This window comes from Marichromatium sp. AB31 (assembly GCF_003718685.1).
Taxonomy (GTDB): domain Bacteria; phylum Pseudomonadota; class Gammaproteobacteria; order Chromatiales; family Chromatiaceae; genus Marichromatium; species Marichromatium gracile.
The window spans coordinates 56,138-112,292 of record NZ_RHFI01000001.1 but is presented as its reverse complement, the minus strand read 5'-3'; the positions used below and the strand labels follow the sequence as shown (position 1 = coordinate 112,292).

49 protein-coding genes, 1 tRNA gene and 1 pseudogene (2 of these 51 cut by a window edge) are annotated in these 56,155 nt (G+C 68.5%); 16 read left to right on the top strand and 35 right to left on the bottom strand.

Annotation, left to right across the window (positions count from 1 at the left end):
• The 3 genes from hldE to EBL84_RS00520 all read left to right on the top strand — a co-directional run.
• Positions 1–44, top strand: partial view of a bifunctional D-glycero-beta-D-manno-heptose-7-phosphate kinase/D-glycero-beta-D-manno-heptose 1-phosphate adenylyltransferase HldE gene (hldE, locus tag EBL84_RS00530; protein ID WP_123139034.1) — the 3' end only. The gene continues 1,387 nt to the left of window position 1, outside the view; only the last 44 of its 1,431 coding nucleotides appear in the window; the start codon falls outside the window, past its left edge; the stop codon is at positions 42–44.
• A complete protein-coding gene (gene waaA, locus EBL84_RS00525; protein ID WP_123139033.1) occupies positions 37–1,350 on the top strand; it encodes a lipid IV(A) 3-deoxy-D-manno-octulosonic acid transferase in 1,314 nt (437 codons plus the stop codon). Before hldE ends, waaA begins: the two co-directional genes overlap by 8 nt.
• A gap of 112 nt (positions 1,351–1,462) precedes the next feature.
• Complete coding sequence (locus tag EBL84_RS00520; RefSeq protein ID WP_123139032.1) at positions 1,463–2,428, top strand: IS3 family transposase; 966 nt, start codon at positions 1,463–1,465, stop codon at positions 2,426–2,428.
• 259 nt (positions 2,429–2,687) lie between these two features.
• Here the strand turns inward: EBL84_RS00520 and EBL84_RS00515 are convergent, their stop codons facing one another.
• From EBL84_RS00515 to EBL84_RS00415, 17 genes and pseudogenes are all read right to left on the bottom strand, one after another.
• Positions 2,688–4,571: an ATP-binding protein gene (locus EBL84_RS00515; protein WP_123139031.1), complete on the bottom strand. Its 1,884-nt coding sequence runs from the start codon at positions 4,569–4,571 to the stop codon at positions 2,688–2,690.
• Between the two features lie 122 nt (positions 4,572–4,693).
• The gene (locus tag EBL84_RS00510) at positions 4,694–5,320 is read right to left on the bottom strand and encodes a DUF4276 family protein (protein ID WP_369957532.1); all 627 of its coding nucleotides are present in this window, start codon (positions 5,318–5,320) and stop codon (positions 4,694–4,696) included.
• A complete protein-coding gene (locus EBL84_RS00505) occupies positions 5,317–6,495 on the bottom strand; it encodes an AAA family ATPase (RefSeq protein WP_123139029.1) in 1,179 nt (392 codons plus the stop codon). Before EBL84_RS00505 ends, EBL84_RS00510 begins: the two co-directional genes overlap by 4 nt.
• 301 nt (positions 6,496–6,796) lie before the next feature.
• Positions 6,797–7,694, bottom strand: a protein-coding gene (locus EBL84_RS00500) for an IS5 family transposase (RefSeq protein WP_123139028.1) whose coding sequence is annotated in 2 segments (ribosomal slippage) — positions 6,797–7,346 and positions 7,345–7,694 — 900 coding nt in all. Because the reading frame shifts where the segments join, the coding sequence is not laid out codon by codon here.
• Between the two features lie 233 nt (positions 7,695–7,927).
• Complete coding sequence (locus tag EBL84_RS00490; protein WP_123139026.1) at positions 7,928–9,088, bottom strand: IS701 family transposase; 1,161 nt, start codon at positions 9,086–9,088, stop codon at positions 7,928–7,930.
• Positions 9,089–9,139: 51 nt separating this feature from the next.
• A pseudogene (locus tag EBL84_RS17230) lies at positions 9,140–10,227 on the bottom strand (IS3 family transposase); the annotation flags it as partial.
• A gap of 316 nt (positions 10,228–10,543) precedes the next feature.
• Positions 10,544–11,125 carry an isochorismatase family protein gene (locus tag EBL84_RS00465; RefSeq protein ID WP_123139023.1) on the bottom strand — a complete coding sequence of 194 codons (582 nt, stop codon included), beginning with the start codon at positions 11,123–11,125 and terminating at the stop codon, positions 10,544–10,546.
• 159 nt (positions 11,126–11,284) lie between these two features.
• Positions 11,285–11,950, bottom strand: coding sequence for a protein-L-isoaspartate O-methyltransferase (locus EBL84_RS00460; RefSeq protein WP_123139022.1), 666 nt, complete (start codon positions 11,948–11,950; stop codon positions 11,285–11,287).
• 88 nt (positions 11,951–12,038) lie between these two features.
• Positions 12,039–13,739, bottom strand: a complete 1,701-nt coding sequence (locus EBL84_RS00455; RefSeq protein WP_123139021.1) for a cation:proton antiporter — start codon at positions 13,737–13,739, stop codon at positions 12,039–12,041.
• A gap of 99 nt (positions 13,740–13,838) precedes the next feature.
• Complete coding sequence (locus EBL84_RS00450; RefSeq protein ID WP_123139020.1) at positions 13,839–14,225, bottom strand: hypothetical protein; 387 nt, start codon at positions 14,223–14,225, stop codon at positions 13,839–13,841.
• Between the two features lie 80 nt (positions 14,226–14,305).
• Entirely contained in the window at positions 14,306–14,608 is a 303-nt protein-coding gene (locus EBL84_RS00445; protein ID WP_005223158.1) for a DUF3240 family protein, read from the bottom strand.
• A complete protein-coding gene (locus tag EBL84_RS00440; protein ID WP_123139019.1) occupies positions 14,605–17,706 on the bottom strand; it encodes an efflux RND transporter permease subunit in 3,102 nt (1,033 codons plus the stop codon). The genes EBL84_RS00445 and EBL84_RS00440 overlap by 4 nt, the downstream gene beginning before the upstream one ends.
• Positions 17,706–18,791 carry an efflux RND transporter periplasmic adaptor subunit gene (locus tag EBL84_RS00435; protein WP_123139018.1) on the bottom strand — a complete coding sequence of 362 codons (1,086 nt, stop codon included), beginning with the start codon at positions 18,789–18,791 and terminating at the stop codon, positions 17,706–17,708. Before EBL84_RS00435 ends, EBL84_RS00440 begins: the two co-directional genes overlap by 1 nt.
• Positions 18,788–20,014, bottom strand: a complete 1,227-nt coding sequence (locus EBL84_RS00430) for a TolC family protein (protein ID WP_123139017.1) — start codon at positions 20,012–20,014, stop codon at positions 18,788–18,790. Before EBL84_RS00430 ends, EBL84_RS00435 begins: the two co-directional genes overlap by 4 nt.
• Positions 20,015–20,042: 28 nt before the next feature.
• Positions 20,043–21,401, bottom strand: coding sequence for a sensor histidine kinase (locus tag EBL84_RS00425; protein WP_123139016.1), 1,359 nt, complete (start codon positions 21,399–21,401; stop codon positions 20,043–20,045).
• Entirely contained in the window at positions 21,398–22,060 is a 663-nt protein-coding gene (locus tag EBL84_RS00420; protein WP_123139015.1) for a response regulator transcription factor, read from the bottom strand. The genes EBL84_RS00425 and EBL84_RS00420 overlap by 4 nt, the downstream gene beginning before the upstream one ends.
• A complete protein-coding gene (locus tag EBL84_RS00415; protein WP_123139014.1) occupies positions 22,057–22,362 on the bottom strand; it encodes a PepSY domain-containing protein in 306 nt (101 codons plus the stop codon). Before EBL84_RS00415 ends, EBL84_RS00420 begins: the two co-directional genes overlap by 4 nt.
• Positions 22,363–22,445: 83 nt before the next feature.
• Between EBL84_RS00415 and EBL84_RS00410 the strand changes: the two genes are divergently transcribed.
• The 3 genes from EBL84_RS00410 to EBL84_RS00400 are packed head-to-tail and all read left to right on the top strand — an operon-like array spanning position 22,446 to position 25,561.
• A complete protein-coding gene (locus EBL84_RS00410; protein ID WP_123139013.1) occupies positions 22,446–23,687 on the top strand; it encodes a cytochrome-c peroxidase in 1,242 nt (413 codons plus the stop codon).
• A gap of 18 nt (positions 23,688–23,705) precedes the next feature.
• Positions 23,706–25,121, top strand: a complete 1,416-nt coding sequence (locus EBL84_RS00405; protein WP_123139012.1) for an NAD(P)H-binding protein — start codon at positions 23,706–23,708, stop codon at positions 25,119–25,121.
• Positions 25,122–25,153: 32 nt separating this feature from the next.
• Positions 25,154–25,561, top strand: a complete 408-nt coding sequence (locus EBL84_RS00400; RefSeq protein ID WP_123139011.1) for a response regulator — start codon at positions 25,154–25,156, stop codon at positions 25,559–25,561.
• Positions 25,562–25,574: 13 nt separating this feature from the next.
• Here the strand turns inward: EBL84_RS00400 and EBL84_RS00395 are convergent, their stop codons facing one another.
• Positions 25,575–26,933, bottom strand: coding sequence for an AarF/ABC1/UbiB kinase family protein (locus EBL84_RS00395; RefSeq protein ID WP_123139010.1), 1,359 nt, complete (start codon positions 26,931–26,933; stop codon positions 25,575–25,577).
• Between the two features lie 232 nt (positions 26,934–27,165).
• Here EBL84_RS00395 and EBL84_RS00390 point away from each other — a divergent pair, with 232 nt between their 5' ends.
• From EBL84_RS00390 to EBL84_RS00375, 4 genes are all read left to right on the top strand, one after another.
• Positions 27,166–29,043: a DEAD/DEAH box helicase gene (locus EBL84_RS00390; RefSeq protein ID WP_123139009.1), complete on the top strand. Its 1,878-nt coding sequence runs from the start codon at positions 27,166–27,168 to the stop codon at positions 29,041–29,043.
• Positions 29,044–29,068: 25 nt separating this feature from the next.
• Positions 29,069–29,473 (top strand): DUF423 domain-containing protein, encoded by a 405-nt coding sequence (locus EBL84_RS00385; protein WP_369957531.1) that lies wholly within the window; start codon positions 29,069–29,071, stop codon positions 29,471–29,473.
• A gap of 3 nt (positions 29,474–29,476) precedes the next feature.
• On the top strand, positions 29,477–30,208 hold the full coding sequence (locus EBL84_RS00380; protein WP_123139008.1) for a 16S rRNA (uracil(1498)-N(3))-methyltransferase: 732 nt from the start codon (positions 29,477–29,479) through the stop codon (positions 30,206–30,208).
• 256 nt (positions 30,209–30,464) lie between these two features.
• On the top strand, positions 30,465–31,466 hold the full coding sequence (locus tag EBL84_RS00375; protein ID WP_082805864.1) for a hypothetical protein: 1,002 nt from the start codon (positions 30,465–30,467) through the stop codon (positions 31,464–31,466).
• A 68-nt stretch (positions 31,467–31,534) separates the two neighbouring features.
• Here the strand turns inward: EBL84_RS00375 and EBL84_RS00370 are convergent.
• Both EBL84_RS00370 and EBL84_RS00365 read right to left on the bottom strand, forming a co-directional pair.
• A tRNA-Asn gene (locus tag EBL84_RS00370) sits at positions 31,535–31,610 on the bottom strand.
• 140 nt (positions 31,611–31,750) lie between these two features.
• Positions 31,751–32,938 (bottom strand): pyridoxal phosphate-dependent aminotransferase, encoded by a 1,188-nt coding sequence (locus tag EBL84_RS00365; RefSeq protein ID WP_123139007.1) that lies wholly within the window; start codon positions 32,936–32,938, stop codon positions 31,751–31,753.
• 151 nt (positions 32,939–33,089) lie between these two features.
• Between EBL84_RS00365 and uvrB the strand changes: the two genes are divergently transcribed.
• Together uvrB and mtgA are read left to right on the top strand one after the other, a co-directional pair.
• Positions 33,090–35,099, top strand: a complete 2,010-nt coding sequence (gene uvrB / locus EBL84_RS00360; RefSeq protein ID WP_123139006.1) for an excinuclease ABC subunit UvrB — start codon at positions 33,090–33,092, stop codon at positions 35,097–35,099.
• Between the two features lie 28 nt (positions 35,100–35,127).
• Positions 35,128–35,952: a monofunctional biosynthetic peptidoglycan transglycosylase gene (mtgA, locus tag EBL84_RS00355; protein WP_123139005.1), complete on the top strand. Its 825-nt coding sequence runs from the start codon at positions 35,128–35,130 to the stop codon at positions 35,950–35,952.
• Positions 35,953–36,330: 378 nt separating this feature from the next.
• On the opposite strand, the gene EBL84_RS00350 is transcribed toward mtgA, so the two are convergent.
• The gene (locus EBL84_RS00350) at positions 36,331–36,768 is read right to left on the bottom strand and encodes a DUF4124 domain-containing protein (protein WP_123139004.1); all 438 of its coding nucleotides are present in this window, start codon (positions 36,766–36,768) and stop codon (positions 36,331–36,333) included.
• A gap of 99 nt (positions 36,769–36,867) precedes the next feature.
• Positions 36,868–37,938: a 3-deoxy-7-phosphoheptulonate synthase gene (locus tag EBL84_RS00345; RefSeq protein ID WP_123139003.1), complete on the bottom strand. Its 1,071-nt coding sequence runs from the start codon at positions 37,936–37,938 to the stop codon at positions 36,868–36,870.
• 347 nt (positions 37,939–38,285) lie between these two features.
• On the opposite strand from EBL84_RS00345, the gene argS reads away from it, so the two are divergent.
• Both argS and EBL84_RS00335 read left to right on the top strand, forming a co-directional pair.
• Entirely contained in the window at positions 38,286–40,052 is a 1,767-nt protein-coding gene (argS, locus tag EBL84_RS00340) for an arginine--tRNA ligase (RefSeq protein ID WP_123139002.1), read from the top strand.
• A gap of 1 nt (position 40,053) precedes the next feature.
• On the top strand, positions 40,054–40,644 hold the full coding sequence (locus EBL84_RS00335; RefSeq protein WP_123139001.1) for an SPOR domain-containing protein: 591 nt from the start codon (positions 40,054–40,056) through the stop codon (positions 40,642–40,644).
• Between the two features lie 18 nt (positions 40,645–40,662).
• Here EBL84_RS00335 and phoU read toward each other — a convergent pair whose 3' ends face one another.
• The 9 genes from phoU to rsxA all read right to left on the bottom strand — a co-directional run bounded on the left by phoU (position 40,663) and on the right by rsxA (position 48,757).
• Complete coding sequence (phoU, locus tag EBL84_RS00330; RefSeq protein ID WP_123139000.1) at positions 40,663–41,328, bottom strand: phosphate signaling complex protein PhoU; 666 nt, start codon at positions 41,326–41,328, stop codon at positions 40,663–40,665.
• A 111-nt stretch (positions 41,329–41,439) separates the two neighbouring features.
• Positions 41,440–43,275 carry a mechanosensitive ion channel family protein gene (locus EBL84_RS00325; RefSeq protein ID WP_123138999.1) on the bottom strand — a complete coding sequence of 612 codons (1,836 nt, stop codon included), beginning with the start codon at positions 43,273–43,275 and terminating at the stop codon, positions 41,440–41,442.
• A 114-nt stretch (positions 43,276–43,389) separates the two neighbouring features.
• Positions 43,390–43,671: an RnfH family protein gene (locus EBL84_RS00320; protein ID WP_123138998.1), complete on the bottom strand. Its 282-nt coding sequence runs from the start codon at positions 43,669–43,671 to the stop codon at positions 43,390–43,392.
• 13 nt (positions 43,672–43,684) lie between these two features.
• Positions 43,685–44,371, bottom strand: coding sequence for an electron transport complex subunit E (locus tag EBL84_RS00315; protein ID WP_123138997.1), 687 nt, complete (start codon positions 44,369–44,371; stop codon positions 43,685–43,687).
• A gap of 5 nt (positions 44,372–44,376) precedes the next feature.
• Positions 44,377–45,024: an electron transport complex subunit RsxG gene (gene rsxG, locus EBL84_RS00310; RefSeq protein ID WP_123138996.1), complete on the bottom strand. Its 648-nt coding sequence runs from the start codon at positions 45,022–45,024 to the stop codon at positions 44,377–44,379.
• The gene (locus tag EBL84_RS00305) at positions 45,021–46,109 is read right to left on the bottom strand and encodes an RnfABCDGE type electron transport complex subunit D (RefSeq protein WP_123138995.1); all 1,089 of its coding nucleotides are present in this window, start codon (positions 46,107–46,109) and stop codon (positions 45,021–45,023) included. Before EBL84_RS00305 ends, rsxG begins: the two co-directional genes overlap by 4 nt.
• Positions 46,110–46,113: 4 nt before the next feature.
• Entirely contained in the window at positions 46,114–47,622 is a 1,509-nt protein-coding gene (gene rsxC / locus EBL84_RS00300) for an electron transport complex subunit RsxC (RefSeq protein ID WP_123138994.1), read from the bottom strand.
• On the bottom strand, positions 47,619–48,152 hold the full coding sequence (gene rsxB, locus EBL84_RS00295; protein WP_123138993.1) for an electron transport complex subunit RsxB: 534 nt from the start codon (positions 48,150–48,152) through the stop codon (positions 47,619–47,621). Before rsxB ends, rsxC begins: the two co-directional genes overlap by 4 nt.
• Positions 48,153–48,181: 29 nt before the next feature.
• Positions 48,182–48,757: an electron transport complex subunit RsxA gene (gene rsxA / locus EBL84_RS00290; protein WP_005223102.1), complete on the bottom strand. Its 576-nt coding sequence runs from the start codon at positions 48,755–48,757 to the stop codon at positions 48,182–48,184.
• A 276-nt stretch (positions 48,758–49,033) separates the two neighbouring features.
• Between rsxA and nifL the strand changes: the two genes are divergently transcribed.
• Together nifL and nifA are read left to right on the top strand one after the other, a co-directional pair.
• Positions 49,034–50,680 carry a nitrogen fixation negative regulator NifL gene (gene nifL / locus EBL84_RS00285; RefSeq protein WP_123138992.1) on the top strand — a complete coding sequence of 549 codons (1,647 nt, stop codon included), beginning with the start codon at positions 49,034–49,036 and terminating at the stop codon, positions 50,678–50,680.
• 17 nt (positions 50,681–50,697) lie between these two features.
• Positions 50,698–52,284, top strand: coding sequence for a nif-specific transcriptional activator NifA (gene nifA / locus EBL84_RS00280; protein WP_123139325.1), 1,587 nt, complete (start codon positions 50,698–50,700; stop codon positions 52,282–52,284).
• A 7-nt stretch (positions 52,285–52,291) separates the two neighbouring features.
• Here nifA and EBL84_RS00275 read toward each other — a convergent pair whose 3' ends face one another.
• The 4 genes from EBL84_RS00275 to EBL84_RS00260 form a co-directional block, all read right to left on the bottom strand.
• Complete coding sequence (locus tag EBL84_RS00275; RefSeq protein WP_369957537.1) at positions 52,292–54,475, bottom strand: bifunctional (p)ppGpp synthetase/guanosine-3',5'-bis(diphosphate) 3'-pyrophosphohydrolase; 2,184 nt, start codon at positions 54,473–54,475, stop codon at positions 52,292–52,294.
• Positions 54,476–54,596: 121 nt separating this feature from the next.
• Positions 54,597–54,884: a DNA-directed RNA polymerase subunit omega gene (rpoZ, locus tag EBL84_RS00270; RefSeq protein ID WP_123138990.1), complete on the bottom strand. Its 288-nt coding sequence runs from the start codon at positions 54,882–54,884 to the stop codon at positions 54,597–54,599.
• 257 nt (positions 54,885–55,141) lie between these two features.
• Positions 55,142–55,747, bottom strand: a complete 606-nt coding sequence (gmk, locus tag EBL84_RS00265; protein WP_123138989.1) for a guanylate kinase — start codon at positions 55,745–55,747, stop codon at positions 55,142–55,144.
• Between the two features lie 226 nt (positions 55,748–55,973).
• Positions 55,974–56,155, bottom strand: the end of a protein-coding gene (locus EBL84_RS00260; protein WP_123138988.1) for a YicC/YloC family endoribonuclease. The gene runs 685 nt beyond the window's last position; only the last 182 of its 867 coding nucleotides appear in the window; the start codon falls outside the window, past its right edge; it ends in the stop codon at positions 55,974–55,976.

Below are 56,155 nucleotides of genomic sequence, written 5' to 3'. Positions count from 1 at the left end.
GGCGCTCGACCAGCCGGATCATTGGGGCGATCCGCGATGTCTGAGTCGGTGATCGAGGACCAACCCTCGTTCAGGGGGACACTGTTGCAACTGCTCTACACCCTGGTACTGCGTCTGACCCTGCCGCTGGTGCTGCTGCGCCTGGTGCTGCGCGGGCTGTCGCGACCGGCGCGCGAGCTGCGTCTCGGCGAACGGCTGGCGCGCGGCGTGCCCGCACCGCCGGTCGAGGTCTGGGTGCACGCCGTCTCGGTCGGCGAGGTGCTGGCCGCGCGCGGGCTCATCAACCACCTGCTCGCGCGTACCCCGACCTGTCGGGTGCTGGTCACCACCACCACCCCGACCGGGGCCGAGCGGCTGCACGCGCTGTTCGGCGAGCGGGTGGCGCACCGCTACACCCCCTACGACCTGCCCGGGGTGCAGGCGCGCTTCCTCGATCAGGCGCGTCCCCGGCTGCTGATCGTCATCGAGACCGAGATCTGGCCGAACATGCTCGACGCCTGCGCCGAGCGCGGCATCCCCACGCTGCTGGTCAATGCCCGACTGTCGGCGCGCTCGGCGCGCGGCTATGCCCAGCTCGGCCGGCTCACCGCGCCGACGCTGCGCCGCTTCGCGCTGATCGCCGCCCAGGGGCGCGGCGACGCGCGGCGCTTCAACGCGCTCGGCGCCGAGCCCGAGCGGGTGCGGGTGACCGGCTCGGTCAAGTTCGACGTCGCCGACGACCCCGAACGCGAGACCCGCAGCGCCGAGCTGCGCGCGCACTGGGGCGAGGGTCGTCCGCTGTGGATCGCCGCCAGCACCCACGAGGGCGAGGAGGCGCGGGTGCTCGCCGCCCACCGCCGCGTGCTCGAACACCACCCCGAGGCGCTGCTGGTGCTGGTGCCGCGCCACCCCGAGCGCTTCGATCAGGTCGCCGCGCTGGTCGAGACCCACGGCTTTCGCCTGGCGCGCCGTACCGATCCCGACGCCGATGTGAGCGAGGCCCAGGTCCTGCTCGGCGACACCATGGGCGAGCTGGCGGGGCTGATCGCCGCCGTCGACGTCGCCTTCATCGGCGGCTCGCTGGTGCCGGTCGGCGGTCACAACCTGCTCGAGGCCGCCGTCGCCGGGGTGCCGGCGCTGGTCGGCCCGCACACCTTCAACTTCGCCGAGATCACCACCCGCCTGATCAGCCTCGGCGGCTGCGCCCGGGTCGCCGACAGCGAGGCCCTGGCCGCGCGCCTCACCGACTGGCTCGCCGCCCCCGAGCGCCGCGCCGCGATCGGCGCCAACGGCCGCGCCTTCGTCGAGGCCAATCGCGGCGCGCTGGCGCGGTTGATCGGGTTGGTCGAGGGGTATTTGCCGAAGGGGTGAGGATGGGGGGAGGGCGCAGGGGCAAGGCCGTCCTCCGGTGCGCGTGAGGTTCCCCCCGAATTTCGTCCCCCAAGGATTGACGTAGACAGACGATCAATGCTTGGAGGGCACGATGCAGAAGATCCCCAAGCGGGTATACACGCTGGAGTTCAAGGAACAGGCGGTCAAGCGGGTGCAGTCGGGGCGCAGCATCGCCTCGGTGGCGCGCGAGATGGGCCTGGTGGAGCAGACGGTACGCAACTGGGTGTGTGCGCTGCTGGGCGTAAGTGCCAGCGGTTATCGGGCCTGGCGGCACGGCGGCCAGCGCCAGGGGCTGAGTGACGCGCAGCTGACGTTGCTGCTGCAGGCCATCCACGCCGAGACCGGAGGCGCCTACGGCAGTCCGCGGATGGTGCGGGCGCTGCGCGCCCGCGGCCTGAGCGCGAGCAAGGCGCGCGTGGAGCGGCTGATGCGTGCGCACGGTCTACGCGGCCGTCATCGGCGCCGCTATCGCGTCACGACCGACTCGAGCCACCGCCTCCCCGTCGCCGAGAACCTGCTCGCCTGGGACTTCCGGCCCAGCGCCCCGAACCAAGTATGGAGCGCCGATATCACCGATCTCTGGACTGACGAGGGCTGGCTCTATCTGGCCGTCGTCCTCGACCTGTTCAACCGCGAGGTCGTCGGCTGGTCGATGCGCGCCCGCATCGACGCCGAGCTGGTCATCAGTGCCCTCGATATGGCCCATGCCCGGCGCCGTCTGCCACCGGGGCTGCTGCACTACTCCGACCGGGGCAGCCAGTACGCCAGCCACGCCTTCCAGCAACGCTTGCGTCGCTACGCGATGCGCTGCTCGATGAGCCGGCGCGGCAACTGCTGGGACAACGCCCCGACCGAGAGCTGGTTCAACAGCTTCAAGCACGAGCGCGTCTTCGGCGAGCGCTTCCCGACCCGCGAGGCGATGCGCGCAACGGCCTTCGAGTACATCGAGGTCTTCTACAACCGAAAGCGACTGCACTCGACGCTCGGCTATCGCTCACCCGTCGAGTTCATGCAACAGTGGGAGGCAAAACAGCGCCGCGACCAGACGGTCGCATGAGACCAACCCCTTGGGGGACGAAAAACAAGGGAATCTCAGTCGGCTCAAGCCCGTACCAGCGCGCACGCCGCGACGCCCCAGACCAATGTGCGTCAACTTCCCAGCGTCGACCACGAAGCATACCAACGGTGCTGTTCGGCTGTGTTGAAAGTCAGCGACAGGCTCGGCAAACATCCGCTCTTCGGCCACACATCCAAGGAATGTGTCCATTCGTTCTTTAGCGGGGAGTACGGCGAAGCCGTTTGCCTTGGCCATTTGGCTAGCTCCCTATCTGGCCTGTGGCCTGTTGTGCGGCGTATTCCCTCATGCCATTGCGCAAGATTTCGAGGAATGTGTGGTTTCTGCTTTCGGCATCTGCCACGATGGCATCAAAGGACACGACGAAAGTCGGAGTAGGAACCACCGTTCCATCCGGTCGTTCGGTTCGGAATTCCTGGTAGTAAAGCTTCCCCATGGAGAACAGTGGTGCCCAGTTTTGCTGGCGCAGCCGGGTTCCCATCGTGTCGCTGATCTGGATGACGGCGTAGTACCAGATTCTCTGGATGTTGGGGCAATGCGACGCCAATTTCACCGCACGATCAAGCAGTTGATTGATGGCATACTGATTTTCTTTTTCATCGTCCGTTTTCTTCTTTATTTCGATGACGACCACATCCACTGGGCTGGTATCTTTTGGGTCAGCGGAAAAGATCATGGCAATATCCGGCCTGCCCGCATCTTTCTCGCATTCCTCGTCAAGCCGTATGGCATTGACGACGGTATCCATCCGCTGCTCGCTCAGGATGGTACGAAACACCATGAATTTGTCATCCAGCAACCAGGCGTTGTTCTGGTAAACCTCCGAAGGCATGGCTTCTTTCGAGAATTCCTTAAATCTCGGGACGATGAGATTGTGTATTTCGGATTCGGCATTGTCGGCCGTCATTTCCTTCATGCGGCCGATGATCTTGTTGCGATACAAGATGTATTCGGTTAACGTGCGCGATGAAAGCTCCAGCGACTTCTCATACGCTTCTTCGCTCAGTGTCTCGCATTGCAGCACCTGCTTCTGGGTACGAAAAAATTTCTGCTGCGCGATCTCCAGAGCATCATCACGATCAATCAAACCAACGGTGTCGTTTTCGAAGTAGCCCAGGAGATGCGGGAATTGCTCCTCGAACTTTTCCTTTACCTTCTCGTTCTTCTCTGTGATTTTCGGAATCTTGTCTGCCAGAATCTTTCCAACCTCTCGGCGCAAGACACGATAAAGACTCGCTTCTTGGAGACCGTCCGGAAATATCAGCTTTTGGCGCGAACTGTCGGCATTGGAGTGAAACATCTCCGACTCGAACAGGAATACACCCATATAGCCTGTCGGAAAAGACGAAGCTGGTATCAGGTTCACGGGAATGGTCCGGCCATCAATGTTGAAGGCGACGAGCAGGCTTCCTTTACCCGACACCGGCTCGACATGATAGTGCATGTCAATGGTCGAAAACGCATCCAGAGAATCATCCTGAATGGTGATCTTGGTCATTGAAGGCAAGTCATCGGGTGTGATTGTTACCTCATGCGGAAAGAACTCCTTCTGCGGGTTGCTCTCCGTAGTTTTCAGGTTGATCCAAATCTTGAAGGCCTTGTCATCACGTTTGCGCGCATCCAGCGTTGGCAGGAACTGCTCAATCAAGAGAGGCTTGATGGCATCTGGTTTCAGATTGTCATAGGACTTTACGCGCGACCCGGAAAACCCAGTGAATGTCAGCGTCGTTTTGGCATCCTGTGCTTGCTCAAGCTGTTGGAGTGGCGCGTTGTCGTCAAAACCTTCTTTAAAGACAAATGTCCTCTGCCACTTGTCCCGCGTGCTGATAACTTCAACGCGATCAAAATAGTTGAGAAACACCAAGCGTCCAATTCCTTTGTGGAACTTGTCCCTGGGTTTCAGCAAGGTTTTGAAGCGATTAAAGTTTTCATCGTTGAATCCATCGCCGTTGTCCGTGACGGTGATTTTCAAAGTGTCAGGCTTGTCGTATCCCTGCACGTCAATCTCAATGGATACATCGGTCGCACCCGCATCCAGCGCATTGGCTAACGCCTCGAAATAAACCAAGGTCAACGATGGGTTGGGGAAAAACAGCCTGATGGCCCCAGCGGTTTCAATATCCATTGCCTTCCTCCTTGCCATTTCCTGCTTGGCTGGGTGCGGCAAGCCAGAAGCGATGAGCCAAATACTCAGCCAGATCTAGAAGGTTACTGGTTTCATCCGTTGTCATAGGCATAGGTTGAACCTCAAGCATCCATCTTCTTGCGCAATTCATCCACGAACCGCTTAGCCCATGGCGATGCCTGAGTTACTTTGGCCGGGTCGATCTTCGCCAGCAGCTTGAACGAGTGCTCGCCCTTGCCGTAAACGGCTTTGGTCTTGCAGTTACTGGTGGCCCGCTCCAAGGAGCTATAGACCTGCTGCTTCGCGATGCCTTCGATGGCGTTGTTGGCAGCAGGCAAGGCGTTTTCCTTGAAACCCTGTCCGAAAAATGCTTTGAGTGCATCCCTGTCCGCGAGGAACCAGCTTTCCATGATTTTCACCATGAGGTGACAATCTGTGTTGGCGGAATGCTGCGGTTTGTCCCAGCCGTCGCCCTGCCTGGTTTTTAGGTGTGCCCATGGTTGCCAGGTATCCGGCTGTCCTTGCTGGTGTTGTGCATTGACGAGATCTTCACTGTCCACGAGCAGAAAAGCTTCTTCGCCACTGGCAATTGCTGTGCAAAAGGAATCGAACGCATCGCGTCTGCTCCCGCATGCCACGATTCGTGGGCGGTTCTTCAATCCGGCCTTGGTGACGAATGTGGTAAATCCTTCGCGGCAGGCAGTTTTCAATGCTGCCGTATCACCGCCGCCTTCGACGTACAACTTCACCATCTCGTTCCCCCAATCTCGCCGCGTGTCCACAGTTGGCCCAGCCGGTAATTTTCCAGCCAGGGTTTTAACTTGTCGGCATCGAGTCGGGTCAGTGTGGTTCCTTGCGGGCCGCGCTCAGCAACTATGACCGCTTCTGGTTGGTCTGTCAGGGCATCGACAAGCACATCTGAATGGGTAGTGACGATCAGTTGGGTGCGATCTGACGCATCTTTGAGCAGGTCGGCCAGGGTTGGTAGAACGTCGGGGTGCAGGCCCAACTCGGGCTCTTCAATACAGGTCAGTGGCGGCGGATTGGGGTGGCAAAGGATGGCCAGCAAGCACAGGTAACGCAGGGTGCCGTCCGAAAGCCGTGTGGCGGGGACGATGTACTTGCCTTCCTGAAAGAACACCTGCACCGTTCCACCTTCGATCTGCACGTCGAAGTCGTCGATACCGTCGTACAGCGCGCGCAGTGCGTCGAGCAGCTTCTTTTTGACCTCTGGATCGCGGCGCAGCCGGTTGAGCACCAAGCCCAGATTGCTGGCGTCCGGCTCCAGCAGGTCGTTTGGCAAGTCAGCCTTTTGCGGCAGTCTTGGTGTGGTGTAGCGCCCAAAGGTCCACTCGCGGTAGAGCCGCATCTTTCCGAAGGAATTACCTAGCCAAGTCAGTTCTGGATACTGATCGGGGTCTTTGCGCTGAGACAAAATTGACGCGGTGGAGTCAATGTCTTCGTGCCGCAAGTGTCGCTCATTGCCTTTGATGTTGAGTACGCTATGACCGCTCTGGAAGCGGTAGTAAAAATAGGGCTTGGTATGTCCATAGTCCGGCTGCTCGTGTTCGACACGCTCATCTAGGATCTCGAAGCGTTGCCCCACTTCAGAAAAACTCAACACATAGCGCAAATTTTGGGGCGCTCTTGGGTTGTCGAATACCGCATCAATGGTTGCGTGTGGTGTTTTGATTGCGCCTTTCCACAACCAGTCACGCACACCACCGCCATCGCGGATGGCCGCCAGCAGGTTGGATTTCTCCGAGGTGCTTGGCGTGGAGCGAATCAGGTCGATGGCTTCGATCAAGTTGGATTTGCCCGACCCATTGGGGCCGATCACCACATTGAGCGGGCGCAGTTCCAGCACCTGCGCGGACTCGCCAAAGCTCAGGAAATTGTTCAGTTTTAGTGATTTGAGCAGCATGTTGTTCTCCTTCACTCGATCACGAAGCGCAGCTTGGTGGCATCTTTGAGGTTCCCCTGTTTTTTCGTCCCCCAAGGGGTTGGTCTCATGCGACCGTCTGGTCGCGGCGCCGTCTTGCCTCCCAATGTTGCATGAACTCGACGGGTGAACGGTAGCCGAGTGTCGAGTGCAGTCGCTTACGGCATTTCTTTACACATATCTCCTCAGCGCTCATTTTGAGGAGCGAGCCTCGAGCGTAAGTCTTTGATTTTTCGCTCTACACCTTTGCCCATCTAGACTTCGAAATGGCTCGCGTAAGTTATTATTTTTTTTGTCTTGTGTGTAAGGAAATGCGCTTACGGTTGTACGTTTTGTACGAAAAGTAATGCCTGAGGCATCTGCGGATGCAAGCAAGCGTGAACATTGCCGAGAAGCTGGTCGCCAACTTGTCGTAACGGGTGGCGATGCGTCGACAGGACTTGAGCCAGCCGAACAGCCGCTCGATGACGTTGCGCTTGCGATAGCTGGGCTTGTTGAGTGTCCGAGGGCGGCCCGGCTTGGGCTTGCTGATGCCCTGGCGCTGTGGGGTCACCGGACGGATACCACGCCAATCGCAATAGCGGCGTAAGTCGTCGGCATCGTAGCCCTTGTCAGCGAGCAGTTGGCGGCAACGGGTGCGCGGACGACCTTGATGAGCGCTGGGCAAGCGGACCTGATCGAGGAGCGGTTGGGCATAGCGGATGTCGCTGTGCTGGCCTGGGGAGAGCAGAAAGTTCAAAGGGACGCCCTTGGCGTCGCAGAGCAGGTGGATCTTGGTCGTCAGGCCGCCGCGACTGCGCCCGAGCGCATGGCTCAGCGGCTCCTGCGGCCCCCTTTTTTCCGCCGCCAGCGGCGGCGCGCGTGGCACGGATCGAGGTCGAGTCGATCATCCAGGTCTCCAGATCGATCAACCCATCCTCGCGTAGCCGGATGTGCAACCGCTCCAGGACCTTGGTGAAGGTGCTGTCGTCACGCCAGTCGCGAAACCGCTGGTAGACCGTCGACCAAGGACCGAAGCGCTCAGGCAGGTCGCGCCACGCTGCACCCGAGCACAGCACCCAGAAGATGCCGTTGAGCATCAGGCGGTCATCCCGGCGTGGGCGACCGGTACGCTGCGGACGGGAAAACAGATCGGCAATCAGCTCCCAGGCCTCTTCTGGGAGTTCGTAACGTCTCGACATCTGGCCTCTTCTCCTGCAAGAACGAGGTCAGTGTAACAAGCAGGGTTTTCGTACAAAACGTAGTACTACAGCCGCACATCTTCACGGCGGCCCAGCCCCTCGCGCTCGATAATGACAGACCCTGGCCCGCGCCTGATGTCGTCGTCGCCAATCCGACCAGGCGATGACGGCATCCGGCGGGGCGCGTTCGCGCCACAACAGCGCCTCGAGCAGGCGCCGGATCTCAGGAGCGGTCAGTGCGATCCGCCCAGCGACAGCGCCCCCTTTTTCGCCCGCCGTTGCAGCACGACGAGGCAGGCATGGGCCAGCAGCGCAAGGGTGATATGGCGATGCCAAGCCGGCCAGCGGCGCACCTCATATTCGTCGAGCCCGCACTGCTGCTTGGCCAGCTCGAAGCCGACCTCGATCGCCCAGCGCTGCCCGGCGACCTTGGCCAGGCGCTCGAGCGTAGCCTCGGCGCGGGGCGCGAAGGCGATGTAGTAGGCCCGCTCCTCAGGGCGGTTGCAGTTGCGCCGCACCACCAGCCAATGCCCCCAGGCGCGCTCCTCGGCGCTGAGCTGCAGGCGCCACAGCGGCACCCAGGCCCACTCGAAGGTGCGCGCGCCCTTGCTGCCGGCGCCGACGGCGTGGCGTTGCCAGGCCGTCTCTGGCAGCGCCTTGGCCAGTGCCGCGACGCGATGGGTCTGCGGACCATCGAACCACACCGGCTCATTGCCCGCCACGGCGAGCACGAAGGGCTGTTCGCGCGCCTCGAGCCACAGGCGCAGCTTGCGATCCTTACCGTAGACGGCATCGCCCGTCACCCAGCCACAAGGCACCCCGGCATCGAGCGCGCGCTCGAGCATCGTACGCGCCAGGGCTGGTTTGGTCTGGAAGCGGCGCGCCTGCTCCGGGACACCGGCCTCAGCGCAGCGTGCGGGGTCGTTCGCCCAACATTTGGGCAGGTACAGCGCCCGGTCGATGAAGGCCGCGCCATGCCGGCTGGCGTAACACAGAAACACCCCGATCTGACTGTTCTCGACCCGGCCCGCCGTGCCGCTGTACTGGCGCTGCACCCCCACCGAGTGCGTGCCCTTCTTCAAGAAACCGGTCTCATCGACGATCAGCACCGCCTCGGCGTCGCCCAGCGCCTCGACGACGTAGGCGCGCAGCACTTCGCGCGCCGCCTCGGCGTCCCAGCGCGCCGTGTTGAGCAACCGCTGCACCCCGTCCGGGCGCCGCTCGCCCAAGGTCTCGGCCAGCTGCCAACCGTTCTTGCGTGGCACTGTCGTCAGCAGCCCTTGCAGATAACCTCGCGCTCGGGCACGCGGCTCAGGGCGACGAAAACACGCCGCCAGGCGCTGATGGATCGCGTCCAGTTCCGTCTCCCAGCCAGAGACTTCGCTGTACTTCATGTTGTTTGAAAACCAAGCCGTTGAGTCCACATATCACAACACAAAAAATGTGCGGCTGTAGTAGTAGAAGACCTCGAAGTACTCGAAGGCCGTGGCGCGCATTGCCTCGCGGGTCGGGAAGCAGTCGCCGAAGACGCGCTCGTGCTTGAAGCTGTTTAACCAGCTCTCGGTCAAGGCGTTGTCCCAGCAGTTGCCGCGCTGGCTCATCGAGCAGCGCATCGCGTAGCGACGCAAGCGTTGCTGGAAGGCGTGGCTGGCGTACTGGCTGCCCCGGTCGGAGTAGTGCAGCAGCCCCGGTGGCAGACGGCGCCGGGCATGGGCCATATCGAGGGCACTGATGACCAGCTCGGCATCCATGCGTGCACGCATCGATCAGCCGACGACCTCGCGGTTGAACAGGTCGAGGACGACGGCCAGATAGAGCCAGCCCTCGTCGGTCCAGAGATCGGTGATATCGGCGCTCCATACCTGATTCGGGGCGCTGGGCCGGAAGTCCCGGGCGAGCAGATTCTCGGCGCCGGGAAGACGGTGGCTCGAGTCGGTTGTGACGCGATAGCGACGCCGATGACGGCCGCGTAGGCCGTGCGTGCGCATCAGCCGCTCCACACGAGCCTTGCTCGCGCTCAGGCCACGGGCGCGCAGCGCCCGCACCATCCGCGGACTGCCGTAGGCGCCACCGGTCTCGGCGTGGAGGGTCTGCAGCAGCAGCGTTAACTGCGCGTCACTCAGCCCCTGGCGCTGGCCGCCGCGCTGCCAGGCTCGATAACCGCTGGCACTTACGCCCAGCAGCGCGCACAGCCGACGCAGGCCGCACGCGCCGCGATGCGCATTGATCCAAGCGTACTTCACAGCGCATCCTTCGCGAAGTACACCGTCGCTTTTCGCAGGATCGTGTTCTCCTCGCGAAGCTCGGCAACCTCGGCGCGCAGCCGCGATAGCTCCATCTCCTCGGGCGTCACCGCCTTGCCCGCCCTCGACTCCAGCTTCCCCGCCTCGCTGCGCCGCACCCAGTTGCGTACCGTCTGCTCCACCAGGCCCATCTCGCGCGCCACCGAGGCGATACTGCGCCCCGACTGCACCCGCTTGACCGCCTGCTCCTTGAACTCCAGCGTGTACACCCACTTCAGGATCTTCTGCATCGTGCCCTCCAAGCGTTGATCGTCAGTCTACGTCAATCCTTGGGGGACGAAATTCGGGGGGAACCTCAGTCGCGACACGACGCGTCTTCCAGCCATGCTTGCCACTGCGAGCACGAAGAGTTGTTCGCGCGCCTTGAGCAACAAGCGTTGCTTCCGATCTTTGCCGTAGACAGCATCGCCCGTCACCCAAGCGCAGGCCCCGGCATCGAGCGCGCGCCAATACAATGCTCGACCATCTCTTCCGATGGGGCTGCGCTCGGCGTCCGGACGCAAGCCACCGATGGTTGATGGCTTGCGTCCGGCCCCATCCCCCGCTTTACTCCTTGAACAACGACCAGACGGCGCGGAACTGCTCGTCGGACGAGTCGCCCAGCCATTCGAAGCCGACCGATTCGGTGCACACCACCTGGATGCCGCAGTGGCGCATGCGTTCGAGCACGTTCTGCTTGTAGGCGGGGTGGCGCGAGATGATGCCGTCGGCGGGCACGAACACCTGATAGCCCCAGCGCTGCAGCCCGGAGACGGTCTGCACGATGCAGATGTGCGCCTCCATGCCCACCACCACCAGTTGGCGCCGCTCCGGCGAGGCGGAGATGTTGCGCTCGAAGCCGGGGGCGGTGCAGCAGGAGAAGGCGGTCTTCTCGGTCGGTTCGGCCGCCTCGGGCAGCGCCTCGCGGATCGGTGCGATGATCGGCCCGAGCCCGCGCGAGTTGTGCTGGGTGGCGATCACCGGGATGTCGAGCGTCTTGGCGGCGCTGATCAGCCGCTGGATGTTGGCGGTGACGCCCTCGAGTTCGTCGCGCGGCATCGCCGCGGCGAGCCGTTCCTGGGCGTCGATGATCAGGAGCTGGGAGAAGTCGCGCTGACACAGCGGCATCTGCGCCTGGTGGATACTCATCTCGTCCGTCCTCCGCACTGCTTGATTGTGTTGTGCTTCGATGCGAATCCGCCGCTCGGCGGAACACGGAGTGTGCGCTGCAAGCGGCGCCGGGTTCAAGATCTTTGCGGGAAGGGAGAGCGGGCGGACGCCCGGGCGGGCGTCCGCGAGGGGGGGGCGTCAGAAGACGAACTGCTCGCGCGCCGGGGCGTTGCGCAGCGTCCCGGCCAGGGTCTCGAACAGCGGCTCGCGCTGATAGTCCTGGCCGCCGCCGCGGGTGATCAGCACCGCCTCCATCACCGGCGCCTCGCCGAGGATGCAGCACAGTCGGCCGCCGAGCGCGAGCTGCGACTGCAGCGCGTCCAGCGCGCTATCGCTCGGCAGTGCGCCGTTGAGCAGGATGGCGTCGAAGGGGCCGCCCTCGATCGGCCCGGCGAGACCGTCGGCGGCGCGGATCTCGACACGCTCGGTGCCGAGCTCGGCGAGGTGGGCGCGGGCGATCTCGGCCTGCTCGGGGTCGATCTCGAGACTGAGCACCTGGGCGCCGAGCGCGGCCAGACAGGCGGTGGCGTAACCGCTGCCGGTGCCGATCTCGAGCACGCGCTCGTCGGGCTGTACCGCCAGCGCCTGGAGCATGCGCGCGGTCACCCGGGGCGGCAGCATGTGGCCGCCGTTGGCCAGCGGCACCTCGATATCGGCATAGGCAAGCCCCTGATAGCCGTCGGGCACGAAACGCTCGCGCCCGATCTCGGCCATTGCCCCCAGCACCCGCTCGTCCAGGACGTTCCATGGACGGATCTGCTGCTGGATCATGTTGAAGCGCGCAAGCGCGTTAGGGCTCTCCACGGCACGAGGACCTCGCTGATGAATGATTGGCTAGACCCTACAAATTAACGTTTGGTCCGGACGAGGGCAAATGGCCCCCGTGTACGCCTCATTCGGCCATCGGCGCATAGCCCTGGCTGCGCACGCCCTGGAGCAGTTCGTCGACGTCGTCGGTGGGGACGCCGAGCATCTGCAGCGCCTCGGCGCCGAGGCGCAGGCTGCTCTCGATCGCCTCGGGGTAGGCGTGGGTGGCGCCGGCGCGGATCAGGTTGCCGCAGGCCTCGAGGTCGCGGGCACGGGCGATCACCGGGACGTGCGGATGGGCGGTGCGGATGTGCGAGACGGCGCGCAGCGCCGAGGGGCCGTGGTCGATGGTGAGGATCACCAGCGCGGCGCGCTCGACCTGGGCGGCGGTGAGCAGCTCGATGTCGCCGATGTCGCCGTAGAACACCGGGCGCTGGTCGCGCTCGCCGCGCTCGACGTGTGCGGGGTTGGTGTCGAAGCAGATGAAGGGGATCTGGTTGGCCTCGAGCATGGTGGCGATGGTGTGACCGACCCGGCCATAACCGGCGATCACCACCCGCCCCTGGGGGACGACCCCGGTGGTGGCATAGTCGAAGCTCGTCTGGCTCGTCGTCCGTCGCTCGGCGCGGCGCGCCAGCAGGTCGCCGAGGCGCACCAGCAGCGGGGTGATCAGCATCCCCACCGAGATCACGCTGACCGCCACGGCGAAGGTGGTGTCGTCGATCACCCCCAGTGCCTTGGCCGCACCGAACAGCACGAAGCCGAACTCGCCGCTCTGCGCCAGCATGAAGGCGACCCGGGTGGCCACGCCGCGCGGCAGCCCGAAGGCCAGCGCGATCAGGAACAGCACCAGCAGCTTGATGCCGACGATCACCACCACGTGCTGGGCGAGCAGCAGCGGCTGGGCGGCGATCGCCGGCAGATCGATCGACATCCCCACGGCGACGAAGAACAGGCTCATCAGCAGCCCCTTGAAGGGCTCGATATGGGCCTGGATCTGGAAGCTGAAGCGCGAGGTCGACAGCAGCATGCCCATCAGGAAGGCGCCGAGCGCCATCGACAGCCCGGCCTCGTGCATCGCCCCGGCGGCGAGGAAGACGGCGAGCATCACCACCAGGGCGAAGGCCTCGCGGTTGCCCTGGCGCAGCAGTCGCGCCAGCGCGAAGGGCACCACATAACGCCCGAAGACGACGATCAGCCCGACCATGCCGACGACGATCAGCAGCTGCTCGCCGAAGGGCACCGAGGAGGACAGGGTGCCGCGATCGGAGAGCAGCGGCACGATCGCCAGCAGCGGCACCACCGCCAGGTCCTGCATCAGCAGCACCGCGAAGGCGGTGGTGCCGTGACGGGTGGCGATGTCGCCGCGCTCGTGCAGCAGCTGCATCACCAGCGCGGTGGAGGAGAGCGCGAAGGTCAGACCGATCAGCAGGCTGACCTGCCAGGAGGGGGCGTAGAAGACGCTGTAGGCGGCGATCGCCAGCCCACTGAGGAGGATCTGCGCGGTGCCCAGGCCGAACACCTCGCGGCGCAACGACCACAGCCGCTTGGGCTTCATCTCCAGCCCGATGAGAAACAGCAGCAGCACCACGCCCAGCTCGGTGAAGTGACGCACGTCCTCGACGTGTGCGGTGACGTAGGGACCGGGCGAGTGTGGCCCGACCACGATTCCGGCCACCAGCAGGCCGAGGATCGAGCCCAGCCCCAGGTGCTTGAACAGGGTGACGGTGATCGCCGCCACGCTGAGCAGCACGATTGCGGAGATGACGAAGCTGTTCAGTTCCATGGCGGAACTTTATCAAGATCCGCCATGCGAGGGTTAACGCCGTGTGCGTGGCGCCGGGCGTCGACGACTGCCGGTCGTGCCGGCGTGCCGGGACGCCGTTCAGCCCAGCGGGGCGGATCCTGCCAGATGGATCACCCGCACGCTGCCGTCGCTCGGCGGCGCGACCTCGAGATGGGTGTTGAAGTGCGCCGAGAGCGCCTGGCGGTTGCGACGCATCGGCGCCACGTCGCGCTCGGCGAGCACCTGTCCCTGGGCGTCGAGCACCTGGACGCGGATCGCGCCGGGGACGGCGCCGCGGTGCGGGATGCGCTGGGCGAGGGTGCCGTGGACGTGTACGCCGCTGGTCTCGGTCTCGGCCTGGACCAGACCGAAGGCGACCCGCGCCGAGTCGACGGTGTCGACGCGCGGGCGCTCGGCGGCGAGTGGCAGGGTGGAGACGGCGAGCAGGGCGATCGCGAGCAGCCGGGCGGTGTGTGCGTGTTTCATCGGTCTTGACCTCGTTGGAGTGACTAGTGGCGGTCGACGACCGCCGGATCCGTGGCCGTCCTGGCCGGGTTCGGTGATGGCTAGAGGCGCCCGTACTCGAGTACCGGCACCAGCCAGTGATGGATGCCGCTGCCACCGAAGTCGGTGTGCAGCGCCACCAGCACCGCGCGCGCGGTCTCGGGCGGCAGGTGGATGAGGTACATCACCCGCTTGCTGTGTCCGGCGACCTGCTCGGCGAGCGAGAGCGAGTGCTCGGAGGCGCCGTGACCGGCCGCCGGCACGCTGGTGAAGCCCGGCACCTCGGGGCGTTCGAGCAGCCACTCGGCGAGGGCCTCGGCCGCCGCCGGAGGGACGACCAGATAGAGCAGGGTGTGATCGGTCATGCCTCGGACCTCGCGTCGGTGGGCGTGCCTGGTGTCGGTGGGGCGCCGAAGCGGCGATAGAGGATCGGCAGCAGGATCAGCGTCAGCGCGGTGGCCGAGACCAGGCCGCCGACCACCACGATCGCCAGCGGGCGCTGGATCTCGGAACCGGGTCCGGTGGCGAACAGCAGCGGCACCAGCCCGAAGGCGGCGATGCTGGCGGTCATCAGCACCGGTCGCAGCCGGCGCTGCGCGCCCTCCACCACCACCTGTCCGAGCGGTTGACCGAGGGTGCGCAACTGGTTGAAGTAGGTGACCATCACCACGCCGTTGAGCACCGCGATGCCGAGCAGGGCGATGAAGCCGACCGAGGCCGGCACCGACAGGTACTCGCCGGTGAGCGCCAGCGCGAACACCCCGCCGATCAGCGCGAAGGGCACGTTGGAGAGCACCAGCAGCGCCTGACGTACCGAGCCGAAGGTGGAGAACAGCACCAGGAAGATCAGCCCCAGCGCCACCGGCACCACCAGCGCCAGGCGCGCGGCGGCGCGTTGCTGGTTCTCGAACTCGCCGCCCCACTCCAGCCAGTAGCCGTCGGGCAGGTCGACGCGCTCGGCGACCGCCGCCCTGGCCTCCTCGACGAAGCCGACCAGGTCGCGGCCGCTGACGTTGGCGATGGCCACCGCGAGCTGGTTGCCGCGCTCGCGCGAGATCGCCACCGGGCCCTCGACGCGCTCGACGCGCACCAGGTTGGTCAGCGGCACGGCCCGCCCGTCGGGCAGGCTGATCTGCAGCGCCGCCAGTCGGGTCGGCGCGGAGCGTGCGCTCTCGGGGCCGCGGATCATCAGTGGCAGCCGCCTGGCATCGCGGTAGATGGTGCCGACGCGCAGCCCCTCGATCTGGGCGCGCAGCAGGCTCGCCAGGGCGTCGGCGTCGATGCCGAGTCGCCCGGCCTCGAGGCGGTCGATCTCCAGGTTGAGGTATTGCGCGCCCTCGTTGCGCGGGGTGTAGACGTCCTCGGCGCCGGGCAGCGATTCGAGTACGCCGACGACGGCCTCGGCGGTGGCGTTGAGGCCGTCCTGATCGGTGCCGAAGATCTTCACCGCCAGGTCGCCGCGCACGCCGGTGAGCATCTCCGAGACGCGCATCTCGATCGGCTGGGTGAAGGCGTAACCGAGCCCGGGGAAGCCGTCGAGCACCGCGCGGATGGCGTCGACCAGGGCATCCTTGGTGGCGAAGCGCCACTCCTCGCGCGGCGCGAGCACCAGGAAGCTGTCGGTCTGGTTGAGCCCCATGGGGTCGAGCCCGAGTTCGTCGGAGCCGGTGCGGGCGACGATCGCCCGCACCTCGGGGACCTGGTCGAGGATGGCGCGCTGCACCCGCTGGTCGATGGCGATCGACTCGTCGAGGGTGATCGAGGGCAGCTTCTCGAGCTGCACGATCAGGTCGCCCTCGTCGAGCGTCGGCATGAACGACTTGCCGACCTGGGTGTAGACCGCCCCGGCGGCGAGCAGCAGCGCCAGCGCCGCGCCCACCACCACCCGGGCGTGACTCAGCGCCCAGTCGAGCAGCGGGCCATAGAGCCGGGCGAGCTGGCGCGGCAGCCAGGGGTCGCGATGGGCGCCGGCGCCGAGCAGGAAGGAGGAGAGCACCGGGATCACCGTCAGCGCCAGCAGCAGCGAGCTGGCGAGCGCGAACACGATGGTCAGCGCCACCGGCACGAACAGCTTGCCCTCGAGCCCCTGCAGGGTGAGCAGCGGCAGGAAGACGATGATGATGATGAGGATGCCCGAGGCGACCGGCACCGAGACCTCGCGCACCGCGCGATAGATCAGGTGCAGTCGCGGCAGCCGGCCGCCGCCGCCGCCGCGGGCGAGCTGGGTGACCACGTTCTCGACCACCACCACCGCGGCGTCGACCAGCATGCCGATGGCGATCGCCAGGCCGCCGAGCGACATCAGGTTGGCCGAGAGCCCGAACTGACGCATCAGGATGAAGGTGCCGAGCGCGGCCAGCGGCAGCACCAGGGCGACGGTGAGCGCCGCGCGCAGATCGCCGAGGAACAACACCAGCAGCACCACGACCAGTATCGTGGCCTCGATCAGCGCCTTGGAGACGGTATGCACCGCGCGCCCGACGAGCTTGCCGCGATCGTAGAAGACCTCGACCCGCACCCCATCGGGCAACCCCGGGGCGAGTGCGTCGAGCTTGGCCTGGACGCCCTCGATCAGGGTGCGCGCGTTGGCCCCGCGCAGCCCCAGCACCAGTCCCTCGACGGTCTCGCCGGCGCCGTTGCGCGTGACCGCGCCGTAGCGGGTGAGCGCCGAGCGGCGGACCTCGGCGACATCGGCCATCCGCACCGGCTCGCGGGCGTCGGCGACCACCACCACGGCGGCGAGGTCGGCGAGGGTCTGGATCGCGCCCTCGCTGCGCACCAGCAACGTCTCCTCGCCCTCGTCGAGCCGTCCGGCGCCGTCGTTGCGGTTGTTGCGTTCGAGCGTCGCGCGCAGGTCGGCGAGCTGGATGCCGCGGGCGGCCATGCGGGCGTTGTCGGGGACCACCTCGAAGGTGGTGACATAGCCGCCGAGGGCGTTGACCTCGGCCACCCCGGGCACCGAGCGCAGCGCCGGGCGGATGGTCCAGTCGAGCAGATCGCGGCGTTCGGCGAGCGACAGGTCGCCGCCCTCGATGCTGAACATGAACATCTCGCCCAGCGGCGTGGTCATCGGCGCGATGCCGCCGGAGAGCCCGCTGGGCAGGTCGTCCCAGACGCCGTTGAGGCGCTCGGCGACCTGCTGGCGTGCCCAGTAGATGTCGGTGCCCTCGGCGAAGTCGATGGTGATGTCGGTGAGGCCGTACTTGGCCACCGAGCGCAGCATGGTCTGGTCGGGGATGCCGAGCAGCTCCACCTCGATGCGGCTGGTGATGCGCTCGGCGACCTCCTCGGGGGTCATTCCCGGGGCCTTGACGATGATCTTGACCTGGGTGGTCGAGACGTCGGGGAAGGCATCGATCGGGGTCTGCTGGATGGCCTGCCAGCCGCCGCCGATCAGCGCCAGCATCGCCAGCAGCATCAGCAACCGCTGGGTGAGCGCGAATTGGATCAGGCGCGCGAGCATCACTCGCCTCCCTGCCAGGCGGCCTTGATCGCGATCACGCCGGTCACCGCGACGCGGTCGTCGGCGCCGAGCGCGCCGCCGACCACCACCTGGTCGTCGGTCGCGCCGAGCAGCTCGACCGGCTGCGGCGCAAAGCCGCCGTCGCGGGCGACGAACACCAGGGTGGTGTCACCGTCGCGCACCAGTGCCGCGGCCGGCAGTCGCCAGCCGGCGCCGGTGGCGCGGGCGAGCTGGACCTCGATGAACTGTCCCGGGCGCAGCTCGGTGCCGGGGTCGTTGATCGCGGCGCGGACCAGCACGCCCTGGTCGAGTGCGTGGACCTGACGGCCGACGGTGGTGATCACCGCCTCGCGCGCCAGCGCCGGCAGGTGCACGCGACTGCCGGGGGCGAGGCCGTCGAGTTCGTCGAGCGGCACGTGGATCTCCAGCCACAAGGGATCGAGCTGGCCGATGCGATAGAGCGGGGCGGCCTGGGCCACCGATTCGCCGGTGTCGACCAGCTGCTCGAGCACCACCCCGGAGATCGGCGCGCGCACGCTGAGGGTGCTGGTGAGGGTGTGGTTGCGGTCGAGCTCGGCGAGCTCGGTCTCGGCAAAGCCGGCGAGCCGCAGTAGCTGACGCTGTTGCTCGACCTGGGTGGCGAGTTCGCGCTGGGTGGCCTCGCGTTCGCGCAGCCGCCGCTCGGCGATCACCCCCTCGCGATGGAGCTGACGGTCGCGGGCGAGTTCGCCCTCGGCCAGCTCCAGACGGATCAGTGCCTCGAGATACTGACGCTGGATATCGACCAGCGCGGGGCTACGCAGCTCGGCGAGCAGGTCGCCGGCGGCGACCCGGTCGCCCTCGGCCACGGCCAGGCGTTCGAGCACGCCGTCCTGGCGCGCGGCGACCACCCGCAGTTGTGGGTTGGGGACGCGGACCTCGGCCGGATAACGGCGCCCGAGGCTGTGCTCGACCGCCTCGGGGGCGACCAGCTCGATCCCGAAGGCGGCCTGCGCCGCCGCGTCGAGGGCGATCGGCGCGGCGGCCTGGACCAGCACCGGGAGCAGCAACAGGGGCGCCAGGGCGTGGCGGGAGAAGCGATTCATTGGGGGATGACTCCGAGTGCCTGATTGAGTCGGGCCTGGGCGCGCCCCAGCTCCAGCCGGCGCAGTGCCAGATCGAGGCTGGCGACGCGGGCGCTGGCCTGGGTGCGCAGCAGATCGGTGAGGTCGCGCTCGCCGAGGTCGAAGGCGCGTCGTCCCAGCTGCAGCGCCTGCTGGGCGAGGGCGTGGCGCCGTTCGGCAACGGTGAGCGCGGTGGCCGCGCCCTCGCGGGCGAGCTGGGCGGCGATCAGGGTGCGCTCGGCGGCGAGTCGGGCACGCTGCAGGTCGGTGGCGCGCTCGGTATAGCCGCGCTCGGCGCGGGCCAGCGCCGGGGCCGACTGGCTGGCGAGTCCGAAGGGCAGACTGATCTCGAGCTGCAGCGAGTCGGCGGTGTCGGCGCCGCGGACCTCGCGGGCGCGCTTGCCGCCGACGCTGAGCACCGGGTTGCCGCGCCGCTCGCGCTGGGCCTGTTCGCGCTCGGCGCGGGCCAGCGCCAGGGCGCTGTCGGCGTCCTCGAGCAGCGGGTGGTCGGTGGGCAGTGCGTCGGTGCTGGCGGGCGTCTCGCGCAGCGGTTCGGGCAGCGTCTGCAGGCCGGTGAGTTGGCGATAGTCGGCGAGTGCGCGATCGTGTTCGAGCTGCGCGTCGCGCAGCTCGGCCTCGCGCTCGAGTGTCTGCTGGCGGGCGACCAGCAGGTCGACCCGCGCCAGCTCGCCGGCACCGACCCGCTTGTCGATCGCCGCCTCCAGGGCGCGGGCGTCGCTCAGTGCCTGCTCGGTCTGACGCAGCCGCCCGGCGGCGATCGCCGCCGCCCAGCTCTTCTCGCGCACCTCGCCGGCGATCTCCCAGCGCAGCCGCCGGTCGAGGCTGCCGGCCTGACCGCCGACGGCGGCGGCGACCCGGCGGCGCGCGTCGCGCTGACCGGGCAGCCACAGCGGCATGTCGACCATGGTCTCGACCTCGTAGGCCCCGGCGTCCTCGGTGGCGCGGTCGCTGAGATAGCTCAGGCGCAGCGCGGGATCGGCGGCGAAGGGGCTGGCGGCCTGACGGGCGAGGGCGTCGCGCTCGCCGGTGATGGCCTGGGGGCGAGCCAGCTCGCCGCTGCGTTCGAGCGCCGCGCCGACCGCCTCGCCGAGGGTTCCGGCGGCGGCCGGCGCGGCGGCGAGGGCGAGCAGCAGTGCCAACGGCAGGACGCCGAGGGGTCGAGTGGGGGGGTGTCTTGTGTCCATGGGTCCATCCTGGACCCCGGAGCTGAAATCAAGCTGAACGCGGGGCGCGATCGCTGGTGGCGTGTTCGAGCGTGAGCCGGGCCTCGGCGCGCAGTCCGCCAAGCGGGGCGTGTGTGAGTGTCAGTTGGCCGCCGTAGCCCTCGACGATCTCGCGCACGATCGCCAGCCCCAGGCCATGACCGCTGACCTGCTCGTCGAGTCGCAGACCGCGCTCGGTGAGTGTGGACAGGGCCGCCTCGGCGCAGCCGGGGCCGTCGTCGTCGACGCGGATCAGCAGCTCCCCGTCGTTGACCGAGAGCGTTGCCCGAACCTCGCCCTCGGCCCACTTGCAGGCGTTGTCGAGGAGGTTGCCGAGGAGTTCGAGCATGTCCTCGCGATCGACCGCGAGCGGTCCCCGGATCGCGCTGTCGAACGCGATGTGGAGCTGCTTGGGGGCGTGCATGCGTTTGAGCAGTCGCGCCAGCACCGGCAGTTCCTCCTCGGGTTCGAAGTAGAGCGCCGCGCCGCCGGCGCCGGCGAGCCGGGCACGTTTGAGTTGACGCTCGGCGATCTGGCGCAGTCGCTCGACCTGATCGAGCAGCCCCTGGCGCTGCTCGGCGTCGAGCGCCAGGGTGTCGGCGGCGAGCTGCTGGCGCAGCAGGGTCAGCGGTCCCTTGAGCGCATGGGCGAGGTTGCCGGCGGCGGTGCGCGAGCGTTCGAGACGCTGGCCGAAGCGCTCGAGCAGGCGGTTGAACTTGCGCACCAGCGGCAGGATCTCGGGCGGGACCTGCTCGGTGAGGGTGCCGGCGCGTCCGTGTTCGAGCCGCTCGATGTCGCGATAGAGCGGGCGCAGGCTGGTGAAGGCGCGCTGCACGATCAGCCGTTGCAGCACCAGGCTCAGTGCCAGCCCGCAGACCGCGAGCAGCGCGAACAGCCGCTCGAAGAAGTCGATCTCGGTATCGAACTCGCTGACGTCCTCGGCGATGGTGAGGGTGAGGAGATGCGCGTCGAGACGATAGCCGCCGGCCCACACCAACAACGACTGCCGATCCGGGCCGGCGGCGCGCCAGGCGGCGGTCTCGCCGGGGGCCAGCGCCCGGGTGTCGAGGTCCTCGTCCCACAGCGAGCGCGAGCGTAGTCGGTTGCCCTGGTCGTCCTCGACGACGAAGTAGTGGCCCGAGAGCGGCTGGTTGTAGACCGGGGTGAGATGGCGCGCGGCGACGTGCAGATGACCGTGACCGCTGCGCAGCGAGCCGAGCAGGCCCTCGGCGTCGTGCTCCAGACGCGAGTAGATGACGCTCTCCGAGCTGTGGTGGAGGGCGATGTGACCGATCCACCAGGCGCTGCCGATCACCGCCGTCAGCGCCAGCGCCAGCCCCAGGTGCAGCCGGGTCTCGAGCGAGATCATCGGCGTCTGAGCCGATAGCCCTGGCCGCGCAGGGTCTCGATGCGTTCGCGCCCGATCTTCTCGCGCAGCCGCCGGATATAGACCTCGATGAGATTGCCGCTCGGCTCGGCGTCGAGGTCGTAGACGTGCTCCATCAGCTGGGTCTTGGAGAGGATGCGCCCGGGGTTGCGCAGCAGGTAGCGCAGCAGGCGGAACTCGGTGCCGGTGAGCGGGTGTGTCTGGCCGTCCTCGAGCACCACGCGCTGACCGTCCTCGTCGAGGCTGAGCCCGTCGACCGCGAGGGTGCGTCCGGCGGCGGGGGCGGCGCGGCGGGTCAGGGCATTGAGCCGGGCGAGCAGTTCCTCGACGTGGAAGGGCTTGCCGAGATAGTCGTCGGCCCCGGCCTTGAGCCCGTCGACACGTTCGTGCCAGGCGTCGCGCGCGGTCAGCACCAGCACCGGCAGGTCGCGCCCGTGTGCGCGCCAGTGACGCAGCACCTCGAGTCCGGGGCGGCGCGGCAGTCCGAGGTCGAGCACCACCACGTCATAGGGCTCGGTGTCGCCGAGCTGCTCGCCGCCGATGCCGTCGGCGGCATGATCGACGGCGAACCCGGCGGCCTTGAGCGCCGGCAGCAGCGCCGCGACCTGGGCCGGGTCATCCTCTACCAATAACAGTCTCATGGCTCGATCTCGTGGTGCAGCGGGCGGGCGGTGGCGGCATCGAGTTCGAGCTCGTGGACCCGGCCATCGGCATCGAGGATCTTGATCTCGTAGCGATATCCACCATGTCGATGTTCGAGTTCGGCCTCGATCAGCTGGCCGGGGCGCAACCGTGCGGCCTGTTCGAGCAGCTGCTCCATGGGCAGGATCTGGCCGTGCTTGCGGAGCTGCCGCACCTTGTCGTGGTCGAGGTGGTCGTCGGCGCCCGCGCAGATGGTCAGTGACAGCAGACCGAAAGCGAGCAGGGGGACTGTGGTCTTCATGCAGAGGGTCCGTTGCGGCTCACGGCGCGGGCGTGACCCGTGCCGATCGATGCCCAAGAAGTGTAAACGAGGTTCCTGAACCCATGCTGAACATCACTGCAAGCAGCCGGGTGCGCTGGCTGGGCGTCGCGTTTGCGCTCGGCGCCGCGTCGACCGGCGCCAGCGAGCTGTCGCCGCCATCGTCGCTGGTGGCGCTGGGCCGGGCGCTGTTCTTCGATACCGGGTTGTCCGAGCCGCCCGGGCAGTCATGTGCGAGCTGCCACCTGCCGAGTGCCGGCTGGAGCGGCCCGGACAGCGCGATCAATGCCGCCGGTGCGGTCCAGCCCGGGGCGGTGCCCGGACGCTTCGGCAATCGTCGCGCGCCGACCCTGGCCTACGCGAGCTTCAGCCCGCCGCTGCATCTCGACGAGGAGGGCGGCGGTTTCGTCGGTGGCAACTTCTGGGACGGTCGCGCCACCGGCTGGCTGCTCGGTGACCCGCTCGCCGAGCAGGCCCAGGCGCCATTGCTCGACCCGCTCGAGCATAACCTTGCCGATGCCGCCGAGGCGGTCGAGCGGGTCTGTGCCGGGCCGCGGGGGCGAGCGCTGCGCGACTGGTTCGGCGAGAGCGTCTGCGCCGAGCCGGTCGCTGGGTTCAACGCCATTGCCCGCGCGCTCGCCGCTTACCAGTCATCGCCCGAGGTCAACGCCTTCAGCTCCAAGTACGACCATTATCTGCGCGATCCCGAGCGCTATCCGCTGAGCGCCGAGGAGGCCCGGGGGCTGGAGCTCTTCGCCCGCGCCGACAAGGGCAACTGCGCCGCCTGTCATCCGCACACCCCGGGGGCGGACGGCAGTCCGCCACTGTTTACCGACTTCACCTACGACAACCTCGGTGTCGGGCGTAACCCCGACAACCCCTGGTACGCGATGGCCGGCTACAACCCCGATGGGCGTGCCTGGCGCGATCCCGGGCTGGGAGGACTGCTCGCCCGGGTGCCGCGCTTCGCGGCCCTGGCTGGGGCGCAGCTCGGCAAGCACAAGGTGCCGACCCTGCGCAATGTCGATCGTCGTCCCGCGCCCGGATTCGTGCGCGCCTACATGCACAACGGCGCCCACAAGGGGCTGGAGACGGTGGTGCACTTCTACAACACGCGCGATCTCAAGCCGGTCTGCGAGGACCTGGCCGCGCCGCGTCCGGGCAACAACTGCTGGCCACGCCCGGAGGTGGCGCGTAACGTCAATGATGACGAGCTGGGTGATCTCGGCCTCGATGCCGAGGAGGAGGCCGCCATTGTCGCCTTCCTGCGAACACTCAGCGACGGTTGGGACGCGCCACAGGATTGATCGGATCGAGGAGGTTGGATGAGTGAGCAGGGACGGCCCCAGGTGGCGGTCGCCGGTGCCAGCGGTTTCATCGGTACCGCGTTGTGCCGGGCGCTGGCCGAGCACCACGAGGTGGTGGCGTTGACCCGCTCGCCGGCGCGGGCGCGGATTCCGGACCCCGAGCGGCGTATCGGCTGGCGTCGCTGCGATCTGTTCGACGTCGAGGCGGTGCGCGCCGGGCTGCAGGGCTGCGATCTCGCGGTCTATCTGGTGCACTCCAACGCCCCTTCGTCGCGGTTGACCCAGGCCGCGGCGCGCGACATGGATCTGATTCTTGCCGACAACTTCGCCCGCGCCGCGGCGGCCTGCGGGGTGCGTCAGATCGTCTTCGTCAGCGCGCTGATCCCCGAGGGCTTCGAGATCGCGCCGCTGCTGTGGAGCCGGCGCGAGGTGGAGCTGACGCTCGCCGCTCACGGCACCCCGGTGAGCGTGCTGCGCGCCGGGCTGGTGGTGGGGCCGGGCGGTTCCGGGCTCGGGCTGCTGGTCGATCTGGTGCGCCGTCTGCCGCTGCTGGCGCTGCCGCCGGAGGCGCGCTCGCCGACCCGCCCGATCGCTCTCGACGACCTGGTGCGCGCCATCCTGCTGTGTCTGGAGCGCCCCGAGGACTATCGCGGGGTGTTCGATCTCGGTGGTCCCGAGTGGCTGAGCCATGCCGAGATGGTGCGTCAGTGCGCCGAGGTGATGGGGGTGCGACGCTGGGTGTTCACCCTGCCGTGGTTGCCGCTGGGGGTGGTCGCGTGGGTGGCGCGGCGGGTCTCAGGGGCCAGTCCCGCGTTGGTCGGGCCGGTGGTCGAGAGTCTGCCGCAGCGGCTGCGAATACGTGACAATGCGCTGCAACGGGCGATCGCGCCCTCGGCCCTCGCCTTCCGTCGGGCGCTGGCGCAGTCGCTCGCCGCCGATGGTCGTCACCTGCAGCCCAACCCGCGCCGCCCGATCCAGCTCGAGGACCGGGCGCAACTGCGCGAGGCGAGCCGGGTACGCTCGATCCAGCGCATCATCCTGCCGCCGGGACAGGACGCGGCCTGGGTGGCGGGCAACTATTTCCGCTGGCTGGGACGCTGCTGCTGGCCGCTGGTGGCCAGTCGCGAGTGCGCCGACGGCGGTTGGGAGGTCGGGCTGCGACTGCCCCGGGTGGTACTGTTGCGGCTGCGTCCGGCGGCGGCGATGAGCACGGCACAGCGGCGGGTCTATCACATCGACGGTGGATTGCTGGCCCGCGCCGAGACCGGCGGGCGGTTCGAGTTCCATACCCTGCTCGATGGCCGCTATACCATGGCCGCGATCCACGACTATGCCCCGGCGCTGCCCTGGTATCTCTATCTGTGGACCCAGGCGGCGATCCATCTGCGGGTGATGCGTCGCTATCAGCGCCGGCTGGCGCGACTGGCGCGCTGAATGCTCGGCGATCAGGCAAGGAGGGCACGCTCATGGAGTCCCAATCCCTTTCCCCGTTGCAGGGTCTGCGGCTGCTGGTCGCCGAGGACAACGAGATCACTCTGTGCGTGCTTCAGGAGATCCTCGAGGGCGAGGGGGCGCGGGTGACCGGCGTCGGCGACGGCGAGCAGGCGCTCGCCGCACTCGATACCGACGACGATTACCAGTTGCTCCTCACCGACCTGCGGATGCCGGTGGTCGATGGTCTGACGCTGGCGCGGCGCTGCCGTGAGCGTCTCCCCGGGATCCCGGTGGTGGGGCTGACGGTCGCGCTGCTGCCCGAGACCTGCGCCCAGGCCAACGAGGCCGGTATGGCCGAGCTGCTGGAGAAGCCGCCGGACATCGATGCGCTGGTGGCGGCGGTACTGCGCCACGCTCGCTGGCCGGGCGACGCCGACTGAGCCGGAGCGGTGCTCAGGCCGCCGCGGCCGCGGGCGCCGGCGGCCGGATCACGCCCTCGACCATCGCGGCGAGATCGACGCGCGCGCGCAGTCGGCGCGAGAGCATGAACGAGCCCATGAACTTGCGGTGCAGGAACATCGTCTCCGGCGCCGGGGCGGTGCTGAAGGCGCCGGAGCGGAACAGCTCGCGCCCCTGGCGGTAGACGCGCTCGAACAGGTCGGAGGTGCCGAAGTCGTAGTGGTCATCGGTGCTCAGCGGCTCGGCGGCGAGCTGCAGCAGGTCGAGCATGGTGCCGATGTGCTCGACCGGGTCGTCGGCGCCCATGTAGCCGAGCGCGACCGAGGCCTCGCGCATGCCCTCGCGATCGCTGTCGATGGTGGCGAGCGCCAGGCGGCGGAAGGCGGCGACGTGCTCGGGGGCGACGCCGTGGGTGGCGCCGAAGTCGAGCAGGGCGATACGGCCGCTGTCGGCGTCGTAGAGATAGTTGCCGAAGTTGGGGTCGGTCTGCACCAGGCCGAACTCGAACAGCTCGCGCAGGGTCAGGCGCATCAGCGCGGTGGCGGCGCGATCGCGCGCGGCGCGGCGGTAGTCGGCGCCGGCGAGGCGGTCGACCGGTACGCCGTCGACGAAGTCCATCGCCAGCACGTTGCGGGTGGTGAGGTCGCGATGCACCGCCGGGACCAGGAAGTCGGGGTCGTCGCCGAGTCGCGCGCGATAGCGCTCGAGGGCCTCGGCCTCGGCGTCGTAGTCGGCCTCGCGATGGAGCTGGCGGCGCGCCTCCTCGAGAAAGGGCTTGATGTCGATGCCCTTGGGGGCCATGCCGAAGGTCTGGCCAAGCAGGGCGAGGTTGTCGATGTCGCTGTCGATGCTGTCGCGCACCCCGGGGAACTGGATCTTCAGCGCCAGACGGCGACCGTCGCGGGTCTCGGCGCGGTGCACCTGGCCGATCGAGGCGGCGGCGATCGGCTTGAACTCGAAGCGGCTGAAGCGCTTGTCCCAGTCCGCCCCGTACTCGCGTTCGAGCACCTGGCTGAGCTGACTCATCGGCATCGGTTCGGCGCGCTCGCGCAGCGCACTCATGATCTCGGCGGCCTCCGGGGTGAAGATGTCCGAGCCTTCCATCGACATCAGTTGGCCCATCTTCATCACCGCACCGCGCATCCGCGCCAGCCGCTCGGTGAAGCGCCGGGTGTGCTCGGGCGAGAGCTGGATGCGCGCCGGCTCGCCGCTGTTGCGACTGCGCGCCAGCTCGAACATCCCCTTGACGCCGACGCCGGCGGCCAGGTCGGTGGTCGCACGACCGAGGTGCCAGAGACGGCTGAGACGGCGGCTGGGGACGGCGCTTCCCGGCTGCTTGGTGGATTTGGTCATGATGAATTCCTTATCGAAATATTAAGGTTTAACCCAATGTAGGCGCGGCATGGAGTGGCGACAAGGCAAAATCGCAACCCTTGCGGTGGCGGTGATGGTGTGTGGAAAAGGTGAAATCACTTGCAGTTGCACGCACATAGTTCAATAATAAACAGTTTCCTCGCGATCTCCGGCAGGCCATCCCGGCCTTCTTTGCAAGCGCGCCTTTCTCTCTCCCCTTCGAGGCTCCACCATGGATACCCCTGACACGAGCACCGGTTTCGCCGATCTCGGTCTCTCCCCCGCCGTCACCCAGGCCGTTGGTGATCTCGGCTATGAGTCCCCCACCCCGGTTCAAAGCCAATGTATCCCGCACCTGCTCGCCGGGCGTGACCTGCTCGGTCAGGCCCAGACCGGCACCGGCAAGACCGCGGCCTTCGCCCTGCCGCTGTTGAGCCGTCTCGATCTCGATGCCGGGGGACCGCAGATCCTGGTGCTGGCGCCGACCCGCGAGCTCGCGCTGCAGGTCGCCGAGGCCTTCCAGGAGTACGCCGCGCACCTGCCCGGCTTCCTGGTGCTGCCGATCTATGGCGGTCAGAGCTACGGGCTGCAGATCAGCCAGCTCAAGCGCAAGCCGCAGGTGATCGTCGGCACCCCGGGTCGGGTGATGGACCACATCCGTCGCGGCACCATGTCGCTCGCCGGGATCCGCGCCCTGGTGCTCGACGAGGCCGACGAGATGCTCAACATGGGCTTCGCCGAGGACATCGACTGGATCTTCGAGCAGGCGCCGGAGGAGCGGCAGGTGGCGCTGTTCTCGGCGACCATGCCGCGCGCCATCCGTCAGGTTGCCGAGAAGCGGCTGCGCGATCCCATGCTGGTGCAGGTGGCGGCCGACTCGGAGACGGTCGACACCATCGATCAGCACCACTGCGTGGTCACCCGCTTCCACAAGCTCGACGTGCTCACCCGCATCCTCGAGATCGAGGAGTTCGACGGCATGGTGGTCTTCGTGCGCACCAAGCACGGCACCACCGAACTGGCAGACAAGCTCAAGGCCCATGGGTTCGCCGCCGAGGCGCTCAACGGCGACATGAACCAGGAGATGCGCGAGCGCACCATCGAGCGGCTCAAGCAGCGCCAGCTCGATATCCTGGTCGCCACCGACGTGGCCGCGCGCGGACTCGATGTCGAGCGCATCAGCCATGTCGTCAACTTCGACATCCCCACCGACCCCTCGGCCTATGTCCACCGTATCGGCCGCACCGGCCGTGCCGGTCGCGCCGGTCGCGCGCTGCTGCTGGTCGAGCCGCGCGAGCGCGGGCTGCTGCGCGCCATCGAGCGCACCATCCGCCGCAGCGTGCCGGCGATGGAGCCGCCCTCGGCGGCCGATCTCAGCGAGTCGCGTATCGATCGCTTCACCGCCGAGATCAAGGAGGCGCTCGGCCAGGACCTCGATTTCTTCTATCGCCTGCTGTCGCGGCTCAACACCGAGCTGGAGGTCGAGATGCACGACCTCGCCGCGGCGCTCGCCTATCTCAACCAGCGCGAGCGTCCGCTGGAGATCCAGGAGGAGCTGCCGCGGCCGCGCCCGTCGCGCGAGCGTCATGACCGCGGTCCGCGTCTCGAGCGGGGCGCTCGTCCCGAGCGCGGTGATCGCGGCGAGCGTCGCCCGCGTCGCGAGCGCGACCACGACGCCGGCCGGCCGCCGCAGGGCGATCTCGAGCACTACCGCATCGAGGTCGGTCATCAGCATGGCGCCACCCCGCGCGAGATCGTCGGCGCCATCGCCAACGAGGCCGGGCTGGAGGGCCGCTTCATCGGCCGCATCGACATCCAGGACGATCACTCGGTGGTCGACCTGCCCAAGGGCATGCCGCGCGAGGTCTTCCAGCACCTCAAGCGGGTCTATGTCCGTGGTCAGGCGCTGCGCATCTCGGCGCTCGATCAGAGCGAGGGCGAGCCGCGCCGTGGCGGCACCGCCGCACCGGTGCGCGAGGGGCGTCCGGGCAAGCCGCGTCCCGGCAAGTTCGTGCCCGGGCGGCAGCGCGGCGAGCGCACGCCGGTGCGTCGTGGCGCGCCCGGCGAGAAGGAGTGGCGGCCGCGCCCGAATCGCAAGCCGCGCGACTGAGATCGGTGGATAACGAGGGGGATCGATGATGCATCCGGCACGACCCTGGCTGGTCGTCGGCGCGCTCTGCGGGCTGACGAGCGTGGCGCTCGGCGCCTTCGGCGCGCACGGACTCGATGGCCGGGTCGAGCCGCGCATGCTGGCCAACTGGCACACCGCCGCCGACTATCTCGCCACCCACGCCTTGGCGATCCTGGTCTGTGGCGCCTTGCTGGTGGCGCGCCCGCGCGCCGCTGGCGTCGCTCTCGCCGCCTGGCTGTTTCTCGCCGGCATCGCCCTGTTCAGCGGCAGCCTGTTCGCGCTGGTGCTCAGCGGGGTGCGGGGGCTGGGCATGGTCACCCCGATCGGCGGTATGCTGCTGCTCGGCGGCTGGCTGGCCCTGGCCTTCGCCGGCTGGCGTCTGGCCGGTGGGCGTGATCACGGGGGCTGAGCCGTGCGCATCCCTCGCGTCCATGTCGACCAGCCGCTGACCGACGGCGCCGACTGCGCCCTGCCCAGCGGTCCCGCGCGTCATCTGGCGCAGGTGCTGCGCCTCGGCCCCGGGGCCGAGGTGGTGCTCTTCGACGGCAGCGGTCACGACTTCCCGGCCACCATCACCCACAGCGGGCGCGAGGGCGTGCAGGTGCGCCTCGGCGCGCCTGGTCCCGTCGAGCCCGCGCCCCGGCTCGAGATCCATCTCGCCCTCGGCGTCTCCAAGGGCGAGCGCATGGACTTCGCGTTGCAGAAGGCCGTGGAGCTTGGCGTCACCCGCATCACCCCGCTGCGTACCGAGCGCAGCGTGGTGCGGCTCGACGGGGCGCGGCTGGCGCGTCGTCTCGACCACTGGCGCGGGGTGATCGTCAGCGCCTGCGAGCAGAGCGGTCGTCGCCGCCTGCCCCGGCTCGACGACCTGCAGGCGCTGCCCGACTGGCTCCCCGCCGGCTGGCCCGGCGGTCTCATCCTCGATCCTCGCGCCGAGCGCGCGCTCACCGCACTCACCCCGCCCGAGACCGGCGTCACCCTGTTGATCGGTCCCGAAGGCGGTCTGAGCGAGCGCGAGATCAATCAGGCCCGCGCTCAGGGCTTCACCGGCGTGCGTCTCGGTCCCCGCATCCTCCGCACCGAGACCGCTCCCCTGGCCGCCATCGCGCTGATCCAGGGGCTGTGGGGCGACCTCGGGGACTGATCCCGGGCGCCGGCCGTTAGCGACCAGCCGAATCGAACCGCAAAGACGCCAAGCGCGCAAAGAAGACGATCGGCTTCCAATCGCCGGCCTCCAGTGGGCATTGCATTCAGCCGTACTGGTCGCTGCAACCCAATCAACTGTTTTTGCTTGGCGTCCTTCGCGTCTTTGCGGTCCAATCCCTTGGCGGCTCGTCTTGTGTACGATCCCGGCGAGCCGCTATCCTCCAGGTTGACTCCCGTCGCCCGAGGTCGTGCCGATGCATCGCCTGTTGCTGCTGCTGTGTCTGCTGTTGCTGTCGGGTTGGGTCGTGGCCGGGGAGGGGGCCGACGGGCCGACCGTGGTGCGGATCGGGGTGACGCTGGACCAGATCGTCGGGATCGACCAGAAGGCCGAGAACTTCTCCGCCGTCTATACCCTGCGGGTACGTTATCGCGAGCCGGCGCTGGCCTATGAGCCGACGCCCGGGGCGCCGCCGTTTCGCATGCTGACCTTTGCCAAGACGATGGAGAGGTTACAGGCGCAGGGGGTGGTGTGGCCGGGGATGTTCCTGGCCAATCAGCAGGGGCGGCACGACCTGAGCCGCCAGGGGATACGCCTCTACCCCGATGGCGAGGTGCACTATATCGAGCGCGCAACGGCGGTGTTCCAGGCCCCGGACTTCGATTTCCGCGACTTCCCCTTCGACAGCCAGTCGTTCTACATCCGGGCGGAGTCCTTGCTCCCCGACTCGCTGTTCGTCTTCGAGCTTCTGCCCGAGCATATCGGGGTCGGCGACCAGCTCGGCGAGGAGGAATGGCAGGTGTTCGATTCGGCGGCGGTGGTCGACACCGTCACCGGTGCCGACGGACTCGGTTACTCGCGCTTCTCGCTCGGCTTCCAGGCCAACCGTCACCTGCTCTATTACGTGGTGCGCATCTTCGTGCCGATGCTGATCATCCTGGTGGTCTCGTGGAGCACCTTCCGCCTCAAGGACTACATGAAGCGTATCGACATCGGCATCACCGTGCTGCTGTTGCTGATCGCCTTCAACTTCACCCTGGGCAACGACCTGCCGAGGCTGGGCTATCTCACCGCGGTCGATGCCTTCATCGCCGGCACCTTCGTGATCACCGGGGCGGTGATCCTGGTCAACGTGCAGTTGCGGATCTGGCAGCACCAGAAGCGCGAGCGCGAGGCCGAGCGGCTCGATCGTCTCGCCCGCATCGGCTACTGGCCGGCCTATCTGGTGGGGATGTCGACGGCCCTGCTGTTGCTCTGAGCGGGGCGAAACCGACGGACAGACAAGAAAAAAGGGCTGATCCGTGAGGATCAGCCCTTTTTCGTATTTGGCTCCCTGGGACGGGCTCGAACCGCCGACCTAGTGATTAACAGTCACCCGCTCTACCGACTGAGCTACCAGGGAATGTCTTGAGCCGATAATGTTAGTGGGGATGCGCTGATGCGTCAAGCATGGATTCGATTGCTGTGTTCGATCGCATGCCGTTTTCGCTTGCCTCTGACCGATGACTCGGCGCCCCGGCGGACGGGACGCCGGGGCGGGTCTCAGCCGGCGCAGGCGTTGGCGATACGCTCGAGCGCCTGTTCCAGGTTCTCGCGGCTGGTGGCGATCGACAGTCGGACGTAGCCGGGCAGGCCGAAGGCGGTGCCGGGCACCAGGGCGACGCCGGCGGTCTCGATCAGGAACTCGGCCAGCTCGAGGTCGGTGTTGATGTTGGGCATGCGATCGATCAGCCCCTGCACCTTGGGGAAGACATAGAAGGTGCCGTCGGTGGACAGGCACTCGATGCCCTCGATCGCGTTGAGCCGCTCGACGACCAGGTCGTGACGCGCCTTGAAGGCGACGAGCATCTCGCCGATGCACGCCTGCGGGCCTTCGAGCGCGGCCTGGGCGGCGGCCTGCGAGATCGAGGCCGGGTTGGAGGTGCTCTGCGACTGCACCTTCTTCATCGCCTTGATGATGTCGACCGGACCGGCGGCGTAGCCGATGCGCCAGCCGGTCATCGAGTAGGCCTTGGAGACGCCGTTGAGCACCAGGGTGCGCGGGGCGAGGTCGGGGCAGGCGTTGAGGATGTTGACGAAGGGCGCATCGCTCCAGCGGATGTGCTCGTACATGTCGTCGCTGGCGATCACCGCGCGCGGGAAGTCACGCAGCACCTCGCCGAGGGCCTCGAGCTCGTCGCGGCTGTAGGCCATGCCGGTGGGGTTGGAGGGGCTGTTGATGACCACCAGCCGGGTCTGCTCGGTCATCGCCGCGCGCAGCTGCGCCGGGGTGATCTTGAACGACTGGTCGGCGGCGGCGTGGATGAACACCGGGGCGGCACCGGCGAGCAGCGACATGTCGGGGTAGGAGACCCAGTAGGGGGCGGGGATCACCACCTCGTCGCCCGGATCGAGCAGCGCTTGGGCGAGGTTGAAGAAGCTCTGCTTACCGCCGCAGGAGACCAGGATCTGCTCGGCGGTGAAGTCGAACCCGTTGTCGCGCTTGAACTTGTCGATGATCGCCTGCTTGAGCCCGGCGGTGCCGTCGACGGCGGTGTACTTGGTGAAGCCGTTCTCGATCGCGGCGATGGCGGCGGCCTTGATGTGTTCGGGGGTGTCGAAGTCGGGTTCACCGGCACCGAGTCCGATCACGTCCTTGCCCTCGGCGCGCAGCGCATTGGCGCGGGCGGTGATGGCGAGTGTGGCAGACGGCTTGACGGCCTGGACGCGGGCGGCGAGTTTGGTGCTCATCAGCGATGATCTCTGGGGTCCTGGGGTGGCTGGATTTGATTGTTGCAACTGCCAATAATAGCGAAACGCCGGACGCCCGGCATCTCGCGCGATGGCCGTGGATCGCGGTCGCTGCGGGGTGCCGTCGCCATCAGCAGACGAGGCCCCTTGCATGTCCGCCAGACCTTTCCAGCTCGAAGCCCGGTTCGCACCCGCGGGCGATCAGCCAGCAGCCATCGAACGCCTGGTCGCCGGCCTCGAGGACGGCGAGGCCGGGCAGACCCTGCTCGGGGTGACCGGTTCGGGCAAGACCTTCACCATCGCCAACGTCATCGACCGGGTGCAGCGCCCGACCCTGGTACTGGCGCCGAACAAGACCCTCGCCGCCCAGCTCTACGGCGAGATGCGCGAGTTCTTCCCGCACAACGCCGTCGAGTACTTCGTCTCCTACTACGACTACTACCAGCCCGAGGCCTATGTCCCGGCCACGGATACCTATATCGAGAAGGACGCGGCGATCAACGAGCACGTCGAGCAGATGCGGCTGTCGGCGACCAAGGCGCTGCTGGAGCGGCGCGATGTGGTGATCGTCGCCACCGTCTCGTCGATCTACGGGCTCGGTGACCCGAGCGCCTATCTGAAGATGGTGCTGCTGCTCAAGCGCGGCGATCTGGTCGATCAGCGCGCCATCCTGCGTCGTCTCGCCGACCTGCAGTACCAGCGCAACGAGGTCGAGCTGCAGCGCGGCTGCTACCGGGTGCGCGGCGACGTGATCGATATCTATCCGGCCGAGTCCGACGACGAGGCGGTGCGGGTGGAGCTGTTCGACGACGAGATCGAGTCGCTGTCGCTGTTCGACCCGCTCACCGGCGCGGTGCGCCAGCAGGTGGCGCGCTACACCGTCTACCCCAAGACCCACTACGCCACGCCGCGCGAGACCATCCTCCAGGCCGTCGAGCAGATCAAGCCGGAGCTGCGCGAGCGCCTCGCGGTGCTGCGCGAGCAGGGCAAGCTGGTCGAGGCGCAGCGGCTCGAACAGCGCACCCAGTTCGACCTGGAGATGATGGTCGAGGTCGGCTACTGCCAGGGCATCGAGAACTACAGTCGCTATCTCTCCGGGCGCGCCCCCGGCGAGCCGCCGCCGACCCTCTACGACTACCTGCCGCACGACGCCCTGGTGGTGATCGACGAGAGCCATGTCACCGTGCCCCAGCTCGGCGGCATGTACCGGGGTGATCGCTCGCGCAAGGAGAACCTGGTCGACTACGGCTTCCGCCTGCCCTCGGCGCTCGACAACCGGCCGCTGCGCTTCGAGGAGTTTCGCGCGCGCCAGCCGCAGACCATCTATGTCTCGGCCACCCCGCGCGCCTTCGAGCTGGAGCACTCGGGCGTGGTCGTCGAGCAGGTGGTGCGTCCCACCGGGCTGGTCGACCCCGAGCTCGAGGTGCGCCCGGCGCTGACCCAGGTCGACGACCTGCTCTCCGAGATCCACGCCCGGGTCGCGGTCGACGAACGCGTGCTGGTGACCACCCTCACCAAGCGCATGGCCGAGGACCTCACCGATTACCTCACCGAGCACGAGGTGCGGGTGCGCTATCTGCACTCCGACATCGATACCGTCGAGCGCGTCGAGATCATCCGCGATCTGCGGCTCGGCGCCTTCGACGTGCTGGTCGGCATCAACCTGCTGCGCGAGGGGCTGGACATGCCCGAGGTCTCGCTGGTCGCCGTCCTCGACGCCGACAAGGAGGGGTTCCTGCGCTCGACCGATTCGCTGATCCAGACCATCGGTCGCGCCGCGCGCAATGCCAACGGCAAGGCGATCCTCTACGCCGACAGCGTCACCGCCTCGATGCGCCGGGCGATCGACGAGACCGAGCGCCGCCGCGCCAAGCAGCTCGCCGCCAATGCCGCCAACGGCATCACCCCGCAGACCATCCGCAAGGCGGTGGCCGACATCATGGAGGCGGCCACTCCGGGCGCGCCGCTGCCGGCGCGTGACTATGCCGCGGTGGCCGACGAGGTGGCCGAGTACGCCGCGCTCACCCCGCAGCAGCTGGCCAAGCGGATCAAGGCGCTGGAGAAGACCATGTACCAGCACGCCAAGGACCTGGAGTTCGAGCAGGCGGCGGCGGTGCGCGACCAGATCCGCGCGCTGCAGACCCGGGGGCTGGCGGGCTGAGCACGCGCATGGGTGCGACACCGCGACGATGAGCGAGCAGGAGCGGCGGGAGGCCGGCGCGGTCGATGCCCCCGGGCCGGGCATGGCGAGCGCCGCGGCCGAGGCGCCCGGGTCGTCGCCGTCGCGGCTCCGGAGCATGCCCGGGCGCGCGCGCTGCTGGCTGCGCCGCTGCGGTCGCGGGTTACTGGTGCTGGCCGTCACCGGCGTGCTCGGCTCGGCGCTGCTCGTCGGGGCGCTGCGCTGGGTCGATCCGCCGGCCTCGGCGTTCATGCTCCAGCACGCCTACAACCTGTGGCGACTCGATCAGTCACCGCCCTATTACCATCATTGCTGGGTGCCCTGGAGCGAGCTCCCGCCGCCGCTGCGACTGGCGGCGATCAGTGGTGAGGATCAGCGCTTTCCGACCCATCTCGGCTTCGACCTGATCGAGATCCGTCACGCCCTCGCCGCCCATCGCCAGGGCGGCGCGTTGCGCGGCGCCAGCACCATCACCCAGCAGACGGCCAAGAACCTCTTCCTGTGGCCGGGGCAGGGCTGGGGGCGCAAGGCGATCGAGGCCTGGTTCACCTTGTTGCTCGAGGTGCTGTGGTCGAAGGAGCGCATCCTCGAGGTCTATCTCAACATCATCCAGTTCAGCCCCAGCACCTATGGCGCCGGGGCGGCCAGCGTGCGCTACTTCGGCCACCCGGCGCGCACGTTGACGCTGGAGGAATCGGCGCTGCTCATCGGCGTGCTGCCGGCCCCCGGTCACTACCGTCTCGACCGCCCCTCGGAGCGGTTGCGCCGCCGCGCCGACTGGATCATCGACCAGTCCTCGCGTCTTGGCGGCGAGCGTTATCTGGGGCGGCTCTGAGGTTCAGCGATCAGCCGTCAGCCGCCAGCCGCCAGCCGTCAGCTACCAGCCGTCAGCTACCAGCCGTCAGCCGCCAGCGGGCGTTTTTCCTCACCCTCGCCACGAACACCAGGCGCCATCATCGTAGGATGGGCAAAGCGCAGCGTGCCCATCGCGGGGGGAGCGATCAGCGCCCAGCCTTCAGTCGCCAGTTGCCAGCCTCCAGTGAGGGGGCTGGGTTGTCTCGTCGCGTCGCGGTTGACCGTACGCCGACACCGGAGACTGTTTGCTGAAGGCTGGTCGCTCTCTTCGCGTCCTTTGGGACTTTGCGGTTCAATATCTCCCGGCGGCTGGCGGCTGGCGGCTGGCGGCTGGCGGCTGGCGGCTGGCAGCCCGTCCTCAGGGGCCGCAATACCGCTCGACCTGGGCGCGGTGGTGTTCGAGCATCTGCTCGCGGTAGCGCTGTTCGCTGCGGTCGCGGTAGGTGGCGCGGGCGGCCTGTTCCCAGCGCGCGACCTGGGCACGGTGACGGGCGCATTTGGCCCGATCCACTGCCGTGGGGGTTGATGTCTTGCGCGGCGCGTCGGTGGAAGTGCGCTCGGTCGGGGGTGGGGCGAGCCGTTCGAGCTGGCTGCCGACCGACATCCTCGGGTCGTTGGCGGCGCGGGCGTTGCCGTCGGGGCTGCGGGTGTCGAGCTCGATGCTGCCCCCCGAACTTGCGGCGTCACAGGGCGTTTGCTGGTAACTGGTATGACCGGCGGCGTCGACGCAACGATACAGCTCGGCCTGGGCGTCGAGGGCCGCGACCGCGCAGAGCAGCGCGATGGCGCCTTTCATGCTTGATCCTCCCTCCGCTGGAATCACATGGCGGGGCTCAGTGCCCCGCCATGTCCGAGCTTAGTCGGGATCCCCGGCGCGCGTGAGAGGCCGGCGGTCTCAGTCGCGCCCGCGGGCGCGGGCGGCGCGGCGCTGCTCCACGGCGTCGGCCAGTGCCTGGAGCATGGGCTCGGTGTCGTCCCAGCCGACACAGGCGTCGGTGATGCTCTGGCCGTGGACCAACCCCTTGCCGTCACCGAGGTTCTGCCGCCCGGCGACCAGGTTGCCCTCGATCATCGCGCCGATGATGCACTGCTCGCCGCGCGCCACCTGTCCGGCCACGTCCTGACAGACGCGCACCTGCTTCTCCGGCTTCTTGCGGCTGTTGGCGTGGCTGCAGTCGATCATGACCTTCGGCGTCAGCCCGGACTCGACGATCTGGTCGGCGGCGATGTGCACGCTCTCGGTGTCGTAGTTCGGACGCTGGCCGCCGCGCAGGATGACATGGGTGTCGACGTTGCCGGTGGTGCTGAAGATCGCCGAGCGTCCCTCCTTGGTCACCGACATGAACACATGGGGACGGGCGGCGGCGTGGATGGCGTCGATCGCCACCTTGACGTCACCGTTGGTGGCGTTCTTGAAGCCGACCGGGCAGGATAGCCCGGAGGTCAGCTCGCGATGGCCCTGGCTCTCGGTGGTGCGCGCGCCGATCGCGCCCCAGCTGATCAGATCGGCGATGTACTGGGGGCTGATCAGGTCGAGGAACTCGGTGCCGGCGGGCATGCCCATGTCGTTGAGATCGAGCAGCAGCTTGCGGGCGATGCCCAGCCCCTGGTTGATCTCGAAGCTGCCGTCGAGTCCGGGGTCGTTGATCAGCCCCTTCCAGCCGACGGTGGTGCGCGGCTTCTCGAAATAGACCCGCATCACCACCTGCAACTGCTCGGCGAAGCGCTCGCGCAGCGGCTTGAGCTTGCGGGCGTACTCGATTGCGGCGTCGGGGTCGTGCACCGAGCAGGGACCGATGATCACCAGCAGACGATCGTCCTCGCCGTGGAGGATGCGCTGGATCGCGTGACGGGTGCCATAGACGGTCGCCGAGGCGGCCTCGGAGAGCGGAAACTCCTCGTGCAACGCCTTCGGTGAGCGGACTTCTTTGATTTCGCGGATGCGCAGGTCGTCGGTCTGGTACATGGGCATGGGCGTTGCTGGATTGTCGATGGAGCGAAGCATTATAAACCGAAGCGTGTAGGTCGCTGCGCCGGAGATGACCGTCGAGCGCCGCTCGACCGGCATGTCCGCCGTACCTTGGGGGCAGGCGCGGATTCCCCGCTCGCGCCGCTGCCGCCCGGCGTCGCGTCTCCCTCGTGGCGACGGATTCGGGTATGCTTAGACGGGATCAGGGCTGCCGCCCGATCGATCCGGCGCCCGAGCACTTTCCATCTCCATTGCGGCTTGCGCCGCCGATTGCCGGTCCCGGCCCCGTCCCAGGGGTCGTGCGGATCCTGCGTCGGCGCGGCGCGGCCTGGTCGTAGGCCTGCATGAAGCAAGACATCATCGAACTCATCCGCGACGCCCTCGGGCGTCTCGTCGCAGACGGCACCCTCGCGCTCGAGGCGCTGCCCGAGCCCCAGCTCGATCGCACCAGGGATCCGGCCCACGGCGACTTCGCCACCAACATCGCCATGGTGCTGGCCAAGCAGGCGCGCACCAAGCCGCGCGACCTGGCGCAGCGACTGGTCGAGGCGCTGCCCGCCTCCGCCGCCGTGGCGCGGGTCGAGATCGCCGGTCCCGGCTTCATCAACTTCTTCCTCACCGAGGCCGCCTACCACGCCCTGGTGCCGCAGATCATGACCGCCGGGCCCGACTACGGGCGCAGCCAGGTCGGCGCCGGACGTCGGGTGCAGGTCGAGTTCGTCTCGGCCAATCCCACCGGACCGCTGCACGTCGGTCACGGTCGCGGCGCGGCCTACGGCAGCGTGGTCGCCGATCTGCTCGCCGCGGTCGGCTTCGACGTCCACCGCGAGTACTACGTCAACGACGCCGGTCGCCAGATGGACATCCTCGGCACCTCGGTGTGGCTGCGCTATCTCGAGCTCTGCGGCGAGGAGCTGACCTTCCCGAGCAACGGCTACAAGGGCGATTACGTCTGGGACATCGCCGCGACCCTGCACCGCGAGCACGGCGACGCCTACCGGGTGGCCGCCGATGCGGTCTTCGCCGGGGTGGCGGCGGATGACGACGGTGCCGGCGGCGGTGACAAGGAGGCGCACATCGACGACCTGATCGCGGCCGCCAAGCGTCTGCTCGGCGACAACCGCTATCGCTTCGTCTTCGAGCTCGGGCTCAACACCATCCTCGACGACATCCGCGACGATCTCGCCGGCTTCGGCGTCGACTATCAGGAGTGGTACTCCGAGCGCACGCTCACCGAGAGCGGTGCGGTCAACAAGGCCATCGAGCGGCTGCGCGCGTCCGGGCACGTCTACGAGCAGAACGGCGCGCTCTGGTTCCGCTCCACCGACTTCGGCGACGAGAAGGACCGGGTGGTGGTGCGCGACAACGGCCAGACCACCTACTTCGCCTCCGACATCGCCTATCACATGGACAAGCTCGAGCGCGGCTTCGAGCGGGTGATCGACATCTGGGGCGCCGACCACCACGGCTATGTGCCGCGGGTGAAGGCCGCGCTCGAGGCGCTCGGCGACGATGCCAGCCGTCTCGAGGTGCTGCTGGTGCAGTTCGCCATCCTCTATCGCGGCGGCGAGAAGGCGCAGATGTCGACGCGCTCGGGCGAGTTCGTCACCCTGCGTCAGCTGCGCGAGGAGGTCGGGCGCGACGCGGCGCGCTTTTTCTACGTCATGCGTCGCTGCGAGCAGCATCTCGACTTCGATCTCGACCTGGCCAAGTCCGAGTCCTCGGACAACCCGGTCTACTACGTCCAGTACGCCCACGCCCGCGTCTGCAGCGTGCTGCGCCAGGCCGCCGAGCGAGGCATCGTCATCGAGCCGAGCGCCGGCACCAGCCATCTCGATCGCCTGGTCGAGCCCCAGGAGCAGGCGCTGCTGCGCTCCATCGCGCGCTATCCGGAGGTGGTCGAGGGCGCTGCGCTCAAGGCCGAACCGCATCAGCTCACCCACTATCTGCGCGATCTCGCCAACGAGCTGCACACCTATTACAACGCCCACCAGTTCCTGGTCGATGACGCTGCGCTGCGCGATGCCCGGATCAAGCTGATCCTCGCCGTGCGTCAGGTGCTGCGCAATGGCCTGGGGCTGCTCGGGGTGAGCGCGCCGGAGAACATGTGAGATGACCAGGGACTACCGACGCAGTGGCGCGACCCGCCCCAGCCCGAAGCGCCAGCAGTCGCGCTCCTGCGTCTGGTGGTTCCTGTTCGGGGCCCTGCTCGGTGCCTTCGGCGCCAGCCTGTACTGGATGCCCGAGCCCGAGGTGGGCGCGGAGACCGGCGAGCGCGCGGCGCCGGCCTCGCGTCCGGTGCCGGTGCAGCCCGACTTCCAGTTCCCCACGCTGTTGCGCGACGCCGAGGTCGAGATCGAGACCGACGCCCCGCCACCTCCGCCGCCGGCCCCTCGTCCCCAGCCAGAGCCGCCGCCCCAGCCGCAGACCCCGCCGCCATCGGCCAGCCTCGAGCGTCCCGCCGCCACTGGCGGCTATGTCGTCCAGGCCGGCTCGTTCAAGCGCAATGCCGATGCCGAGACGCTGCGCGCCGAACTCGCTCTGCTCGGCCTCTCCAGCCGGATCGAGCGCGTCACCCTCGACAGCGGCGCGGTCTATCACCGGGTGCGTCTCGGTCCCTACGCCAACAAGGCCGATGCCGAGCGGGTGCGCGCCCAGCTGCAGCGCGCCGGCAAGGATGGGCTGACGCTGCCGGCGCGCTAGTCGCCGGCGCGCGCACACTCAATCCAGGTCGGGGGTCTTGCCCGAGGCGACATAGATCGCGCGCTCGGCGACATTGGTCGCGCGGTCGGCGACCCGCTCGTAGTTGTGGGCGATCCACAGCAACTGGGTCCCGGTGACGGCGAACTCGGGGTCCTCGCGCATCCGCTCCAACACCTGCTCGATGAAGGCGTGCTCGTCGCGGTCGACCTGCTCCTCGGCGGCCACCGCCGCGCGCGCGCGCGCCTCGTCGCCGTTGGCGGCGAACACCTCGAGGGTGGCCTCGAGCATCGCGATCGCGGTGCCCGCCAGCTCGCCGATCGCCGCCACCGGCTCGGCGGGGAAGGGCGTCGCGCCGCGCTTGACGAGGAGACGGGCGACGTCGGCAGCATAGTCGCCGATGCGCTCGAGTTCACCGGCCAGCTCCATGCACGCACCGACGGCGCGCAGATCGACGCCGGCGGGCTTGTAGGCGGCCAGGGTCACCAGGCATTCCTGTTCGAGCAGGCGGCGCTGCTGGTTGATCTCGGCGTCGTCGGCGATGATTTGCGCGGCGCGCGCCGGATCGTGCTGCTCGAGACAGTCGACCGAGTGGCGCAGTGCCGTGAGCGCGAGCCGTCCCAGCCCATCGACGGCATCTTGCAGGTGGGCGCGCTGTTTCTGCACCAGGGTCAGGCTGTCGGTCATCGAATCGATCCTCATGCTTGGGGAAGTCGTGTCGACGCCACCGGCGCCGACATGCCAACGTTCCATCTTCGCACAGGGATGTTGCGAATTTGCGGCGGCGGTCGCCGCGGGTCAGGTCTCCTCGTGCGGGGGCGTGTGGAGCCCGAGCCCGCGCGGGCGGCCCTGCCGTCCGCCGGGACCGAAGTCGCGGGCGATCTCGACGAGCTGCTCGGCGGGCAGTGGGGTCGCCGGCGCGCGCGGCTGCTCGGGCGTGGCGTCGATCTCCAGCGTCTGGGTGGGGAAGGCGAACGCGACGCCGAGCTGCTCGGCCAGACGCACCACCTCCAGCAACACGCGCTGGCGCTCGACCAGCTCGGTCGCCCAGTCGGGCACGGTGAGGAAGAAATAGAGCATGACCGTGATGCCGTGTGCGCCGAGGTCGCTCACCACCACGTGGAAACCGTCCTTGCGGGTCGCTGGGTTGGCGCGGATGACCCCCTTGATACCCTCGAGAAAGGCCTCGACACGCTCCGGCGGGGTGTCGTAGCGCAGATCGATGGTGGTGTAGACGCGGCGGTGGTCGCGCTTGCCCATGTTGTCGATGGTGGCATTCATGGTGTAGGCGTTGGGCACCGCCAGCACCGAGTCGTAGAAGGTGCGGATGCGGGTGCTGCGAAAGCCGATGTCCTCGACCGTGCCCTCGTAGTTCCCCATCTTGATCCAGTCGCCGATGCGGAAGGGGCGGTCGAACATGATCGCCAGCGAGCCGAACAGGTTGGCGAGGGTCTCGCGCGCGGCGAGCGCCACCGCCAGGCCGCCGACCCCGAGCCCGGTGATCACCGAATAGGCGGGCAGGCCGATGCGTTGGGCGCCGTCGATCACCAGTGCGGCGATGGCGATGATGCTCAGCAGGCGGAAGCCGAGCCGCAGCAGTTGGCTGTCGATGCCGCGCGGGCGCAGCCGGCGCGAGCGGATGATCGCCTCGGCGCTCTGGTTGAGCAGCAACGCCACCAGCCAGGCGAGCACGGTGTAGAGCACCAGCACGAAGCCCTGTTTGACGGTGATCACCACCGCGCCGGTGAGGTTGATCTGGACGTCGATCAGGTATTCGAGCCCCTGCAGCAGGAGCGCCACCGCGCCGAGCGCGAGGATGGTGCCACCCCGCCTGGAGGTGTCCGTGCGCCGCTGGTCGGCGCGCCGACCGGCGCGCAGCAGCGCGCTGGCGAGCAGCGCGCCGAGACCAAGCGCGACGCCGGTGGCGAGCCACTGCCACAGGGTCTGACCGAGCCATTGCCGGGTCAGCCAGTCCGGCAGCGTCCGCCCCCAGTCGAGGCTGAGTCCGCGCCCCGGGGTGGAGATGTAGGCGTCGTAGAGTCCAGGGGTGGCCTCGGGCAGGTAGGGCAGCGCGGCCACCCGGTCATAGTCGTCCTCGAGACGGTCGAGCGTCCCCGGGGTGAACAGGAACTCGCCCGCGCGAGGCCCGCTCTCGACCCGGGCGATAATGATCTCGGTGTTGGGGATGCGCCAGCGGGTGAGGTCGTGCCGCTCGACCGAGCGCGCGTCCGGGACCTCGGCGAGCGCCGGCAGTCCGACCCGGTCGATGATCTCCTTGAGCAGCAGCGCGCGCTCGATGCCGATGTTGGCGGCAAGGCGCTCGGGGATCTCGCTGAGGTTGAGGGTACGCGCCGCCCGTTGCAGCGGCACCAGGGTGTCGTGTCGTGGCCGTGCCGGATCGAGGGCGATGGCGTGGACGCGCTCGAGGTTGGTCAGCAGGCTCTGCAGCGTCGCCCTGGGACTCGAGGTGTCGGGAGGTCGCAGCGGGTTGGCGGCGGAGGCGATTGCCGCCGGCGGGTTGGCCAGGACGGGTGCGACCGGCAGCCAGACGAGACCGAGCAGGGCGATGAGACCGAGCGTGCCGCGCCAGCGTGTGGATGGTGCTCGCCCCGTGATCCCCGGTCGTGCGTCCATCCGCCATCTCCTGATGTCCATTCCCGCGCTCCCGTAGCTGACGGACCCTTGCCCGCCTCGGCTTGGGGTATAGCCCGCCACCGTCCCCTTTGCAAATGCAATGAGGGTCGCGGCTCAGTCCCGGTCGCGTCGTTCGATGGTCTCGGGGTCGGCGTCGATCGGACGATAGATCTCCACCCGCTCCTCGGGTGCGAGTGTCCGCTCGAGGGTGACGAAGCGGCCGAAGATCCCGACCCGATTGATCTCCAGGTCGATCTCGGGGAAGCGTTCGAGCATCCCCGATCGCGCGATCGCCTCGCCCACCGTGGTCTCCTCCGGCACCTCGATCCTCAGCCAGGCGCGTTGCTCCTTGCTGGCATAGGCGACGCCGATTCGCATGCTGTTTTTCTCTGCCATCGTTCGCTCTCGCTCAGACCGGTGCCGCGGTTGCGCCACGGGCGCGGATGCGGGCACGTCGGGTATCGATCAACCGCTTGCCCGCGAGCATGAAGCCGAGGGCGAGGAAGCCGCCGGGGGGCAGGATCGCGAGCAGGAAGCCGGGGTAGTCGGGGATCAGGGTCAGTTCGAGGAAGGCCATCGATTCGCCGAGCAACAACGAGGCGTCGGCGAACAGGGTGGCGCTGCCGATGATCTCGCGCACCGCGCCGAGCGCGACCAGCACCAGGGTGAAACCGATGCCCATCATCAGCCCGTCGAAGGCCGAGGGCAGCACCGGGTTGCGCGAGGCGAAGGACTCGGCGCGCCCGAGGATGGCGCAGTTGGTGACGATCAGCGGGATGAACAGCCCGAGCACCTTGTGCAGGTCGTGCAGCCAGGCGTTCATCGCCAGGTCGACCAGGGTGACCAGCACCGCGATCACCAGGATGAACACCGGGATGCGGACCTCCGGGGTCACCAGCGAGCGCACCAGCGCCACCAGCACCCCGGAGAGGGTCATCACCAGGGTACTGGCCAGCCCCAGCCCGAGCCCGTTGGTGGCGGTGGCGGTGACCGCCAGCAGCGGACAGAGCGCGAGCGCCTGTCCGAGCACCACGTTGTTGTTCCAGATCCCGTCGGCGGCGATACGCCGCCAGTCGGTGGGTTGCGGTTGCGACATCGGGGTCACTCCTCTGCGGTGTCGAGCCGGTCGGGCGCGACGATGAGCCGGCTGCGCTCGGCGGCGAAGCGCTCGAGCCCGGCGCGCACCGCGCGCACCACCGCGCGCGGGGTGATGGTCGCGCCGCTGAACTGGTCGAAATCACCCCCGTCCTTGGCCACCGCCCAGCGCGCCGCTGGCGGGTCGCCGAGCGCGCGACCGTCGAAGTCGAGGATCCAGTCGTCCTTGGCCAGCTCGATCTTGTCGCCGAGGCCGGGGGTCTCGCTGTGGGCGATCACCCGCACCCCGAGGATGCGTCCCTCGGGATCGACGCCGAGCATCAACCGGATCTCGCCGGCGTAGCCCTTGCCCACCACCGGGAAGGCCAGCGCGCTGACCGTGCCGTCGCGCAGCGCGCGATAGACGGTGACCGTGCGCCCGGCGTCGTCGACCAGGGGGACGGTGGCCTCGAGCAGGTCGTTGTCGTGCAGCTCGGCCGGGATCACCTGGGTCAGGGTCGCCTTGAGATCCTCGGCCTCGCGCAGTGCGATGGTGTCGCGGGTGGCGATATCACCCATCACCAGCAACGCCGCGGCGAGCAGGGCGAAACCGCCGAGCAGTCCGGCCTGATAGCCGACGCGCGCGCGGTAACTGGGTTCGGCGAGGGTGTTCATCGACGTGCCTCCGGGCTCTCGGCGCCGACCAGCGGACGGCCGCGGCGGTCACGGCCGTGGATGCGGGGTCGGACGTAGTGGTCGATCACCGGGGTGCAGGCGTTCATCAGCAGCACCGCGAAGGCGACCCCCTCGGGATAGCCCGCCCAGGTGCGGATGACATAGACCAGCAGCCCGCAGCCGGCGCCGAAGATCAGTCGCCCGCGCGCGCTCACCGGCGAGGTGGTGGGATCGGTGGCGATGAAGAAGGCACCGAGCATGGTGGCGCCGCCGAGCAGATGATAGGTGGCGTCGGGGTAGTGGGTCGGGTCGTGGAGGTGCATCACCGTGGCGAGCAGGGCGAGGGTGCCGAGCATCGCCGCCGGGATCTGCCAGCCGATCACCCGGGTGAGGATCAGCCCGAGGCCGCCGAGCAGCAGCAACAGCGCCGAGGTCTCGCCGAGGCTGCCGCCGTGGAGGCCGAGCGCGGCGTCGAGCGGCGCGAAGCTCGCGCCGAGGATGCCGCCCAGCGCCTCGCCCTGATCGAGTGCGGTGCGCACCACGCCGAGCGTGGTGGCGCCGCTGTAGGCGTCGATCGGCGCGCCACCCTGGACGATGGCCAGCGCCGCGCCCAGCCCCGGGGCGGCGTCGCTGCCGAGCGGTGCGGGGGCGACGAAGCTGGTCATCTCCACCGGGAAGGCGATCAGCAGCGCCACCCGCGCCACCATCGCCGGGTTGAAGGGGTTCTGACCGATGCCGCCGAACACCTGCTTGGCGATCAGGATTGCGATCACCCCGCCGATCACCCCGATCCACCAGGGCGCCCAGGGCGGCAGGCTGAGCGCGAGCAGCCAGCCGGTGAGCAGCGCCGAGCCGTCACCGAGGAAGGGACGCAGCGGGCGCCCGGCGAGCCACAGACAGAGCGCCTCGGTGACCACCACGGTGGCGAGGGTGACGGCGAACAACAGCAGCGCCGGCCAGCCGAACTGCCACAGCCCGAACAGGGTGGCCGGCAGCAGCGCGAGCATCACCAGACGCATGTCGCGGGCGATGCTCGCGCCGCCGTGGACGAAGGGGCCGGCGATCGCCGGAGGTGCGATGTGCATGGTCTCAGTGCTCCGTCTCGGTCTGCTGCTCGGCCTGCTTGCGCGCGGCCTCGCGCTTGCGCTTGGCCATCGCCTCGCGCTTGGCGCGCTTGATCGCCTCGAGTCGCGCGGTGCGTCGCTCGGCCAGTGCCTTGGTCTCGGCCTGCTTGCGCCTGGCGCGCTCGCGCGCGGCCAGCTCGCCCTTGGCGTGGGCGATGTACTGCGCCAGCGGCTGTTGCGAGGGGCAGGTGTAGGCGCAGGAGCCGCAGCCGAGACAGTCGTGGAGCCCGCGCTCGGCGGCGCCCTCGAGGTCGCCGGCGCGGATGTGCGCGCCCAGCTCCAGCGGCACCAGACCGCAGGGGCAGACCTCGACGCAGCGTCCGCAGCGGGTACAGGGCATGGTCCGACCGGGCGCGCGCTCGGCGGCGCCGAGGGCGAGGATGGCGTTGCAGCCCTTGGTGGTCGGCACCTGGGGGCTGGGTAGCGGTTGGCCCATCATCGGCCCGCCGCTCACCAGCCGGGCGTCCTCCTCGGTGAGTCCGCCGCAGTGCGCGATCAGCGTTTCCACCGGGGTGCCGAGCGGCACCCACAGGTTGGCCGGGCGCGCGATCGCCGCGCCGCTGAGGGTGATGACCCGCGCGATCAGCGGCTGGCCCAGACGCAGCGCCTGGTGTACCGCGAAGGCGGTGGCCGGGTTGTGTACCACCACGCCGAGCTGGGCGGTGAGTGCCCGCGCCGGGGTCTCGCGACCGATGAGCGCCTGCACCAGATGGCGCTCGGAGCCCATCGGGTAGCGGGTCGGCACCCGGATCGGGGTGATCGCGTCGAACCCGGCGGCGGCCGTCTCGATGGCCGCCGCCGCCTCGGGCTTGTTGTCCTCGATCGCCACCAGGATGCCGCCCACCCCGAGGGCATGGGCCATGATGCGCGCGCCGTCGATCACCGCCTCGGCGTGCTCGCGCATCAGCCGGTCGTCGCAGGTGAGATAGGGCTCGCACTCGGCGCCGTTGATCACCAGGGTGTGCAATGGATGGCTGGCGCCGAGATTGAGCTTGACCGCGGCCGGGAAGGTCGCGCCGCCGAGCCCGACGATGCCGGCGGCGGCGACCCGCTCGGCGATGGCCCCCGGGTCGAGCGCGAACGGGTCGTCGCAGGGGGTAAGCGCCGCGTACCAGCGCTCCTCGCCGTCGGGCTCGATGCTGATCGTCGGCATCGCCAGTCCCGAGGGGTGATGGGCCGGGCGCTCGGCGATGGCGATCACCCGCCCCGAGGTCGGCGCGTGCAGCGGCGCCGAGATCGGTCCCTGGGCGCGGGCGATCGGCTCGCCCTTGGCCACCCGCTGACCCTTGCGCACCAGCGGCGCGGCGCTGGCGCCGATGTGCTGCTGCAGCGGCAGGTCGAGCCGCGCGGGCAGCGCCAGCTCGGTGATCGGCGCGCTTGCGGCCAGCGCCTTGCGGTCATCGGGGTGGACGCCGCCGCGCACCGGATGGATACGATTGGCGGGGCGGCGCAACAGTTGGCGCAGGGCATTCATCGTGTCGCCACCTCCGGCCGGGGCCAGTACCAGGTCTGCGGGGTGGGGCGCTCGGGGCGCATCTCGATGCCCTCGGTGGGGCAGACTGCGGCGCACAGGCCGCAGCCGGTGCAGGCCTCGGGGAAGACGGCATGGATCATGTTGTTGGCCCCCATGATGGCGTCGGTCGGGCAGCGCTTGAGGCACTTGGTGCAGCCCACGCAGCGCTCGTCGTGGATGTGTGCGAGCTGCGGCGGCTGGTCGTCGACACCGGAGAGGTCGGCCTCGACCCCGAGCAGCTCGGCCAGCGCCTCGGCCAGCGCTCGTCCGCCCGGCGGGCAGCAGCTGACCGCCGCCTCGCCGGCGGCGATCGCCGCTGCCGCCGGGGCGCAGCCGGGATAGCCGCACTGGCCGCATTGCGAGCCCGGCAGCAGCGCGGCGACCTGTTCGACGATGGGGTCGTCCTCGACCTTGAGGTGACGCGCGGCGAGTCCGAGCAACCAGCCGAGGGCGAGTCCGAGCGCGGTGAGGGTGAGGATGGCGGCAAGCATCTCTGAGACTCCGGTTGCGGGGCGTCGGCTCAGGCGAGTCCGGCGAAGCCCATGAAGGCGAGCGAGAGCAGTCCGGCGACGATGAAGGCGATCGGCGCCCCGGCGAAGGCCGCCGGGACCTCGGCCACCGCCAGGCGCTCGCGCAGCCCGGCGAAGAGCACCATCACCAGGGTGAAGCCGAGCGCCGAGCCGAGCCCGTAGAGCACGCTCTCGAAGAAGTCGTGGGATTGCTGCACGTTGAGCAGGGCGACGCCGAGCACCGCACAGTTGGTGGTGATCAGCGGCAGGAAGATGCCCAGCACCTGATAGAGCGCGGGCGAGATCCGGCGCACCGCCAGCTCGGTGAACTGGACCACTGCGGCGATCACCAGGATGAAGCTGAGGATGCGCAGATAACCGAGCCCGAGCGGGCCGAGTACCAGGTGCTCGAGCAGCCAGCCGGCGACCGCGGCGAGGGTCAGCACGAAGGTGGTGGCCAGGCCCATCCCCAGGGCCGAGTCGAGCTTGCTCGACACCCCCATGAAGGGACAGAGCCCGAGGAATTTCACCAGCACCACGTTGTTGACCAGCGCGGTGCCGAGGATCAGCAGCAGATACTCGCCCATGGATGGCGGTCCTCACGATAGCGGCATTCGTCTGACACGCCAGTAAGCAAGCGGTGTGCCCAAAATCGGGATTGACCCCGAATGGGGCGTCAATCGTGGGTTTGCACCGGCTTCGGGCGGGAGAGGGTCTGTCGTGGTGCCAACAGGCTGTGGCATGGATGCCGATCGCCTTGTCGCAAAGCCGACAAGCTCTGGGATCGATGCCGGTGGTCGCCGAACGATTGAAAGCGGTACGCAGATTGCTTAAAGAACGCCCAGACCCACAGTCCCGAGGAGATGCCCGTGTCGCCCCAGCAAGCCCCCGAGGCCACCCAGGAGGCCGTGATCAATGCCCTCGGCGCCTTTCTCGCCGCGCCGCCCGAGGGCACCCCGCCAGAGGTGGTGGAGGCGCTCACCCTGATGGGCGGCAACCCCAAGGATCCCCTGCCGCCCCGGCTGTTCTTCGAGGCGGTGGAACAGTCGTCGCTGGCGATCTCGATCACCGACGCGCGTGCGACCATCCTCTATGCCAACCGCGCCTTCGAGACCCTCACCGGCTATGACCGCACCGAGGTGCTGGGACGCAACGAGTCGATCCTCTCCAACCGGGCCACGCCGGAGAGCATCTATCGCCATCTGTGGCGTACCCTCGAGCAGCGCCAGCCGTGGACCGGGACCCTGGTCAACCGCACCAAGGGGGGCGAGGACTATCTCGCCGAGCTGACCATCGCCCCGGTGCTCGATCGCAGCGGTGCGCTGCGCTACTTCCTCGGCATGCACCGCGACGTCACCAAGGTCCACGAGCTGGAGGCCGCGGTGCGTCAGCAGAAGGCGCGGGTCGAGACCGTGCTCGATGCCGCACCGGCGTTGATCGTGCTGCTCGATCACGAGGGTCGGATCATCCTCGACAACCAGGAGTACAAGAAGCTGCTCGGCGATCTGCGCGGACGCGAGCCGCTCGAGGTGCTGCGCGCTGCGCTGCGCGAGCAGGTCGGGGTGGACGTGCTCGAGGCCGGGGTCTCGGGGCAGGGGTTCAAGAACCTGGAGGTCGGGATCGAGGTCCCGGGCGGGGGCGGGCCGCGCTGGTTCGTCTGCTCGGCGACCCCGGTCGAGGAGTCCGACGTCTCGGCGCGCAGCTATTTCGGGCGTGCCAGCGGGGGCGAGCACCGGGTGCTGTTGCTCGCCAACGAGGTCACCAGCCGGCGTCGCGAGATCGAGCGCTCGCACCTCGAGAACCTGCGCGCGCGGCTCGCCGAGCAGCAGCGCATGCACGGCATGCGCGAGGCCCTGGCCGCGGCCATCTACCAGATCCAGGTGCCGCTCAACGTCATCAGCGCCGCCGCCTCGATGCTGCGCGGCGGCGCGGCCAACATCGACACCCTCGCCGGGATGCTCGATCAGATCAGCCATTCCGGTCAGCGTGCGCTCGACACCCTGACCTCGGCGCTCCCCGAGGAGCCGCGCGAGCCGGGGGCGCTGGTCAACGTCAACGAGCTGCTGCGTCAGGTGCTCGAACTCGAGACCGACCGGCTGCTCGCCAACGGCGTGGTGGTCGACTGGCGCCCGGCGGCGGTGCTGCCCGAGTTCACCAGCCACAAGGATCAGCTGCGCGCGCTCTTCAAGCACCTGGTCGACAATGCCATCCATGCCCTGTGCGAGTCCGGGCGGGCGCAGCGCGAGCTGCGTCTGTGCACCCGGCGCGTCGACGACGGGGTCGAGGTGGAGATCGAGGACAACGGGTCGGGGATCGCCCCGGAGGATCGCTATCGCGTCTTCGAGCCCTTCTTCATCGGCTGGCGACAGCGTCGCGGTCATGCCGGGATGGGGTTGGCGCTGGCCCAGGAGATCGTCAACGCCCATGGCGGTTCGATCGAGGTCGATTCGGAGGCGGTCGCCGGTTGTCGCGTGCGGCTGTTGCTCAACACCCTGTCGCAGGAACGCTGATCGTGGTCGAGGATCTCATGCGCTCACCCACTCCCGGGGTGTCGGCGCCGCGCGAGGATGCGCGCCGGCTCGCCCTGCTCGAATCCCAGCTCGGGGTGCTGTTCGAGGTCAGCAGCGTGCTCAGCCGCTCGCTCGACCTGCGCCAGACCCTGAGTGCCGTGCTCTCGGTGCTCGATGAACAGGGGCGGTTGCGTCACGGCATGGTCAGCCTGCTCGACGACGAGCGTGGCGAGCTGCTCATCGGCGCGCTCCACGACTCGGCGGCGGCGCCCTTCGAGACCGTCAGCTATCGTCCCGGCGAGGGCGTGATCGGCCAGATCCTGGCCAGCAACGCGCCCTGGATCCTGCCGCGTGTCGGCGACGAGCCGCGCTTTCTCGATCGGCTCAGTCTCTACGATCCCGAGCTGCCCTTCATCGGGGTGCCGATTCGTCTCGGTGAGGCCGGCGCGGTGGGGGTGCTCGCCGCCCAGCCGCTCGACGGCGACGCGCTGCTCGAACAGCGTGCCCACTTCCTCGAGATGGTCGCCAACCTGATCGGTCAGGCGGTGCGTCTGGCGCGCCGTGTCGAGGCCGAGCAGCGGGCGCTGCGCGAGGAGCGCGACACCCTCAGGCGCGAGGTGCGCGGTGCCCACGGTTTCGACAGCGTCATCGGTCGCGCCGATACCATGCGCCTGGTCTTCGAGCAGGTGCGCCAGGTCGCCAAGTGGAACACCACGGTGCTGATCCGGGGCGAGTCGGGCACCGGCAAGGAGCTGATCGCCAACGCCATCCACTACAACTCGCCGCGCGCGCGCGGCGCCTTCGTGCGGCTCAACTGCGCCGCGCTCCCCGACAACCTGCTCGAGTCCGAGCTGTTCGGTCACGAGAAGGGTGCCTTCACCGGCGCCGCCAGCCAGCGCAAGGGGCGCTTCGAGCAGGCCGACGGCGGCACCCTGTTCCTCGACGAGATCGGCGAGATCAGCCCCGCCTTCCAGGCCAAGCTGCTGCGGGTGCTGCAGGAGGGCGAGTTCGAGCGCGTCGGTGGCACCCGGACGCTCAAGGTCGATGTGCGGGTGATCGCCGCCACCAACCGCGATCTCGAGAGCGAGGTCCGCGCCGGCGAGTTCCGCGAGGATCTCTACTACCGGCTCAACGTGATGCCGATCCGCATGCCGCCGCTGCGCGAGCGGCTCGAGGACGTGCCCGAGCTGGCCCGCTTCCTGGTCGACAAGATCGCCCGCGTCCAGGGCCGCACGCTCAGCATCAGCGACAGCGCGCTGCGGGTGCTGATGCGGCATGACTGGCCGGGGAACGTGCGCGAGCTGGAGAACTGTCTGGAGCGCGCCGCGGTGATGAGCGTCGACGGGCGCATCGATTGCGAGGTGGTCGAGTCGACCGGGTTGGACGTCAGCGCCATGGCCAACGAGCCGCCGCGCCCGCTGGCGCGTCCGACGGCGGCCAAGGTCGACCTCAACGACCCCAAGCTCGACGAGCGCGAGCGGGTGATCGCGGCGCTGGAGGAGGCCGGTTGGGTGCAGGCCAAGGCGGCGCGGCTGCTCAACATGACTCCGCGTCAGATCGCCTATCGCATCCAGACGCTCAACATCAGGGTGCGGCAGTTCTGAGCGGGGTTCAGCGCGGCAGGCGGATGATGCGCTCGACCAGCGGGATATGGCGCAGCCGGCGCATGATCTGGGCGAGATGGACACGGCTGCGCACCAGGATCACGAACTCCAGCGCGGTGGTCATCCCCTCCTTCTCGCAGGAGACCACGGTCTCGATGTTCGAGCCCTGTTCGGCGATGGCGCTGGCGACCACCGCCAGGGCGCCGCGGCGGTTGCCGATCTCGACGCGGATCTCGGTGGAGAACTCGCCCTCGGGCTCGCTCGCCCACTCCACCGCCAACCGGCGGTCGCGCTTGCGCTCGGGGCTGCCGAGGTTGCGACACTCGCTGCGGTGCACGACGATGCCGCGCCCGGGGCTGAACTGGGCGGCGATGGTGTCGCCGGGGATCGGTCGGCAGCAGCGTGCGAAGCTCACCACCATGCCCTCGGTGCCGCGGATCGCCAGGCGGTTGGGGTGGTTCTTGGCCTCGTTGCGGGGCTCGCTGCCGAGCTCCTCGAGCTCGCCGCCGACGAGTCGGCGCGCGACCAGCGCGGCGAGCCGGTTGCCGAGACCGATGTCGACCAGCAGGGCGTCGAGTCCGGCGAGCTTGGCCTCGTCGAGATAGGCGGCGAGTCGTGGCGTCTCGAGCTGGTCGAGGTCGAGGTCGAAGACCGAGAGTTCGGCGTTGAGCAGCCGCTTGCCGAGCCCGAGCGCCTCGCGCTGCTTGAGGTTCTTGAGATAGCTGCGGATGCCGGCGCGGGCCTTGCCGGTGGTGACGAAGTTCAGCCAGGAGGCGTTGGGCTTGGCCCCGGGGGCGTTGATGATCTCGACGCGCTGGCCGCTGCGCAGCACCGTGTTGAGCGCCACCAGGCGGTGATCGACGCGGGCGGCGACACAGGTGTTGCCGATGTCGGAGTGGATCGCGAAGGCGAAGTCGACGACGGTGGCGCCGCGCTTGAGGGTGATGATCCGGCCCTTGGGGGTGAAGACATAGACCTCGCCGGGGAAGAGGTCGACCTTGACGTTCTCGAGGAACTCGACCGAGTTGCCGGCCTCGCGCTGCATCTCCAGCAGGTTCTGCAGCCAGTCGGCGGCGAGTGCCGCGGGGTTGGCCTCCTCGCCGCTCTTGTAGAGCCAGTGCGCGGCGATCCCCGACTCGGCCATGCGCTGCATGTCCTCGGTGCGGATCTGCACCTCGATCTGCACCCCCTGGGGGCCGACCAGCACGGTGTGCAGCGACTGGTAGCCGTTGGCCTTGGGGATGGCGATATAGTCCTTGAAGCGACCGGGGACCGGCTTGTAGAGGTTGTGGACCACGCCGAGCACGCGGTAGCAGGTGTCGACCCGGTCGACGACCACGCGGAAGGCGGAGACGTCGATCACCTCCTCGAAGGGGTGATGCTTGTCGCGCATCTTGCGGTAGATGCCGTAGAGATGCTTGCGTCGTCCCTCGACGGTGCCGGGGATCCCTTCCTGGGCGAGCGCTTCCTGGAGCGCCCGCTCGACCGCGCCGACCATCTCGACCCGCTCCCCGTGGGTGTGTCGGACCGCGCGATGGATGATCCGGCGGCGCCACGGCCAGTGGTGCTCGAAGCCGAGCTCCTCGAGCTCGATGCGGACCCAGTTGATGCCCAGGCGGTTGGCGATCGGGGCGTAGATCTCCAGGGTCTCGCGCGAGATCCGGCGACAGGCCTCGGGGCGCATCGCGTCGAGGGTGCGCATGTTGTGCAGCCGGTCGGCGAGCTTGATGAGGATCACCCGGATGTCGCGGGTCATCGCCAGCAGCATCTTCTGCAGGCTCGCCGCCTGCGCCTCGGCGCGCGAGTCGAAGTCGATCTGCGAAAGCTTGCTGACCCCGTCGACCAGCTCGGCGACATCGTCGCCGAAGTCGGCGGCGACCTCGGCCTTGGCGATGTCGGTATCCTCGATGACGTCGTGCAGCAGCGCCGCCATCAGACATTTGTAGTCCATGCGCATCTCGGCGAGGATGCGCGCCACCGCGACCGGGTGGTAGATGTAGGGTTCGCCCGACTTGCGCTTCTGGCCCTCGTGGGCCTCGGCGCCGAACAGATAGGCGCGATAGAACTCGCGGACCTGGTCGGGGGGGAGATAGCTTTCGAGATAGGCGCAGAGGTCGCTGATGAGATAGCGCGGCGGCTCGGCGCGCAGCGGGGATTCGGGTGCGCGGGCGACGGGCGGCGCGACGGTCAGCGGATCGGCGGGCATGGACGGCGCGATGCGGCGGTGGAGGTGGGGGGATGCGCGCGCCACCGGCAGGGAGGCCGGTGGGCACGCCCGGCTGCGGGCATGGGGACCCGCCGCGAGGACACGACTAGCGGGCCTCGCCGCGCGGCGTCTCGGTCGCAGCCAGCTCGGCGGCGAGCGCCTGCTCGAGCGAGGCCGACTCGTCCATCTCGCTCTGGGCCTCCTGGATGGTGCCCTTGGTGACGTTGCCGGCGGCGATCTCGCGCAGCGCCATCACCGTCGGCTTGTCGTTCTCCCAGGCCAGCGTGGGCTCGACACCGTTGGCGACCTGGCGGGCGCGCTTGGTCGCCAGCAGCACCAGATCGAAGCGGTTGTCGACGTTCTTGAGGCAGTCCTCGACGGTAATTCTTGCCATGGTCGGGTGATCTCTAAAAGCTATTTTGGAGCGGATGAATCCAGAGCGGGCCGTGCATCTCGATGCGGTGGCGCGGCGCCGCGACGGGGCGCCCCGGGGCGGTCCTGGGACGGCCCGCGAACAGGGTGTGAACACTGCTCAGACTATCACAAGAACGGTGGGTTCAAGTAGCGTCCGGCAGGTCTTTGCGAGCGACCCGGTGCCGGCCCCAGGCCGGCGGCGCGGGATGTCGAGCGAGGCGCGCCGGTGGCGCCGGCTCAGCCCTCGAGCAGCGCTGCGAGCACGGCCTGCTGGCGCGCCTGGCGCTGGCGCTCGGCGGTGACGATCGCCGCCAGGATGGCGAGCGCGGCGTCGAAGTCGCCGTTGACCACCAGATAGTCGTACTCGTCGCCGTGGATCATCTCGTCGTGCGCCTGGGCCATGCGCCCGGCGATCACCGTGTCGCTGTCGGTGCCGCGTCCGCGCAGCCGACGCTCGAGCTCGCTGATCGAGGGCGGCAGCACGAAGATGCCGACCGCCTCGGGGATGCGCTCGCGGACCTGACGCGCGCCCTGCCAGTCGATCTCCAGGATCAGGTCCTCGCCGGCCTCGAGCCGGTCGCGCACGTCCTGCTCGCGGGTGCCGTAGAGGTTGCCGAAGACCTCGGCCGACTCGAGGAAGTCGCCGGCGGCGATCGCCTGCTCGAAGCGTTCGCGGGCGAGGAAGTGATAGTGGACGCCGTCCTGCTCGCCGGCGCGCGGCGCGCGGGTGGTGCAGGAGACCGAGAGCGCGAGCGCGGGATCACGCTCGAGGAGCGCCCGGACCAGACTGGTCTTGCCGGCGCCCGAGGGCGCCGAGACGATGAAGAGGATGCCTTGTCCCATTGCGGGTGTGCCTTCGACGGTGGGGTCCTGCGCGGCCGCGGACGGTGTGTCTTGGTTGGGCTGCAACCGCGAGCCCGGAGCGGACTCGGGCGTGCCTTTCCACCTGGGTGCGCGAGACGAAAAAGGCGCAATTATACGACCTTGCAACGGCCCTCGACAGCGGCGCGTGGTGTATGCGAGAACGTCCCTGTCGCTGTCGCCAGCGGCGCGCGACAGGCGTCCGAGGTCATTCGATGTTCTGGATCTGCTCGCGCATCTGCTCGATCAGCACCTTCATGTCGACCACGGTGCGGGTGATGGTGACGTCGGAGGACTTGGAGCCGATGGTGTTGGTCTCGCGGTTGAGCTCCTGCATCAGGAAGTCGAGCCGGCGACCGATCGGCTCGTCGCGCTCGAGCACGCTGCGTA

What these genes read in the sequence shown, in the direction of transcription:
- EBL84_RS00400 (WP_123139011.1), top strand. Translation starts at nt 25,154, where the DNA reads ATGGAGTCCCAATCCCTTTCCCCGTTGCAGGGTCTGCGGCTGCTGGTC.
- EBL84_RS00435 (WP_123139018.1), bottom strand. Translation starts at nt 18,791, where the DNA reads ATGAATCGCTTCTCCCGCCACGCCCTGGCGCCCCTGTTGCTGCTCCCG.
- gmk (WP_123138989.1), bottom strand. Translation starts at nt 55,747, where the DNA reads ATGGGACAAGGCATCCTCTTCATCGTCTCGGCGCCCTCGGGCGCCGGC.
- nifA (WP_123139325.1), top strand. Translation starts at nt 50,698, where the DNA reads ATGCGCTCACCCACTCCCGGGGTGTCGGCGCCGCGCGAGGATGCGCGC.
- EBL84_RS00325 (WP_123138999.1), bottom strand. Translation starts at nt 43,275, where the DNA reads ATGGACGCACGACCGGGGATCACGGGGCGAGCACCATCCACACGCTGG.
- EBL84_RS00345 (WP_123139003.1), bottom strand. Translation starts at nt 37,938, where the DNA reads ATGTACCAGACCGACGACCTGCGCATCCGCGAAATCAAAGAAGTCCGC.
- EBL84_RS00305 (WP_123138995.1), bottom strand. Translation starts at nt 46,109, where the DNA reads ATGCACATCGCACCTCCGGCGATCGCCGGCCCCTTCGTCCACGGCGGC.
- EBL84_RS00450 (WP_123139020.1), bottom strand. Translation starts at nt 14,225, where the DNA reads ATGAAACACGCACACACCGCCCGGCTGCTCGCGATCGCCCTGCTCGCC.
- EBL84_RS00455 (WP_123139021.1), bottom strand. Translation starts at nt 13,739, where the DNA reads ATGGAACTGAACAGCTTCGTCATCTCCGCAATCGTGCTGCTCAGCGTG.
- rpoZ (WP_123138990.1), bottom strand. Translation starts at nt 54,884, where the DNA reads ATGGCAAGAATTACCGTCGAGGACTGCCTCAAGAACGTCGACAACCGC.
- EBL84_RS00350 (WP_123139004.1), bottom strand. Translation starts at nt 36,768, where the DNA reads ATGAAAGGCGCCATCGCGCTGCTCTGCGCGGTCGCGGCCCTCGACGCC.
- EBL84_RS00385 (WP_369957531.1), top strand. Translation starts at nt 29,069, where the DNA reads ATGATGCATCCGGCACGACCCTGGCTGGTCGTCGGCGCGCTCTGCGGG.
- argS (WP_123139002.1), top strand. Translation starts at nt 38,286, where the DNA reads ATGAAGCAAGACATCATCGAACTCATCCGCGACGCCCTCGGGCGTCTC.
- EBL84_RS00445 (WP_005223158.1), bottom strand. Translation starts at nt 14,608, where the DNA reads ATGACCGATCACACCCTGCTCTATCTGGTCGTCCCTCCGGCGGCGGCC.
- waaA (WP_123139033.1), top strand. Translation starts at nt 37, where the DNA reads ATGTCTGAGTCGGTGATCGAGGACCAACCCTCGTTCAGGGGGACACTG.
- rsxC (WP_123138994.1), bottom strand. Translation starts at nt 47,622, where the DNA reads ATGAATGCCCTGCGCCAACTGTTGCGCCGCCCCGCCAATCGTATCCAT.
- EBL84_RS00315 (WP_123138997.1), bottom strand. Translation starts at nt 44,371, where the DNA reads ATGTCGCAACCGCAACCCACCGACTGGCGGCGTATCGCCGCCGACGGG.
- EBL84_RS00505 (WP_123139029.1), bottom strand. Translation starts at nt 6,495, where the DNA reads ATGCTGCTCAAATCACTAAAACTGAACAATTTCCTGAGCTTTGGCGAG.
- EBL84_RS00375 (WP_082805864.1), top strand. Translation starts at nt 30,465, where the DNA reads ATGCATCGCCTGTTGCTGCTGCTGTGTCTGCTGTTGCTGTCGGGTTGG.
- EBL84_RS00430 (WP_123139017.1), bottom strand. Translation starts at nt 20,014, where the DNA reads ATGGACACAAGACACCCCCCCACTCGACCCCTCGGCGTCCTGCCGTTG.
- EBL84_RS00425 (WP_123139016.1), bottom strand. Translation starts at nt 21,401, where the DNA reads ATGATCTCGCTCGAGACCCGGCTGCACCTGGGGCTGGCGCTGGCGCTG.
- EBL84_RS00465 (WP_123139023.1), bottom strand. Translation starts at nt 11,125, where the DNA reads ATGAGTATCCACCAGGCGCAGATGCCGCTGTGTCAGCGCGACTTCTCC.
- EBL84_RS00520 (WP_123139032.1), top strand. Translation starts at nt 1,463, where the DNA reads ATGCAGAAGATCCCCAAGCGGGTATACACGCTGGAGTTCAAGGAACAG.
- nifL (WP_123138992.1), top strand. Translation starts at nt 49,034, where the DNA reads ATGCCCGTGTCGCCCCAGCAAGCCCCCGAGGCCACCCAGGAGGCCGTG.
- EBL84_RS00515 (WP_123139031.1), bottom strand. Translation starts at nt 4,571, where the DNA reads ATGGATATTGAAACCGCTGGGGCCATCAGGCTGTTTTTCCCCAACCCA.
- EBL84_RS00390 (WP_123139009.1), top strand. Translation starts at nt 27,166, where the DNA reads ATGGATACCCCTGACACGAGCACCGGTTTCGCCGATCTCGGTCTCTCC.
- EBL84_RS00490 (WP_123139026.1), bottom strand. Translation starts at nt 9,088, where the DNA reads ATGAAGTACAGCGAAGTCTCTGGCTGGGAGACGGAACTGGACGCGATC.
- EBL84_RS00415 (WP_123139014.1), bottom strand. Translation starts at nt 22,362, where the DNA reads ATGAAGACCACAGTCCCCCTGCTCGCTTTCGGTCTGCTGTCACTGACC.
- EBL84_RS00440 (WP_123139019.1), bottom strand. Translation starts at nt 17,706, where the DNA reads ATGCTCGCGCGCCTGATCCAATTCGCGCTCACCCAGCGGTTGCTGATG.
- EBL84_RS00365 (WP_123139007.1), bottom strand. Translation starts at nt 32,938, where the DNA reads ATGAGCACCAAACTCGCCGCCCGCGTCCAGGCCGTCAAGCCGTCTGCC.
- EBL84_RS00395 (WP_123139010.1), bottom strand. Translation starts at nt 26,933, where the DNA reads ATGACCAAATCCACCAAGCAGCCGGGAAGCGCCGTCCCCAGCCGCCGT.
- mtgA (WP_123139005.1), top strand. Translation starts at nt 35,128, where the DNA reads ATGAGCGAGCAGGAGCGGCGGGAGGCCGGCGCGGTCGATGCCCCCGGG.
- EBL84_RS00405 (WP_123139012.1), top strand. Translation starts at nt 23,706, where the DNA reads ATGAGTGAGCAGGGACGGCCCCAGGTGGCGGTCGCCGGTGCCAGCGGT.
- phoU (WP_123139000.1), bottom strand. Translation starts at nt 41,328, where the DNA reads ATGACCGACAGCCTGACCCTGGTGCAGAAACAGCGCGCCCACCTGCAA.
- EBL84_RS00410 (WP_123139013.1), top strand. Translation starts at nt 22,446, where the DNA reads ATGCTGAACATCACTGCAAGCAGCCGGGTGCGCTGGCTGGGCGTCGCG.
- rsxB (WP_123138993.1), bottom strand. Translation starts at nt 48,152, where the DNA reads ATGCTTGCCGCCATCCTCACCCTCACCGCGCTCGGACTCGCCCTCGGC.
- EBL84_RS00420 (WP_123139015.1), bottom strand. Translation starts at nt 22,060, where the DNA reads ATGAGACTGTTATTGGTAGAGGATGACCCGGCCCAGGTCGCGGCGCTG.
- rsxA (WP_005223102.1), bottom strand. Translation starts at nt 48,757, where the DNA reads ATGGGCGAGTATCTGCTGCTGATCCTCGGCACCGCGCTGGTCAACAAC.
- rsxG (WP_123138996.1), bottom strand. Translation starts at nt 45,024, where the DNA reads ATGAACACCCTCGCCGAACCCAGTTACCGCGCGCGCGTCGGCTATCAG.
- uvrB (WP_123139006.1), top strand. Translation starts at nt 33,090, where the DNA reads ATGTCCGCCAGACCTTTCCAGCTCGAAGCCCGGTTCGCACCCGCGGGC.
- EBL84_RS00320 (WP_123138998.1), bottom strand. Translation starts at nt 43,671, where the DNA reads ATGGCAGAGAAAAACAGCATGCGAATCGGCGTCGCCTATGCCAGCAAG.
- EBL84_RS00335 (WP_123139001.1), top strand. Translation starts at nt 40,054, where the DNA reads ATGACCAGGGACTACCGACGCAGTGGCGCGACCCGCCCCAGCCCGAAG.